Consider the following 56,517-nt stretch of genomic DNA (forward strand, 5'->3'; position numbering starts at 1 on the left):
CGCCGGCAGATAGAGTTCGATCTGGCCCGCCACGCCGTTGCGCTCGGCGTTGTCACGGCTGGCCTGAATGGCCTGCGGGTCTATGTCGATGCCGATGACGCGGGCGGCCCCCAGTTTCAGGGCGGCAATGCCGAGGATGCCGGAGCCACAACCAAAATCGACCACGGTTTTGCCGGCGAGATCCAGCCCGTCCAGCCACTGCAGGCAGAGCGCCGTGGTGGGGTGGGTACCAGTACCAAATGCCAGACCCGGATCCAGCATGACGTTGACCGCATCGGGGTTTGGCACATCGCGCCAGCTCGGGCAGATCCAGAGCCGCTCGCCAAACTGCATGGGGTGGAAGTGATCCATCCACTCGCGCACCCAGTCCTTGTCTTCCAGCTGCTCGACCTTGTAGCCCACGTCTTCCCCGAAGATCTGCTGGAAGAAGGCGATGGTGGGGGCCGGATCGGTTTCGGCATCGAACAAGCCCATCACTTCGGTCTCACCCCAGAGCGGGGTTTCACCGGGCAGCGGCTCGTAGACGGGGACATCCTGGGCATCCATAAAGGTCACGGCCTGGGCTCCACGCCCCAGCAGCATGTTGCTCACCTTGTCTGCTGTCTTGGCAGTGGCGTTGATTCGAATTTGTATCCAGGGCATGGCGTCGACTCTTCATAAATGTGAAACCGCGAGATTCTATCATCATGGGCCTGTGCTGTCGTGGTTTGCCCATGTCTGCATGGCGCAGGAAGAGAACTCTGCCAAGTTGGCACGGTTAATGTATTCCTCATTGGGTGACGGGAAGCAACCTGTTCCCGCTGAATGCTTTGCTCTAGGAAAGTTCCGTCATCTTTTTTCAGCCACCTTTGGGTGGCTTTTTTTTCGGCATTTTGCTGGCCGGGGAAAACGAGTAGGGATGACAGGCGTGAGGGGATGGAACAGGGGGAAGTGGGGGCGTTGGCACACAAGATGCAAAGATGGGTATGTCCTGCATAAGGATATGTGTGTGATTGTTACCCCAACGTTCAGGTATTTAGGGCCATCCCGGCGGGATGGCCCCTTTTTTATGTCGTTTTTATGGTGATGCTGCGTGGTGACTGTCTGGTGCCTGATATGAACTGTGCACTGTTGGGGCCTGTCACTGGTGAAATCACCCCATGATGGTGCAGTTTTTACCTATAAGGGATTAGTTTGCAAATCTGCTCATGTCGATCACCAGCTTGCCCACCATGCGGCCGGCTTCCACCTCGGCATGGGCCTGGGCCAGGGTGACCGGGGTCAGCTCGGACAGGGTGCGGGTGAGTGTGCTCTTGAGCACCCCTTGGTCGATGAGGGAGGCAACCTGACCAAGCAGCTTGTGTTGCTCGATCATGTCCGGGGTCTGGAACAGGGATCGGGTAAACATGAATTCCTGACTGAAGGTGGCGCTTTTGCTCTTGAGCAGGGAGAGATCCCAGGGCTCGCTGGATTCGGCGATGGTACAGATGTGGCCGAACGGGCGAATGAGGCTGGCCATGGCATCCCAGTGCTGCTCGGTAGCATTGGTGCAGAAGATGGCATCGAGCTGAGTGATGCCAAGAGCGGTGAGCTCTTCCTGCAGCTTGTGATGGCTTACCACCTGATGGGCGCCCATTGCCAGACACCATTCACGGCTTTCTGGTCGGGAGGCTGTGGCAATCACGTCCATATTGGTGAGCTGGCGAGCCAGCTGAATGGCGATGGAGCCTACTCCACCTGCCCCGCCAATGATCAGCAGCTTGCCTGTGCTCTCGCGGTGAAGGCCGATGCGCTCGAACAGTGTCTCCCAGGCGGTGATGGCGGTGAGCGGCAGGGCGGCGGCTTCCAGGTCGGTCAGACTGGTGGGGGCGAGAGCGGCGATGCGCTCATCCACCAGTTGCAGGGCGCTGTTGCTGCCCGGGCGGCTGATGTCGCCGGCATACCAGACTCTGTCGCCCGCCTTGAACAGGCTCACTTCGCTACCGACGGCAACGACCTCACCGACTGCATCCCAGCCCAGTACACGGGGGCTGGCTTCAATTTTGGCCTTGGGGGCGCGCACCTTGGTATCCACAGGATTGATGGAGGTGGCTGTCACTTTCACCAGCAGATCCCGCGGGCCCGGGATCGGATCGGGCAGGGTGGCAGTGATAAAGCAGTCGGGGTGATCGCTTGGCAGGTAGTGAGTCAGGGCAATGGCTTTCATGGCAGTTCCTTTCAAATCGGATGGATTGGGATTGCCAGCTACTCTAGTCTGGTTAATTATTCTTATTAAGATGGGTAATTGGTAAAGACTGTTTGAATATATGAACAATGTCGATCTGGAGTTGATGGGGCTGTTCGCTACCGTGGTGGAGCAGGGCAGTTTTACCGGTGCCGCCGAGGCGCTTGGCATGCCCAAGTCCTCGGTGAGCCAGAAGATCTCGCGGCTCGAAACCCAGCTCGGGGTGCGACTGCTGCAGCGTACCACTCGCAGGCTCAGCCTGACCCCGCAGGGTGAGATCTACGTGGAGCAATGCCAGGCGCTGCTGGCGCTAGCCCGCAGTGCCAATCTGGCGATGGCGCGGCTGCGCGCCGCCCCCGCCGGTCGGGTAAGGATCACGGCGCCAGAGGCGACCGGTACCCTGCTGCTTGGCAGGATCCTGGCGGAATTTCGTGCCCTCTATCCTGAGGTGGTGCTGGAGCTGACCCTTTGCGACGATCAACTGGATCTGGTAGGAGAGGGTTATGATCTGGCGCTGCGGGCGGCGCCGCTGAAAGATTCCAGTCTCATTTGCAAGCGCATTGGTCAGGTGTCGCGTCATCTGGTGGCGGCTCCCGGTTATCTGGCGGCTCATGGCGCGCCGCAGCAGTTGTCCGAGTTGGGGCTTCACCCCTGTCTGGTGCACTCGGCATTGCCTGTGTGGCCACTGCAGGAGGGGGGCTGGCGGCCGCAAGGGGCCTGCATCAGCAACAGCTTGCTGGCGCTGCGGGAGCTGGCATTGCATGAAGGCGGGATTGCCCTGTTGCCACACCATGTCTGTCAGGAGGATCTGGCGACGGGACGGTTGCAGAAATTGCTGCCGGATCACCCCATACCGCCCAATCCCTTCTATCTCATCTACCCGAGCCGGGAACATCTGGCGCCTGCCTTGCGCTCGCTGATGGACTTCGTCGCAGAGCGCTTGCCGTTCGCCTGAGCCTACCAGTTGCCTGGGCTGGCAGACTCCTGATTGGGTTTAAGGCCGAGGGGTACCGACTGACGCTCCGCCAGCATGCGGATCTGCCCCTCAATCAGGCTGGCGTTGGGGCCCAGCACCAGTACCAGTTGATGGCCGTTGAGCTGGATCCAGGAGAGGCAACCCAGCCCCGGCAGGCGGGACTGATCCACCAGCGCTATGTCGCACACCCGCAGACTGAGGCGGGTCAGGCAGACGCTCATGGCTTGCAGATTGTCCATGCCCCCCAGCGCCTTGAGGTACTGGATCGCCAGCATCTGGGGATCCGAGGGGGCGACACTGGCCAAGCGTGGGTGCTCATTGGCGATGGGCTTGCTCGGCAGGCTCAGAGGCGCTCGTTCCAGCAGTTGATAGAAGAGCAGTGTGTAGGCGACGAAGAAGAGGATGCCGACCGGAATGAGCCAGAAGCTGTGCTCGCCGGACTGATAGCTCAACACCAGATCCAGCAGACCGGCGGAGAAGTAGCTGCCCACCTGGATGCCAAGCCCGCTGCAGATGGCCAGCGACAACCCGGTCAGCAGGGCATGGGCCAGAAACAACCAGGGAGCGGTGAAGGCGAACAGGAACTCGATGGGCTCAGTGATCCCCAATAGTGCAGAGGTGAGCGCCAGGGTGAGCAGTAGTCCACCCTGCGGCAGTCGCTGCATGCGCTGGCGGTGCAGCCAGATGGCAAAGCAGGCGCCCGGCAGGCCGAACATGATGATGGGATAGAGGCCGGCTACATAGCCTTCATGCAGCGGCTGGGCGGTGGCCAGCGCCTGCAGGTTGCTCTCGCCAAGGCCGATGAGACTGCCCAGCACCTGATGCAGGCCAAGGGGGATCAGCAGCCGGTTGAGGGTGCCGTAACAGAAGGCGCCCAGTGGGGTGGTGAGCAGTTCCGAGGCCAGCAGCGTGATGCCCTGCTCCAGCAGCGGCCAGAACAGGGAGAGGGGAAACGCCAGCAACAGGCAGGCGATCGCCGAGATGCACAGGCAGGCGAAATCCCCCTGCGCTATCTGCAGCCAGCCAGGTATGGTGCGCCGTTTCACCCAGGGGTAGATGATGGCGGTGGTGAGCCCCGCCAGCAGGCCGCAGATCATGTCTGCATGCAGGCCGGGGGCCAGGGTGCCCAGCGCGGAGCTCAGCAGCAGGAAGTTGACCGCCCCGGCCAGCGCCTGAGTGCCCTCTCCTTGTCGGCTCAGGCCGAAGGCGATGGCAACCGCGTAGATGAGCGGCATCTGGCTGAACAGGGCGCGCCCCGTGAGGGAGAGCACAGCCTGATCCAGTACATCCGGTTGACCGAGCCGGTAGAGCAGCGCAGCCAGTGGCAGTATGGAGACCGGCAACAACAGGGCGTAACCGAGTCGTTGCAGGGCCTGGATCAGGGTCTGTCTGGCGTTCTGTACTGGCATAAAGGTGCTGAGTTTTGTGACTTGGCGCACAGTTTACCCGTAAAACACCTATTTGGGGATAGTTTTGGAACCCTTTATTAATCTCTTTGTTACTGCTGTTCGAATAATCGCCGAACCCCCTGACTGGGAGGCGGAGTCAGCAGGCTGACCAGCACAAAGGCAACCAGTCCCAGCCCCAGGCTCGGTACTATGGCATGCAGTCCGGCCAGTTTTATCCCCCACTGGCTCAGTACGCCATAGCAGACGATGCCGGATACCATGCTGGCCAGGGCGCCCGGCCCGTTGGCCCTTGACCAGTAAAGGCCGAGTACCAGCGGCCACAGGAACACGGCCTGCAGGCCACCGAAGGCGAGCAGGTTGAGCCAGATGATCATCTCGGGGGGCTGCAGCGCCGCCAGCAATACGAGCGTGCCCAGGATCAGGGTGCAGAGCAGGGAGAGACGAGGAATGCGCACCTCCAGTTTCTCCTGCTTGGGATTGAGGTAGTTGAGGTAGAGATCCTTCACCAGAGTGGCGGAGGCCTGGATCAGCTGGGAGTCGATGGTGGACATGATGGCCGCCATCGGTGCCGCCAGAAACACCCCGGCCAGCCAGGGCGGCAGCACTTCCATCATCAGGGAGGGCATGATCTTGTCCGGGCTGTCCATGCCGGGCAGAATGGCGCGGCCCAGGGCACCGGCCAGGTGCATGCCGAACATCAGCAGGGCACTGACCACTGTGCCGATGAGAATGCCGCGATGGAGCGCCTTGCTGTCCCGATAGCCGAAGCAGCGCAGGGCCGAGTGGGGCAGCCCCACCACTCCGACGCAGACCAGGATCCAGAAGCTCAGCATAAAGGGTTGGGTCAGCATGTCGCCGGCCCCCGTCGGGCTCACCAGTTTGGGGTCGATCTCCCTGAGCTGGTGGATGAGGCTGGGCAATCCATCCCCGGCAATCAGGATCCCAGCCAGCAAAGCGCCGGTGCCGATCAGCATGATGATCCCCTGCAGGGCGTCGGTCATCACCACGGCACGAAAGCCGCCGATGATGGTGTAGAGCAGCACGCAACTGGCAAACAGCATCAGCCCCTGCTGGTAGGAGAGGCCGGTGGCCGTCTCCAGCAGGCGAGCCCCGCCGATGAACTGCACCACCATGGTGGCGATAAAGGCGAGGATGATAGTAACGGATCCGAGAATGACAACTGCCTTGCTCTGGTAGCGGGCCCACAGCATGTCATTGATGGTCACCGCATTGACCCGGCGGGCAATGATGGCGAACTTCTTGCCGAGCACCCCCAAGGTAAGCCAGACGGTGGGCAGCTGGATCATTGCCAGCAGTACCCAGCCAAGGCCAATCTTGTAGGCGGCACCCGGCCCGCCGATGAAGGACGATGCCGAGGTATAGGTAGCCACCAGCGTCATGGCGAGCACCAGACCGCCCATGCTGCGGTTGCCGATGAAGTACTCCTGCACGAAGTCGCCGCCGGTGCGATGGCGACTGGCCCAGAAACCGATCCCCAGCACCAGCACCAGATAGATGACCAGGGGCAGCATCAACTCAAGATTCATGGGGAGGCTCCTTGGCACTGCGGGGAGGCGTATCGAGGGGAATATCCACAAACAGGCGATCCACCATCAGGCCGCACAACACAATGAACAGCAGCGGCATCACCATGCAGCTGAGCAGGAACCAGAGTGGCATGTCCCAGTATTCGATCTCTTCCGGGATGAAATACGCAGTGCCATACCAGGCAAAGAAATAGAGCAGGGTCAGCAGCAGGCAGAGGGCTGCTTCCCGACGAGCGAGCGCGAAACGATTCACCTTGGCCTCCGACAATTTTGAGGGGCGCAAGAATAACAAAAAAGGGCCATGTCGCCATGGCCCTTTTTCAACAGAGGCTCCTTTCGGAGCTGACTTCTATCGGAAGTCATTGTTCTGCCTTGGATCCTTACAGACCCAACTTCTTGTGCAGGTAGTGGGCATTGGAACTGCCACCGCGCAATGTCATCGGGTCTCTATCAGCGATCCTTACAGACCCAGCTTCTTGTGCAGGTAGTGGATATTGGTACCACCGTGCTGGAAGTTTTCGTCTTTCATGATCTCTTTTTGCAGGGAGACGTTGGTCTTGATCCCTTCTACCACCAGCTCGTCCAGCGCCTGACGCATGCGCGCGATGGCGACGTCACGGTTCTCGCCGTAACAGATCAGCTTGCCGATCATGGAGTCGTAGTAAGGCGGTACCTTGTAACCGGCGTAGATGTGGGAATCCCAACGTACGCCCAGACCACCCGGCGCATGGAAGCGCTGGATCAGGCCGGGAGACGGCATGAAAGTAGCCGGGTCTTCGGCGTTGATCCGGCATTCGATGGCATGGCCACGGATGCGGATGTCCTGCTGGGTGATCGACAGGGGCTGGCCGGCGGCGATGCGCAGCTGCTCCTTGATCAGATCCACGCTGGTGACCATCTCGGTGACCGGATGCTCAACCTGGATACGGGTGTTCATCTCGATGAAATAGAACTCGCCGTTTTCGTACAGGAACTCGAAGGTTCCCGCACCGCGGTAGCCGATCTCGATGCAGGCGCGTACGCAGCGCTCTCCGATGAACTTGCGCATCTCTTCGGTGATGCCGGGTGCCGGTGCCTCTTCGACCACTTTCTGGTGGCGACGTTGCATGGAGCAGTCACGCTCGCCCAGATAGAGGGCGTTGCCCTGGCCGTCTGCCAATATCTGAATTTCGATATGGCGCGGGTTCTCCAGGTACTTCTCCATGTAGACCATGTCGTTCTTGAAGAACTGGCCTGCTTCGGATTTGGTCAGGGCGATGGCGGCAGCCAGCTCGGCTTCATTGCGCACCACGCGCATGCCGCGACCACCACCGCCACCGGCGGCCTTGATGATCACCGGATAACCGATGCGCTTGGCGATGGCGGCGTTGTGCTTGGCATCGCTGTCGACCGGGCCGTCAGAGCCAGGCACGCAAGGTACGCCCGCTTTTTTCATCGCCTCGATGGCGGAGACCTTGTCACCCATCAGGCGAATGGTCTCGGCGCGAGGGCCGATGAAGATGAAGCCGGATTTTTCGACCACTTCGGCGAAATCGGCGTTCTCCGAGAGGAAGCCGTAACCCGGGTGGATGGCAACGGCACCTGTTACCTCGGCGGCGGCTATGATCGCCGGCACATTGAGGTAGGATTCACCGCTGGCAGGCTTGCCGATGCAGATGGTTTCGTCGGCCAGAAGCACATGTTTGAGCTCCCGATCGGCGGTGGAGTGAACGGCCACTGTCTTGATCCCGAGCTCTTTGCAAGCGCGCAGGATCCGCAGGGCAATTTCACCGCGGTTGGCGATGACTACTTTGTCCAACATGGGTGGCAACTTCCCTTATTCGATGATGAACAGCGGCTCGTCAAATTCGACGGCCTGACCATTTTCAACCAGGATCGCTTTGATCACGCCGGTCTTGTCAGACTCGATTTGGTTCATCATTTTCATGGCTTCGACGATGCACAGGGTATCGCCGACATTGACGTGCTGACCGACTTCCGCGAACGGCTTGGCTTCCGGGCTGGAGGAGCGATAGAAGGAGCCAACCATGGGGGAGCGCATCAGGTGACCACTCGGGGTGGCTGCATCTGCGGTCGGTGCGACGGCGGCGGCTGCCGGTGCGGCGGCAGGGGCCATGGCCGGCTGCATCATCATCTGCGGCATGGCGGTGGTCACCTGACCGGAGAAGTTGCGGCTGATGCGAACGGACTCTTCACCTTCGGAGATCTCCAGTTCGGCAATGCCGGACTCTTCAACCAGTTCAATCAGCTTCTTGATTTTGCGGATATCCATTAGCATTCTCTTTCTTCTTTATCTGATCAGTGATTATCAAGCCGCGCGCAACTGATGCACGGCCGCGGTTAAAGCGAATTGGTAGCCATCTGCACCCAGCCCGCAGATTACTCCTTTAGCGACATCAGACAGATAGGAGTGATGACGGAAAGGCTCCCTGGCATGGACGTTTGACAGGTGCACCTCGATAAAGGGGATGGCGACACCCAGCAGCGCATCGCGGATGGCGACACTGGTGTGGGTGAAGGCGGCTGGATTGATGATGATATAATCCACCTGGCCCATGGCCTGGTGGATACGGCTGACCAACTCATGTTCGGCGTTGGATTGCAGGTGTTCCAGTGTGACGCCGAGTTCGCTGGCGTTGTGCTTCAGATCGGCGACGATCTCATCGAGCGTCTTGCTGCCGTAGATGCCCGGTTCCCGTTTGCCCAGCAGGTTCAGGTTTGGCCCGTTGAGCAGGAGAATACGGTGATTTTGCGACATATTGAGTACATCCTCGATGATAATGCTGCTATCTACCAGCTATCTTGTGGACTACCAGAAATCTAGCCATTTTCTGCGCAATTCGGTGTGCACTGGCACACAGATTTCGCAATTATATTGATTTCGTGAAAATTAGCAGCATTTTACTGGTCTAATCTCTACATCTGTCTGTTTTTTGCACTATCTGGTGCGGTGTTAAATTGCTCAGTAGCAGAGACAACAAAGCCGGCACAGGGCCGGCTCTGGAGGCAGATAACGGGCTACATCAGGCAGCTTCCGACTTCTCGCGGATGAGTTTATCCACGACCCCGGGATCCGCCAGAGTGGAGATATCCCCCAAGCTGTCGGTCTCGCCGGTGGCTATTTTGCGCAGGATACGGCGCATGATCTTGCCGGAACGGGTCTTCGGCAGCCCTTCCGCCCAGTGGATCACATCCGGGGTGGCGATGGCACCGATCTCCTTGCGTACCCACTCCTTCACTTCTTTGTGCAGCTCGCGGCTAGGCTCTTCTCCGGCGATCAGGGTGACATAGGCGTAGATGCCCTGACCCTTGATCTCGTGGGGCACTCCCACCACCGCCGCCTCGGCGATCTTGGGATGGGCGACCAGCGCCGATTCAATTTCGGCGGTCCCCATGCGATGGCCGGAGACGTTCAGTACATCATCCACCCGCCCCGTGATCCAGTAGTAGCCATCTTCGTCGCGACGAGCACCGTCGCCGGTGAAGTAACGACCCGGGAAGGTGGAGAAGTAGGTCTGTTCGAAGCGCTCATGATCGCCAAACACGGTGCGCATCTGACCCGGCCAGGAGTCGGTGATCACCAAGTTGCCCTCGGTTGCACCCTCCAGCGGTTCGCCCATGTTGTCCACCAGCGCCGGCTGCACGCCGAAGAAGGGACGGGTAGCCGATCCCGGTTTCAGGTCGGTGACGCCGGGCAGCGGGCTGATGAGGATGCCTCCGGTCTCGGTCTGCCACCAGGTATCGACGATGGGGCAGCGTTCCTCGCCTATGGTGCGGTAGTACCACTCCCAGGCTTCCGGGTTGATGGGCTCGCCCACTGAACCCATGATGCGCAGGCTCTGGCGGGAGGTGCCCTCTACCGCATCACGGCCCTTGGCCATGAGGGCGCGTATCGCCGTCGGGGCCGTGTAGAGGATGGTGACCTGGTGCTTGTCCACCACCTGGCTCATGCGGTTGGTGGCCGGGTAGTTGGGCACCCCTTCGAACATGATGGTGGTGGCGCCGTTGGCGAGCGGCCCGTAGACCAGATAGGAGTGGCCCGTGACCCAGCCCACGTCGGCGGTACACCAGTAGATGTCCTCCTCGTGGTAGTCGAACACGTACTTGAAGGTGAGGGTGGCGTAGACCAGATAGCCGCCGGTGGTGTGCAACACCCCCTTGGGCTTGCCGGTGGAGCCGGAGGTGTAGAGGACGAACAGGGGATCTTCGGCGTTCATTGCCTCGGGTGGGCAGTCGCTGCTGGCGGCGGCAGTTGCCTCATGCCACCAGATGTCCCTGTGGTTGTGCCAGGCAACGTTGCCGCCGGTGCGCTTGAGCACTATCACCTTGCTGACCCGGGTATCCGGGTTGGTGAGCGCTTCATCCACGTTTTTCTTGAGCGGGACAGGGCGGCCACCACGCAGCCCCTCGTCGGCCGTGATGACGATGGAGGAGCCTGAGTCAATGATGCGGCCGGCCAGGGCCTCCGGCGAGAAGCCGCCGAAGACGATGCTGTGCACGGCACCTATGCGGGTACAGGCCAGCATGGCGATGGCCGCTTCCGGCACCATGGGCATGTAGAGGCAGACCACATCACCCCGATGCACACCCTGTGCTTTCAATCCGTTGGAAAACTTGCACACTTCTGTGTGCAGCTCGCGGTAGGTCAGCTTGCGATCCTCTGCCGGGTTGTCCCCTTCCCAGATGATGGCCACCTTGTCACCGCGCTGTGCCAGATGGCGATCCAGGCAGTTGGCCGAGACGTTGAGCAGGCCATCCTCATACCACTTGATGGAGACATGCCCAGGGTCGTACGAGGTGTTCTTGACCTTGGTATAGGGCTTCATCCAGTCGATGATTTTTCCCTGTTCACCCCAGAAGGCATCCGGATCCTGCACGGAGGCTAGGTACATGGCCTCGTAACCTGCCTTGTCCAGCAGGGCGCCGTTGCTGATGTGGGCTTTGACCGGGTAGACCTTGCTCTCGCTCATCTGTCACTCCTTTGAATACATTCTCGTAATGATTAAGTAACAACTTATACCTTTGGCGTACGAGGGCAATTAGACTTTTGGATAGATGGAAACATCTGCTTACAGTGCCATTCGTGACAATTCATCGGCGATTGAGTAAAAACATCGATTTTATCGATGGAGATAGCCATGTTGTCCCTGCTCCTTTGCACCGCCCTCTGGCAGTCCGATGCCTCTACGCTTGCCGATGAAGCCGCACTGGCTGCTCCCCAACCCAAAGAGTTCCCCGTGACGCGCGAACAGAGCGGCTCGCCAGCAGTGCGAGAGCGTATTGCCGATCAGATGGGCAATGCATTTCTGGCGCGCAAACCCCCTGTGACAGTTACCCTCGGGCAGCCAAAACCGCGCTACCCGAAGGATGCACTGATGGCTGACTCGCTCCAGGGCCAGAGCGAGGGGTGGGATGCCAGGTTGACGTTCAGTGAGTGAGCCGTATTTTCGATCATTGAGCGGCTCTTGCAGCACTTGCCGGCTTCAGCACCAGACTCCCTTGCGGGGAGTCAGCTGGGCAGCCAGATGGGGTTCGGTCAAGGGGTGGCTGAACAGGTAGCCCTGTCCCTCCTGACAGTGCAGGGATTGCAGAAACTGGCGCTGTGCCTGGGTCTCGATCCCCTCGGCGGTGACCGCCATGCCCAGGCTGTCGGCCAGGTTGATGATGGTACGGCACAGCTCCCGACTGTGCTTGTCATCGGGCAGAGCCTGCACGAAGGTTTGATCTATCTTGATGCGATCGATGGGCAGGCTTTTGAGCAAGCTCAGGGATGAGAAGCCGGTGCCGAAGTCATCGATGGCAATCTGCACCCCCAGCGCCTTGAGGCGGGTGAACAGCTGCAAGCTATGGTCGACTCGCTGTATGATGCTTTCCGTCACCTCTATCTCCAGCCGCTCCGCCGGGAAGCCGGTCTCCGCCAGGATGGCCGCGACCCGCTCCACATAGCCAATGGCGCGCATCTCCCTTACCGACACATTGACCGAGAGCCGTGGCACGGCCAGCCCGGCCGTCAGCCATGCCTGTCCCTGCTGGCAGGCGGTGCGCATCACCCACTCCCCAATCTGCTCTATCAAACCACACTCCTCTGCCACCGGTATGAAGCGGGCTGGCGCTATCATGCCTTCGCTGGGATGCTGCCAGCGCAACAGGGCTTCCAGCCCACTCAGGCGGTTATTGGCCAGATCCGTCATGGGTTGATACAGGATGCAGAGCTGATGCTGATCAATGGCCTTGAGCAGTCCCTGCTCCATGCTCATCCGTTCCCGTGTCTGTTCGGCCATGTCGGGACTGTAAAACAGATAGCCGTTGCGGCCCTGGCTTTTGGCTTCGTACATGGCGTTGTCGGCGGCACTGACCAGGGCGTCCGGGCTCCGGGCGTGCTCAGGGTAGAGGGCTATGCCTATGCTGGCGGAGATGGCGACCTGCTCGTGTTCCAGTTCGACCGGCTCGCGCAGACGTGCCAGCAGCTGTTCGGCGAGCTGTGCCAGCTCATCCTGTTGTTCGAAATAGGGGATCAGCACCAGGAATTCATCTCCACCTAGCCGAATGGCAACATCGTTGTGACGCAGGCTTTGGCGGATGCGCCCGGCCAGCAGCTTGAGCAGTTGGTCCCCCGCCCTGTGGCCCAGGTTGTCATTGATCAGTTTGAAACCGTCGAGGTCGATGAACAGCAGGGCGAGTTGCTGCCGATTGAGCTGGGCCGTCTTGATTTCCAGTTCGAGCCGCTCCTGCAACAGGTTGCGGTTGCCAAGTTCGGTCAGAGGATCGTGATAGGCGAGGTGATTGAGCTGCGCCTCTGCCTTGCGAATGGCGCTGATGTCGGAGAAGGTGATCACATAGTGGGCCGTGTTGTGGCGGCTGTCATAGACGGCGCTGACATGCTGCCAGGAGGTGAAGTAGTCGCCATCCTTGCGCAGACACATCATCTCCCCGTGCCAGGCGTGGCTGCCGGGCAGCAGGGTGTGCCAGGGGTAGTCAATGTCGGTATGGCGACGGGGATGCATGATGGCTTCCGGTGACTTGCCCACTATCTCGTCCGGTTCGTACTGGGTCATGTTGCAGAAAGCCGGGTTGACCGAAATGATCTGGCGCTGCCCATCCATGATGATGATGCCTTCGGCCGTGGTGTCGAAGACCACATTGGCCTGGCGCAGCTTGTCTTCCTGATTGCAGCGATCGGTTGCATCGTGGATCACTCCCATGATGCGGCGTCCCTGAGTGTCGGTGGCGGCCACATGATCTGCATGGAGATCGACCCAGCCCCGCATCTGGTTGGGCCCCAGGTAGCTCAAAGTCAGGTGAAGAGGCGCCGTGCCGTTGAGGGCGGTTCTGAGCTGCTCCCCCGACACGGGATCGAAGCGCTTGATGAAGTTATCCATTCCCCCCTGAAACTGGTTGGCGGCCGTGCCGAGCAGGCGTTCGACCTGGCCATCAAATTGCAACCTGTCTTCGGCCACATGCCACTCCCAGACGCCAATCTGGCCTGCACTCATGGCCAGTTGCAGCCGTTGCTGCACTTCATACTGCTCGGTGACATCCCGCACTATGGTCAGTATGCCGTCAGGGGTGCCCTGTTCATCCAGCATGGGGCTGTAGATTGCCTGCCAGCGTCGTTGCTGGCCCTGATGGGCCTCCGTCTGGCCGCTCAGGCTCAATTCCACCTGGGGAATACCGCTGCTGATGATCTGTTGAAACAGGGGTTCCAGCACAGGGGCCAGCGTCGGCACTATGTCACGCAGGTATTTGCCGTAGTGATCTTCCCGGGAGAGGCCGTTGATATCGGCCAGCGTCTGGTTGACGCTGCGGCAGCGAAAGTAGCGGTCGAACACGCCTATGCCGAACGGCGCCAGTTCAAACAGCTGTTGCAGCTCGTTTGGATTCAGTTGACCCGGCGTTGGCGGATCTGGCATGGATTCGGATGTCTCTTCCTGCATGACGGCTCCTGAATTGACTTTATTGTCACTTAAGGTGTTGTCAGTATGGCATGAAGCGCTTTGGAGGGAAGAGAGAGGGCTGCATTTGCCCCCTATCTGGTCGTGTTGCCGGTTGAAGTGGTGGCTACCAGCTGAAGCGATAGCTCAGGGTCAGGTTCACCACGGGTTGCCAATCGCGATCCTTGATAAGCCACTGTTTGGCACCCACCTCTGTACCCAGTCGCCATTGCTGCCAGCCCCAGCTGCGCTCCAGCGTGACGCCCCAATCCCGCCACCCCTCGTTGGCACCATAGGCCGCCATGTGAGCCTGGCTGCCTCGCGTCAGCCAGAGATTGAGGGAGAGGGCTGCCGGCAGCGGCAGGCTGTGTTCCATATACCAGAGTTGGCCATAGCGACCGGTCACATCATAGAGCTGACCCAGGCTCAGCTGATGATCCTCGTCCAGTTGCCAGCCGAGGCGCCAGAGCGCGCTGAAACGGGTGCGATCCACCACCTGCATGGGACTGACCCCCAGCGCGAGGAAGCTCTGCTTGTAGAGCGGCAAGGCCAGCCCGGCGCTTTGCCCATCGGCAAAGATCAGGCCGACCATGGTTTCTCGCTCATAGGCGAGCCAGAAGTGGGCGCTGGCGTCAGCCTTGACCCCGGCCTGATTGCTGTCGAGTTGCCACTGGCCGCCCACCTGCCACAGGTTATCCTGCTCCTTGGCCGACAAGGGCAGCGCGAGTGGCAGGGTCGTCAGCAGCAGCCAGCGACTACTTGCCATAGAGCCGCACCCAGTCTCTGTCCTGATGCATGCCCATCAGGTGGCAGATGATGCCGGAGCGCTGGAAGGCATAGATGAGTAGCACGCTGGTGGCACTGAGCAGCATGATAAGGCCGAAGCTGTTGGGCAGAATGGTGCCCTGGCGGGCAGTCCACCACAGCAGCAAGGGGCCCCACAGGTGCACGAAGATACTCTTGTGGAAGATGAAGACGGTCAGCGAATACATGCCGATCCAGTTGAGCGGTCGCCAGCACAGGTTGATGTTGCGCTGATGCAGCCAGAGTACGGCCCCGATCACCAGAAACTCCATGCCCCAGATCCCGGCGCGTCCCGTCATGTCCAGCGCCAGCTCGTGCTCGTTGGCGTAGATGTCACTGAGTTCGACCGAACTGCTCTCGCCAAACGCAAGATAGATAACGAGGGCGATGAGGGAGAGGGTGAGTACCAGGCCATTGAGGCGATCCCGCCACTGAGGGCGCTGATGCCAGCACCAGCCGTACAGGAAACCGAAGCAGCCGCTGGCCATGAAGAGATCGAGGCGGGCATCCAGCTCATAGTCGGGGTGCACGTGCAGCTTCATCCAGCTGTCGATATTGCCAAGCAGGGTCTGCACGCCGAATTGATCCAGCAGCAGGCTGAGCACTGTCAGTATCAGCATGCCGCGGATGCCGAACCAGGCGTAAACCAGAGAGAAGAGTGCCAGCAGGCACATCCACAGCATGACAGGATAGAAGGAGATGGCCTCGCCGAAGTTGGGGGCTATGACCAGCCCTTCGACATAGAGGATCAGTATGATGCTGGCAAACAGCACCAGCTTGCCGCCCAGTTGTGGTCTGAAACGCTCCTGGCTGCGACGGCTCAGGTTGAAGGCCGCCAGGGCCAGGTAGATCTGGCTCACCCAGGGGATAAGCCAGGCCGAGACCTGTGCCGTGGTGTTATCCATGGGCAGCAGGTGGCCGGCCATCGCCTTGTGTGACAGATAGAAGCTGTCCCAGAGGGCATGTTCACGGTTGAAAAAGTCGATGTACCAGTAGTTGAGGTAGCCGGTGTAGTGCTCGAAGACGGCCATGAAGATGACAAGCCCTCGCAACAGATCGAGACCCGTGATGCGCGCATCCTGTGGAGGCATGCTGTTGCTCCTGTGTCGGTTGGTAAAAAGGAGCCGCACTATAACGGTTGCAACAAAACTGAATGGGAGCTGAATGTAAGCAGATGTTACCGGCTCCCACCACGCCGACCTTGCTGGGACGGGGAATGCGGGGATCCGGCTGTCATGATTTGTAATACTTTCGGCGGTTTTTCAGCCTTTCTGGCGGCCGAATGCCTGAATACCGCGCGTCAGCACCAGCAGGCCGAGCACATGAAAGGGCAGGGAGAGGGCAAGTAGCAAGAGCCAGTGGGCTTCGCTGCCGCTGGCATTGATAAAGCCTATCCAGGCGACCAGCAGGGTCAGCATGCCGGCTATCTGAAAACGGCGGCGAAGCACCACCTCCACCCCCAGGTTGGCGAGATAGAGGGTCAGGAGTATGCCGCCGAAACCGGTGAGCTGGGCCGTGCCATACAGATCTCTGTCCGGATTGAACAGCAAGCTGAAGAGCGGCGTCAGACCCTGATCCTGCGGGATCAGGGTCAGCAGCCAGCAGGCGATCAGTAGCAGGGCGGTTTTCATCGGCTCAGTCGGCGGAGGATGCCGGTTTGACCAGGCTGAGGTAGTTGGCATCCATGGTGAGGAATACACCCAGCAAGCGAGCACTGGCGCCGTAGAAACCGAAGGGATCGGCGGCGCGGCAAGCGGCTTCGAAATGGGGGAACCAGGCCAGCAGATGGCCATGCAGCAAGGCTTCCTGCTCGCCTAGCCACTGTTCACGCTGATCGGCACTGGGGGCTTCGGCGGCACGTATGATGAGGTTGCCCATCAGATCCAGTTCGACCCCAAGGTGATCGACCGGCTGCGGGTATTTGGCACTGACATCGATGGCAAGGCGCACCAGTCGTTGCTGCATGCGGCCGAGGGATGAGGCATCCAGATGGGCGGATTCATAAGGTTGAACGGCCGTATCGGCCAGAAACAGTCCCTTGAAGTCAGCTGCCAGGGCAGTGGCGCGCTCGTCACGCACCAGCAGGCGGGCGATGGTCTCATTGAGCTCGGCGACGGCCGGGCGCATGGGATCCAGCGTGGAGAGGCTCTTCAGGAAGCTTCGCACATCGTAGCTGTCGTATTCGGCGATCTGTTCATCGCTGAGCTCGGCGCTAAACAGGGTGGCGAACCACCAGTAAAGTTCGGCCCGACGTTCGCTAGTGGCCAGAAATTCCTGCATTTTTCCTCCGTGGATGGCAAGCGGGAAACAGAGTGAGCCCGATTCTAACGGCTTTGGCAGAAAAGTTAACCCATAGGTGATAATTCGGCGAACAAGCCAGAAAAAACGCCGCCGATGGCGACGTTTTCAGGACGTATTGATGGCAACTCAGAGGGGGCGGGTCTCGAACTGCGGCAGCCTATCGGCTATTTCGTGCCAGGGCGCTTTGGAGCCACGAAGATGTGGAAGCCGGGTCGCTGGCTCTGAGCCTGGTCGAGGATCCCTAGGCGTAATCGGCCCTGGCGAGCTGGCGGATCTCACGGTGATGAATCAGATATCAGATCTCTTCGCGGTAGATCGCCTTCTTGCAACGGGTGCAGATATGCTGGCGGCGAAAATCGGTCTGGTGCAGCAGGCCGACATCCAGTTGCTGATGATGGCCGCAGTGAATGCAGAAGATGATATCGCCATCAATGGCCTCCGGATGCGCCGCCAGATACTGCTCTTTGGTGGGCAATGTCTCCCACTGGGTGGTGAAAGGGCTTTTGCGACTGCCGGTATAGTAGACCCAATAGAAAACAGCGAATACCGATATGATCAGAAAAAGCATCAGGTTATCCATCATGGTGTACCTCCGTGTTGAGGTGATGCAAGGAAGGATGAGAGAGGCTTGACCCGTCCTGGAACAGGTATGTCGAGTGGAAATTCTTGCTGCCAGCGTTCGGTCGGCAGGCTGGCTGGCGAAAGCTCAGTGCCAGGGGAAGGTGCAAATTGAGATCCATCGGGAGCGTGGCGAGGGTCTTGCCCGGCATGTTTTGCCTCCATCTATTGGCGGTGCAACCGCTGTGCCGTGTAAAGATGTTATCTGTTAGTAACGGCTATATCCATGATCTGGCTCTGGTTTTGGCTGTTTGTTGTCCCGGTTTCTGTTTACTGGCAGGGCTATGGTGTGATGGGTATCGGGGACGGATGGACAGAGGGAGGATTATTCGCCAGCACTATTGTCAGCACGAATGCCAGCGCTATGGCTAAGGGGAGAGCCTGCACTGACTTCGAAATTCGCGACACATTTTACATTTTATAAACATTTTTTTGGGTGGTTGGACTGTCTCTTTGATCCAGCTCACGTTACAATGCGCGGGCCCACTTCACCTAACGCGCAAACGATTTTCAGGAGAGAAACGGATGTTGAAACGTGACATGACCATCGCCAATTATGATCCGCAATTGTGGCAGGCCATCACAGACGAGACCCGTCGTCAGGAAGAGCACATCGAGCTGATCGCGTCTGAGAACTACACCAGCCCCCGCGTCATGGAAGCCCAGGGCTCCCAGCTGACCAACAAGTACGCTGAAGGCTATCCGGCCAAGCGCTACTACGGTGGTTGCGAGTACGTCGACGTGGTCGAAACCCTGGCCATCGAGCGCGCCAAGGAACTGTTTGGTGCCACTTACGCCAACGTGCAGCCGCACTCCGGCTCCCAGGCCAACAGCGCCGTTTACATGGCTCTGCTGCAGCCGGGTGACACAGTGCTGGGCATGAACCTGGCCCATGGTGGTCACCTGACCCACGGCTCCCCCGTCAACTTCTCCGGCAAGCTGTACAACATCATTCCTTACGGTATCGATGAGTCCGGCAAGATTGACTATGACGAAATGGAACGTCTGGCCGTCGAGCACAAGCCGAAGATGATGATAGGTGGCTTCTCCGCCTACTCAGGTATCGTCGACTGGGCCCGCATGCGTGAAATCGCCGACAAGATTGGTGCCTGGCTGTTCGTCGACATGGCTCACGTAGCCGGTCTGATTGCCGCTGGCGTCTATCCGAACCCGGTGCCCCACGCCCACGTGGTTACCTCCACTACCCACAAGACCCTGGCCGGTCCCCGTGGTGGTCTGATCCTCTCCGCCGCTGACGACGAAGATCTGTACAAGAAGCTGAACTCAGCCGTCTTCCCGGGCGGCCAGGGTGGCCCGCTGATGCATGTCATCGCCGGTAAAGCCGTGGCATTCAAAGAGGCGCTGGAGCCCGAGTTCAAGACCTATCAGGCTCAAGTCGTCAAGAACGCCAAAGCCATGGCGGCGACCTTCATCGAGCGTGGTTACAAGATCGTCTCTGGCGGTACCGACAACCATCTCATGCTGGTTGATCTGATCGGCCGTGAGCTGACCGGTAAAGAAGCCGATGCTGCTCTTGGCAAAGCCAACATCACAGTCAACAAGAACTCTGTGCCGAACGACCCGCGTTCCCCGTTCGTCACCTCAGGTGTGCGGATCGGTACCCCGGCCATCACCCGCCGCGGTTTCAAGGAAGCCGAGTCCATTGAGCTGACCAACTGGATCTGTGACGTGCTGGACAACCATGACAACGACGAAGTGCTGGCCAACACCCGCGAAAAGGTGCTGGATATCTGCCGTCGTTTCCCGGTTTATGCCTGATACACCAGCCATGCTGGTTTGAGACCAATGCCACCTGCGGGTGGCATTGTTTTTTCTGTCTCGGCCCCGCCATGGGCGCCGAGCTTGTGCAGACATAGGAGGCATAATGCCAGCCCAGCCCGGTATCACAGATGACGATCTGATCGTGTCCATCCGTGCCCAGTACCATTTTCGCGATAGTCCGGAGGGGCTGCTGGCATGGGATGTACGGCGTCTGGTGCGGTTGAGCCAAGGCTTGCCGGTGCAAGCTGTGCCATTGGTACAGATTGCCGAGCTGGATACCGATCACTGGTACGGACACGGCGTGGCCAGACCCACGGTGCGCAGCATAGCCGAGCATTGTCAGTTGATTGCCAGTGCTTCCCTTGCCTATCCCATCATTCTGGATAGTGCAGGTCGGGTCATGGATGGCATGCACAGGGTGTGCAAGGCATTGATAGAGGGGCACACTCACATTGATGCGGTGCAGTTTGCGCAAGATCCGGCACCCGACCATGCAGGTTGTGACCCCGCCGACTTGCCCTATGACGACTGAGTTTCTGGTTGAGTGAATGGTTAAATATCGCCTTGCTGGCGGTATTTTTTAGCTGGAGAAAGTGCGATGAAGAGAGTGCTGGAAATCCGCAGTTATCGGCTCAAGGCGGGGAGCCGCGCCGAGTTTCATGCGCTGGTGACCGAGCAGAGCATGCCACTGCACCGTAAATGGGGGATGGACGTGGTGAGCCACGGCCCCTCCCTGCATGATCCGGATGCCTATTTTCTGATGCGGGCATACGATGATCTTGCGCATCTGAACGCTTCCCAGGCGGCATTCTATGCAACGGATGCCTGGCGAGAAGGCCCGAGAGACGCCATTGTTGCGCTGATCGAAGCGGATGCAAATACCGTCATCTGCTTGCCTGCAACGGCCATAGACGGACTTCGCACCCTCTGAAGTGTTTAAGGAATATAGACGGTGACATATTGTTTTTCTGGGCTTTTACCGGTTTTGGATGGCCGTGCTACACTGGCCCGCCAAGATCCTGCCCCTGTGGTCAGGTGCCCTGTTTGTTAACGCCGGAGGTCCGATGCATTGCCCTTTCTGTAGTGCGGTTGATACCAAGGTGATCGATTCCCGTCTGGTGGCAGAAGGCCATCAGGTACGCCGCCGTCGTGAGTGCCTGCTCTGTCACGAGCGCTTCACCACCTTCGAGATGGCCGAGCTGGTGATGCCCCGTGTCATCAAGTCCAACGGTTCCCGCGAGCCCTTCAATGAAGAGAAGCTGCGTGGTGGCATCCTGCGGGCGCTGGAGAAGCGACCCGTGAGCATGGAGGCCATCGAGAAGGGGGTCAACCATATCAAGTCCTGCCTGCGAGCCACCGGTGAGCGCGAAGTTGCCTCCCAGCTGGTGGGCAATCTGGTGATGGATGAGCTCAAGATCTTGGACAAGGTCGCCTATATCCGTTTTGCCTCCGTCTATCGCAGCTTCGAGGACATCCGCGAGTTCGGTGAAGAGATCGCCAAGCTGGAGAAATAAGCTTCCCAATGTCCGGTTACGCTGCGCCAATCGAACCTACAACGCCCATTTTCTCGCTTTGAACGGGAGCCCAGATGTTTAGTCAAGATGATTACCAATGGATGAATCGGGCCCTTGAACTGGCCCGCCGTGGCCGCTATACCACGGCCCCCAATCCCTGTGTCGGCGCCGTGCTGGTGAAAGCCGGTGTTGTGGTCGGAGAGGGATGGCACAAACGAGCCGGAGAACCCCATGCAGAGATCTATGCCCTGCATGAAGCCGGTGACGAAGCCCGTGGTGCGACCGCTTATGTGACCCTGGAGCCCTGCTCCCATCATGGCCGTACCCCCCCTTGCGCCGAGGCACTGATCAAGGCCGGGGTGACCCGGGTGGTAGCCGCCATGGTCGACCCCAACCCCGAGGTGGGCGGGCGTGGTCTGCGGATGTTGTCGGAAGCGGGCATCAAGACCGATTTTGGCTTGCTGTCGAGTGAAGCCGAGGCGCTCAATCCGGGCTTCTTCAAGCGGATGCGTACCGCTTTCCCGCTGGTGACCGTCAAACTCGGTGCCAGCCTCGATGGCCGCACCGCCATGGCAAGCGGCGAGAGTCAGTGGATAACGGGCCCCCTGGCCCGTGCCGATGTGCAGCGGCTGCGCGCCGGTCACGACGCCGTGCTCTCCAGCGCCGAAACCGTACTGGCCGATGGCGCCTCCCTGACGGTGCGTTGGGATGAGCTGCCCCCTTCTCTGAAGGCCACTTATGCCAAAGAGACGTTGCGCCAGCCTCTGCGGGTCATCGTCGATTCCCGGAACCGGCTGACCCCGGACTTGCCCCTGTTCCAGAGCACCGGCCCTGTCTTGCTGGCCCGTCACAAGGCGGCTGGCGACTGGCCTGAATGGGTGCAGCAACTGGAGCTGCCCCTGCTGGATGGCAAGCTGGATCTGGTCAGCCTCTTTATGCTGCTGGCCAAGCGGAGCATCAATTCCGTGCTGGTGGAAGCCGGACCCAGGCTTTGCGGTGCCTTGCTGGACAAGGGGCTGGTGGATGAGCTGGTGCTTTATCAGGCGCCGAAACTGATGGGGGATGAGGGGCGTGGCCTGTTCCATCTGCCAGCGCTCACCCGTCTTTTCCAGGCGCCCAAGCTCTGCATCAAGGATGTGCGGCTGGTGGGACAGGATATCCGCATCACCGCCAGGATAGCCTGATTTTCCAATCGTTATCGGGGGCCGAACTGGCCCCGTCATCATCAAGGTGATCTGCATGTTTACCGGAATTATCGAAGCGGTGGGAACCCTTGCCGCGCTGCGCCGCCAGGGCGAGGACATGGCGCTCACAGTCCACGCGCCGACGCTGGATTTTGGCGACGTCAAGCTGGGCGACTCCGTTGCCACCAACGGCGTCTGTCTGACCGTGATTGGTCTTGGCGACAAGAGTTACACCGCCGATGTGTCGCTGGAAACCCTGTCTCGTACCGGTTTCGCCGCGGCCAAAGTCGGCGATCCCGTCAATCTGGAGAAGGCCCTGATGCCGACCTCCCGGCTTGGCGGCCATCTGGTCTCCGGTCATGTGGACGGGGTGGGTGAGGTGAAGAGCAAGTCCAGCAGCGGCCGCGCCATCGAATACTGGATCAAGGCACCGGGCGAGCTCTCTCGCTACATCGCCGAGAAGGGGTCGATCGCGGTAGACGGCATCAGCCTGACGGTCAATGCCGTGCAGGGGGACTTGTTTCGCCTCACCATAGTGCCGCACACCGCCCAGGAGACCACCATAGCCCGCTGGAAACCGGGTCATCACGTGAATCTCGAGGTGGATCAGATAGCCCGTTATCTGGAGCGGCTGATGCAAGGCAAGGCGCAGGACGCTGCTACCTCCAGCCTGACCCTGGAGAAACTGGCCCAGTCCGGTTTCCTGTAAGTGGCGAAACAGCTGACCAAAACGATTTTCTGTGATCCCGCTCTGATTGAAATGGGGCCCAGAGCCCCCATCTAGAGCAACATAATTCTGTATCAAAGTGAGCCTCCGGGCTCAATCCCCGAAGCAAGTTGATGGAGTAGCCCATGGCGCTGAGCACAACCCAGGAAATCATTGCCGATATCAAGGCTGGCAAGATGGTGATCCTGATGGATGACGAAGACAGGGAGAACGAAGGGGACCTCATCATGGCCGCCTCCTGTGTCCGCCCGGAGGATATCAACTTCATGGCCCGTTACGGCCGTGGCCTCATCTGTCTGACCTTGACCCGGGATCGCTGCAAGCAGCTGGCGCTGCCGCTGATGGTTGATCGCAACAATGCCCAGTTCTCCACCGCCTTCACCGTGACCATCGAAGCGGCCGAAGGGGTGACCACAGGTATTTCAGCGGCGGATCGCGCCGTCACCGTACAGGCCGCCGTAGCGCCCGATGCCAAGGCCGCCGACCTGGTGCAGCCGGGCCACATATTCCCGCTGATGGCCCAGGATGGTGGCGTGCTGACCCGCGCCGGCCACACCGAAGCGGGCTGCGATCTGGCCCGTCTTGCCGGTTACGAGGCCGCTTCCGTCATCGTCGAGATCCTCAACGAGGATGGCTCCATGGCCCGTCGTCCGGACCTGGAAGTGTTCGCCGAGCAGCACGGCATCAAGCTCGGTACCATCGCCGACCTCATCGAGTACCGCAACCAGCACGAAACCACGGTCGAGAAAGTGGCCGAGTGCAAACTGCCTACCGAATATGGAGAGTTCGACCTCATTACTTTCCGCGACACCATCGACAATCAGGTTCACTTCGCCCTGAAAAAGGGTGAGATACAGGCTGACCAGCCCACTCTGGTGCGGGTGCACCTGCACGATGTGCTGAGCGATCTGCTGTTGACCGACCGCCATGCTGCCCGCAGCTGGCCCTTGCCCAAATCCATGGCCCGCATCGCCGAGGAAGGCGGCGTGCTGGTGATCCTGGGGGCCGAGGCCCACGGCGCCGAGTTGCTGGCGCGGGTCAAGGGCTTCGAGGCCGCCGACAAGGGGCTGCAACCGGAAGGGGCCAAGTGGCAGGGTACTTCGCGTCGGGTCGGTGTCGGCTCCCAGATCCTCAAGACGCTTGGGGTTGGCAAGATGCGGCTCTTGAGCTCACCGAAGAAATACCACGCCCTCGGCGGTTTCGGCCTGGAAGTGGTGGAATACGTCGGCGAATAAGCCTGATGCCATGAAATAAGGGATGACCTCGGTCATCCCTTATTGTTTTGCCTTAGCGGCGACGGCGCAGCCAGACAAGCGGCAGCAGCAACAGGGCTCCGAGGCCCATGGCGCCACCACCGCCACCACCATTTGAGGCCGTGGTCGCTGTGGTGTCCGGGATCTTGGTGGGTTCGCTGGTGAGGCTCATCAGGGCGGCCTCAAGACGCTGACTCGCGCCTCGCTCGTCAGTGACAGTGAGTTCTACCCCCTGCAGGCGAAGCGTGCCGAGGGTGTCGTTGCCGTCGGCACGAAGGCGCAGTGTGCAGGTTTGGCCTGCTTCCAGACGGCCGGGACAGCTGTTGCTCATGGCCGGAGCATCGCTGTAGACGCCGCTCAGGGTCACAGCCTGGTTGCTGCGATTGGCAAGCAGGTAGTCGGCCCAGCCACTGGTGCCGGAGGGCAGGATGAGGCCGCGGATCGTGGTCAGGGTGACACCCTGCTGCTGCTTGGTGATCCAGTCACTAAAGGCAGGAGCGTAGACATAGCCACCGGCGCTGCCGGTTGCACAGGGGAAAGCCCCGTAGCTGGTCACGCCGACCAGCTTTCCGCCATAAGTCAGCGGACCACCACTGTCGCCTTTGCAGGAGTCCTGACCGATCTGGTTGCCAGCGAAAATATGGGTTGTGGTGGGGTCACCGTACCAGTAGTCGCGTTCCCCCCGATAGGCGAGATCCACCGCCAGCAGCTGTGGACTGGATGTGGTCGCGTCAGGGTCGGTGCCGCCGTAACCAAGGGCATGCAGCATGGTCGTGCTCCACTGCCAGGTATCCTTAATGGCTGGGTCGGCGATGGCAATGGGGGCTTGGGTAACCGGGGTGGCAAGGTGCAGCAGGGCCACATCCGAGGCGTTCGGGGGTTCACCATAACCCAGATTGCCCAGTAGATTGACATAATACTCGGGGTGCATCAGCACCTGGTCGACCTTGCTGCGAGCGTGGGGACGGCTCAGGTCAGTCACTCCGATGGCGACTTCCATGGGGCCGGACTGGGCATCGCCTACGCAATGAGCTGCTGTGAGTACCCATTGCTTGTCGATGAGGGTGCCGCCACAGAAATTGCTCCAATTGCCGTTGACGACTTCCCCGATGGCAACCATCCAGCTTGGGGCCGTCACAGCGCTGCCGCCGATGATGCGCGGACTGCCAGCATCGGCCTGGACAGCCAGTGGCAGCAGGCAGGCGAAGGCGACACTGCTGCGTTTGAAATCCAACATACTGAACTCCTTGATGTTATTATTTTTACCCCGTGCCAGGGCCAGGTATTATTAACAGGTCGGAGCAGCTAATCAAAAGGTCAATAGAGGTCTCGTTGTCGAAACTGTGATGCATGTTTTTGTCCGATTCCCCTTTGTGCTAGAATGTGCGCACTTTTGACTCCGGCCCCTTTTGATTGCACAGATACAGGATTTCCAATGAAGGTTATCGAAGGAAATATCGCCGCTCCTGAGGCGCGCGTTGCTATTGTCGTTGCCCGTTTCAACAGCTTCATCAACGAAAGCCTGGTAGACGGTGCTGTGGACGTACTGAAGCGTCAAGGTCAAGTCCAGGACAGCAATCTCACCCTGGTACGCGTGCCGGGCGCCGTCGAAATTCCCTTGGCTATCAAGAAGCTGGCCAAGAGTGGTCAATACGATGCCATAGTTGCGCTGGGCACCGTCATCCGTGGCGGCACCTATCACTTCGAGCTGGTGGCAAGCGAGAGCAGCAAGGGCATGGCCCAGGTAATGATGGAATATGAAATTCCGGTTGCCTTCGGCGTGCTGACCACAGAAAACATTGAACAAGCCATCGAGCGAGCCGGTACCAAGGCGGGTAACAAGGGTGCAGAGGCTGCACTGAGCGCGCTCGAAATGATCAACGTCCTGAAACAGCTGGACGTGTAACGAGGAGAAGTACATTGAAACCGTCCGAGCGCCGTAAAGCCCGCCATTGCGCCACCCAGGCCATCTACCAGTGGCAGATGACCAGGGCCAACGTGGGCGACATCGAAGAGCAGTTCAAGATCGATCAGGACACCAAGGGTGTGGACCTGAACTATTTCCGCGATCTGCTGTTCGGGGTAGCCCTCCACTGCAACGAGCTGGACAAGGTGTTTGCACCTTTCCTCTCCCGTCCGCTGGAAGAAGTGGACATGGTGGACAAGGCGATCCTGCGTCTGGCGACCTATGAGCTGACCCGTCGCGATGATGTGCCGCCCCGTGTGGTGATCAACGAAGCGATCGAGCTGGCCAAGGCCTTTGCTGCCGATGACAGCCACAAGTTTGTCAACGGTGTACTGGACAAGGTGATCAAGACGCTGAACAAGCGTTGATCCTGATGTCCATCAGCATCACGAGTGTGTTTACGGCTTCGCAGCAAGATCGTGAACCGCTTTGAAGAGAGGAGCCAGCCTAACCGCTGGCTTTTTATTGCATGGGTGAATTTGAGCTGATTGATAAGTACTTCAAGATCCCCCACGCCCGCAAGGACGTGGTGATGGGCCCTGGAGATGACTGCGCCCTGCTGACCCTGCCAGCGGATACCCAGCTGGCGGTGAGCACAGACACCCTGGTGAGCGGCGTCCATTTTTTTCCCGACATGGATCCGGTGGATCTTGGCTACAAGGCGCTGGCGGTCAATTTGTCCGATCTCGCCGCCATGGGGGCCGAGCCGCGCTGGGTTTCGCTGGCACTGACCCTGCCCGCCATCAATGAGAGTTGGGTCGCAGGTTTTGCCGAAGGCTTTCTGGAGTTGGCCGAATACTACAATGTGGCGCTGGTGGGCGGTGACATGACCCGCGGCCCGCTTTCCATCACAGTCTCGGTGAAGGGATCCGTTCCCGCAGGCCGGGCCCTGATGCGCGGCGGCGCCAAGGCCGGTGATGGCATCTATGTGACCGGTACCCTGGGGGATGCCGCCCTGGCGCTCTCCCATCTGCTTGGCAAGCGCACCCTCAACGAGAACCAGCTGGCCGCCGTGCTGCCCAGGCTCGATCATCCCCATCCCCGTATTCTGGCCGGCCAGGCCCTGCGCGGGCTGGCGGGCAGTGCGCTGGATCTTTCAGATGGGCTTTCCTCGGATCTCGGTCACATCCTCAAGGCCTCCGGGGTGCGGGCCCAGATTGACCTTGGTCTGCTGCCCCTCTCGCCCGTGCTGCAGGATGCGGTCTCGGAGCTGGATGCCTGGCAGCTGGCGCTGGCCGGGGGCGATGACTACGAGCTCTGCTTCACCGTGCCCGAGGAGTATCGCGGCGCGCTGGACACGGCACTCGCCAACTGTGGCGTCAAGTTCACCCGGATCGGCCGCATCTTGGCCGGTGAGCCGGGTATCGACTATGTCCGCGGCGAGCAAACGGTCGAGCTGCAATTGAAAGGCTGGGATCACTTCGCATGACCTTGTTTATGATAAAGCCCGAGCTGAAAAGGCTGAACCTGAAGAACCCGCTCCATTTTCTGGCGGTGGGGTTTGGCTCAGGTCTCTCTCCCAAGGCACCGGGTACCATGGGGACGCTGGCCGCCATACCGCTGTACCTGCTGGTGAGCGGGCTTTCCACTCCCTGGTTCATTGCCCTGCTGATGGTGGGATTCGTGGCGGGTATTCGCATCTGCCAGAGTGCCACCGACGCCATCGGTATGCCGGATCACGGCGCCATCGTCTGGGATGAGGTGATCGGCTTTGGCGTGACCATGATAGCGGCGCCAGCCGGCTGGACCTGGGTGCTGGCCGGCTTTGTGCTGTTCCGGTTGTTCGATGTGTTCAAGCCCTGGCCCATCTCCTGGTTTGATCGCCGCATTCACGGCGGACTCGGCATCATGCTGGACGATCTCATCGCCGGTTTGTTCGCCCTGCTTTGTATGCAATTATTGGCATATTGGCTGGGTTGAATTACCCGGCCAGGGGGATGACCACGCTGGCATCCCCCTATATACCACTGTTTAATTTTCATTCGCCGGCATATGCTGCCGTTTAAAAATCATTTCACATAAATATTCACTACTCATTCGAAGCTTAATGCTATTGTGCTGATAGTGAATATTCCCGTCTGTTGCGCCTTTGTTGAAAGTAAAAGCACTAAAAATGATTGGTGGTGGTCATATAGTCTGGTTATGTGACATAAGTCATCATTTATGACTATTGAAATGGCCACTGACTAGGCAAAGTATTGCGAAATTGTATAACCCGATCATTTACACTCGCGGTTAAACCGTCTAAGTTACTCGCGGGTTATTCCAAAAAAATGCAAAAAACCCGCCCGGATCGCTGGTTTAACTGCCTCATGGATTGAGCGTTTCTTACTCAGAACACGCACTCAAGATAAGTACCAAGGCAAACCGGCATCTGCGGCTGATTTACGGACGAATTATTTGGGACGGATGTCCCCCGCAGAGGTAAACATGTCCTTGCTCGAAGTGAAAAACTTGCGGATCGAGTACCCCTCCCGCTATGGGGTGCTGGCCGCGGTCAAAGATCTCTCTTTGTGTGTCGAAAAAGGGGAGATCGTCGGTGTGGTAGGCGAATCTGGCGCCGGAAAATCCACCATAGGCAACGCCGTCATCGACCTGCTGAGCCCACCGGGTCGCATCGCCCGTGGTGACATCTATCTCAACGGCGAACTCATCTCCGGCAAGAGCCAGAACGAGATGCGAGCCATCCGTGGTTCCCGCATCGGTTTCATCTTTCAAGATCCCATGACCTCCCTCAACCCCTTGTTCACCGTTGAACAGCAGTTGGTGGAAACCATTCTGGCCAATACTGATCTCTCTCGCGACGCGGCTTTTGCCAAGGCCCTCGAGCTGATGGGGGCTGTGGGGATCCCGCAGCCCGAGCTGCGCATCAAGCAGTATCCGCACCAGTTCTCAGGTGGCATGCGTCAGCGGGTCGTTATCGCCATCGCCCTGAGTGGCGATCCCGAGCTCATCATTGCCGATGAGCCGACCACGGCCCTCGACGTCTCCATTCAGGATCAGATCCTCCAGCTCATCCGCAACCTCTGCAAAGAGCGCCAGGTGGGCTGCATGCTGGTGACCCACGACATGGGTGTTGTCTCCAACGTGACCGACAAGGTGGCGGTCATGTATCGCGGCGATCTGGTGGAGTTCGGTACCACTGAACAGGTGCTGGGCCGCCCCAATCACCCTTATACCCGCAGCCTCATCTCGGCTGTGCCCCGCTCTGACGTCAAGCTGGTGCGCTTCCCGCTGGTCTCCTATATCGAGGATGCCAGTGCGCCTGATACCAATATCGATCTCAAGACTCACTGGCTCGGTCAGAGTCAGGACGAGCGCACTTACGAAGGGGCCCTGCTGCGGGTGGAGAACGTGGACCTGAGGTTTGTCACCAAGGATTCGATCTTCCCTAGCCGCCGCCAGTACGTGCGGGCTTGCAACAACATCAGCTTCGAGATCTTCGAAGGGGAGACCTTCGGTCTGGTGGGGGAGTCGGGCTCCGGCAAATCCACCATAGCCCGTGCCATTACAGGGCTTTATCCGCCCGATACCGGCAAGATCTTCTTCGAGGGGATCGATCTCACCGCGCTCAAGAGCGAGCGTGAGCGTCGCCCCCTGCGCCGCCAGATGCAGATGGTATTCCAGAACCCTTACTCCTCGATGAACCCGCGCATGAAGGTGCGTGACATCATCGCCGAGCCCATCCGTTTCCATAAGCTGGCGGGCAGCGAGAGCCAGATCGAGGGGATAGTCAACGACCTGCTCGATCACGTCGGACTCGGCCGTGGTGCCGGGGTCAAGTATCCCCACGAGTTCTCCGGCGGTCAGCGTCAGCGCATCTCCATCGCCAGAGCACTGGCGACCCGGCCGCGCTTCCTCATCTGTGACGAGCCCACCTCGGCGCTGGATGTGTCGGTACAGGCCCAGATCCTCAACTTGCTCAAGGATCTGCAGCAGGAGCTTGGGCTCACCATGTTGTTCATCAGCCACGATCTGCCGGTTATCCGCCAGATGTGCGATCGCATCGGTGTGATGCAGCACGGTCATCTGGTGGAAGTGGCCGAGACCGAGAAATTGTTTACCAATGCCGAGCATGAGTACAGCCGCAAGCTGATTTCCCTCATGCCGGAATTCAAGGGAATGTCCCGTGAGGGGCTGGAAATCGCAAGCTAGGAAAGCACCGGCTCGCCGGTTTGTCTGTCAATAAGAAAGCCAAAAGCATGGAGAAAGACATGAAGAAAGGATTATCCAAGATCGCCATGGCGCTGTTCGCCGCCGGCCTCGCCTTTAACGTTTCTGCCGCCGACATCAAGGTCGCCGTAGCCTCTGATCCGACCTCGCTGGATCCCCAGGAGCAGCTCTCCGGTCAGACCCTGGAGATGTCCCACCTGGTGTTCGATCCCCTGATGCGCTGGACTCAGGATCTGCAGTTCGAGCCGCGCCTGGCCGAGAAGTTTGAGCGTATCGACGACAAGACAGTCCGCTTCCATCTGCGCAAGGGCGTCAAGTTCCACTCCGGCAACGACTTCACCGCCGATGACGTGGTGTGGAGCGTCAAGCGTTTGAAAGACTCGGTGGACTTCAAGGCCATCTTCGACCCCATCGCCGACATCAAGAAGGTGGATGATTTCACCGTTGATATCATCACCGACAAGCCCTATCCCCTGGTGCTGCAGACCGTCACTTATATCTTCCCGATGGACTCCAAGTTCTATACCGGCAAGACGGAAGCAGGCAAAGACAAGGCCGAGATTGTCAAGAACGGTGACTCTTATGCATCCACCAATGTCTCGGGTACGGGTCCGTTCAGCGTCAAGTTCCGCGAGCAGGGCGTCAAGCTGGAGTACACCCGCAACGCCAACTACTGGGACAAGAGCTCCAAGGGCAACGTTGACAACCTGACCCTGGTGCCGATCAAGGAAGATGCGACCCGTGTTGCCGCCCTGCTGGGCGGGGACGTGGATGTCATCTACCCGGTTGCCCCGAACGATCTGGAACGGGTCAAGAATGGCAAAGACACCCAGCTGGTGACTCTGTCCGGTACTCGCGCCATCATCATAGAGCTGAACCAGAGCACCAACCCGGCGCTCAAAGACAAGCGCGTGCGTCAGGCGATCAACTACGCCATCAACCAGGTGGGCATCGTCGACAAGATCAACAAGGGTTTTGGTACCCCCGCTGGTCAGCTGAGCCCGAAAGGCTATGCCGGTCACAACGAAGCGCTGGTACCCCAATATGACCTGACCAAGGCCAAGGCGCTGATGAAGGAAGCGGGCTACGAGCAGGGCTTCAAGATGAGCTTCATCTCCCCGGCCGCCCGTTACGTCAACGACGTCAAGATTGCCCAGGCAGTCTCCGCCATGCTGGCCAAGATCAACATCAAGGTGGATCTGAAGACCATGCCGGTGGCGCAATACTGGCCCGAGTTTGACAAGTGCGCCGCAGACATGCAGCTGATCGGCTGGCACTCGGATACCGAAGATACGGCCAACTTCTTCGAGTTCCTGACCTTCACCAAGAATGCCGAAACCGGCATGGGTCAGTACAACTGCGCCGGCTATGCCAACGCAGAAGCTGACAAGATGGTGATGGATGCCAACGCCGAGACAGATCCGGCCAAGCGTGCTGCCATGCTGCAAAAGGTGGAAGCCATGTTGATCGATGATGCTGCCTATGTGCCGCTCCATTGGGAAAATCTGGCGTATGGCGCCAAGAAAAACGCCGACATCAAGCCCATCGTCAACGTAATGAACTTCCCTTACTTCGGCGATCTGGTGGTCGGCAAGTAAGCGAGTCGCAAGGAAGGACTGAGCGGGGGAAGCCAGCCTGTGGCAACCCCCGCCATTAACAGAAGCCTGTGCCAAGACACAGGCCACGTAGAAGGACAAGCATGTTTACATTCCTGCTGAAACGGTTCTATCAGGCCGTGATAGTGATGTTCGTCATCAGCCTGGTCGCCTTCTCCATCCAGGACAACCTGGGGGATCCGTTGCGCGAGCTGGTGGGACAATCCGTCTCCGAAGCCCAGCGTCACGAATTGCGCGAGAAGATGGGCCTCAACGATCCTTTCCTCATCAAATACAGCCGCTTCTTGAAAAATGCGGTGCATGGGGATCTGGGCACCTCCTATTTCTTCAAGCGACCGGCCCTCGAGGTGATCCTCGACAAGCTGGTAGCGACCCTTGAGCTGGTGTTTGGCGCCGCCGTGATCATAGTAGTGGTCTCCATTCCGCTTGGGGTCTATTCCGCGATCCGCCCGCGCAGTATCCTGACCAAGATCATCATGGCCGTGAGCAGCATAGGCATCTCCATTCCTGTGTTCCTGACCGCCATCATGTTGATGTACCTCTTCTCCATCCAGCTTGGCTGGCTGCCGGCCTATGGCCGTGGCGAGACCGCCAATGTGCTGGGCTGGGAGTCGGGTTTCTTCACCTGGGACGGTATCCTGCACCTGATACTGCCGGCCGTCTCTCTCTCCTCCATCATGCTGCCGCTGTTTATCCGGCTGGTACGCTCCGAGATGCTGGAGCAGCTCTCCTCCGAGTACGTGAAGTTTGCCCGTGCCAAGGGGCTGGACAACAACAAGGTCTACTACCAGCACGCTCTGAAAAACACCATGCTGCCGGTGATTACCGTCGGTGGCGTGCAGATCGGCACCATGGTGGCCTACACCATTCTGACCGAGAGCGTGTTCCAGTGGCCGGGAACCGGTTTCCTGTTTCTTGAGGCGATCCACCGGGTCGATACGCCGCTCATCACCGCCTACGTCATCTTCGTGGGACTTATCTTCGTGGTGACCAATACCCTGGTCGACCTGCTCTACGGGTTCATCAACCCGACCGTCAACCTGACCGCCAAGGGGTAAGCGCATGAGTAACGCTGTGACTGTGAGCCCAAGCCGTTGGGCTCGATTCAAGAACTCTGATTTTGTCTACTACTTCCTGCGGGACAAGGTAGCCATGTTCAGCTTTGCGGTGTTCGTGGTGTTCGTGTTGGCGGCGCTGCTGGCACCCTGGCTGGCACCGCACAACGTCTATGACCAGACCAGTTTTGATCTGATGGATGCGGAGCTGCCACCCTCCTGGCTGGATGGCGGCGAAGAGCGCTTCTGGCTCGGCACCGACAATCAGGGGCGTGATATCTGGAGCACCATCCTCTATGGTGCCCGCATTTCGCTCTCCATCGGCCTGTTCGCGGTGGGGTTGCAACTGGTGCTCGGCATCGTCATTGGCCTGATCGCCGGTTACTTCGGTGGCCGCATCGACAATCTGCTGATGCGCTTTGCCGATGTGCAGCTGTCGTTCTCCACCATGATGGTGGCCATCATCATCTCCGCCATCTTCCAGGCAACCTTTGGCTCCGAGTTCTACTCCAAGTTTGCCATCCTGATGCTGGTGGTGATCATCGGCATTGCCGAGTGGCCCCAGTATGCCCGGACTGTGCGTGCCTCTGTGCTTGCCGAGAAGAAGAAGGAGTATGTGGAAGCGGCCAAGGTGATGGGGTTCCGTGCCCCGCGCATCATGTTCCGTCACATTCTGCCGAACTGCCTGTCGCCCATCTTGGTGATCTCCACCGTGCAGGTGGCCAACGCCATCATGAGCGAGGCTGCTCTCTCCTTCCTCGGATTGGGGATGCCGGTGGATCAACCTTCGCTGGGCTCGCTCATCAGTGTCGGCTTCAACTACATCTTCTCGGGCTCCTGGTGGATCACCGCCTTCCCCGGCATCTGTCTGGTGGTGCTGGTGCTGGTCATCAACCTGCTGGGTGACTGGCTGCGGGATGTGTTTAACCCCAAGATCTACAAGGGTTGACTCGGGTCAGAAGTGAAAACACAAGAAGGGCGCCATAAGGCGCCCTTCTTTATTGCTTGCGATTGCAGCCAGTGCTTGCGTCAGGCTTGCAGCCAGGCCTCTATGCTGGCTTGAATGCCCGTGCTGTCGAGTCCCAGCAGCGCATAGATCTCCTCCTGGGTGCCTTGCTCCACGAAGCAATCCGGCAGGCCCAGATTGAGCACCGGCTTGCACTGCTTGTTGCGCATCAGCAGCTCGTTCACTGCAGAGCCGGCGCCACCCATGATGGCGTTGTCCTCTATGGTCACGAACTGGTCGTGGCTGGCGGCAAGCGACAGCACCAGCGCTTCATCCATCGGCTTGACGAAGCGCATGTCCACCAGGGTGGCATTCAGCGCCTCGGCGGCAGCCCTGGCCTGCTGCAGCAGGGTGCCGAACGCCAGTATGGCGGTGCCTTTGCCCTCGCGAATGACACGGCCCTTGCCCAGTTCGAGCGCCTGCATCTCGGTCTGCACCTCGATACCTGTGCCACTGCCACGGGGGTAACGCACCGCAGCCGGCTGGTTGCACTGATAGCCGGTGTAGAGCATCTGGCGACACTCGTTCTCGTCGGACGGGGTCATGACAACCATGTTGGGCACGGTGCGCAGGAAGCTGATGTCGAATGCTCCCTGATGGGTCGGCCCATCGGCACCCACCAGACCAGCCCTGTCGATGGCAAACAGCACCGGCAATGCCTGCAGCGCCACATCATGGATCACCTGGTCATAGGCCCGTTGCAGGAAGCTGGAGTAGATGGCAACCACAGGTTTCTTGTCGGCGATGGCAAGGCCGGCGGCGAAGGTGACCGCATGCTGTTCGGCGATAGCCACATCGAAGTAGCGATCCGGATACTGCTGGCTGAACTTGACCAGCCCCGAGCCCTCGCGCATGGCGGGGGTGATGCCGACCAGCTTCTCGTCTTTCGCCGCCATGTCGCACAGCCACTGGCCGAAGATGGCGGAGAAGCTTGGCTTGCCGCCACTCGCCTTGGGCAGTGTGCATTCGTCCGGATCGAACTTGGGCACACCGTGATAACCGATGGGGTCTTTCTCTGCGGGCTCATAGCCCTTGCCCTTCTTGGTCTTGACGTGCAGCAGCTGCGGGCCCTTGAGATTGCGCATGTTGCGCAGGGTCTCGACCAGCGCCTCAATATCATGGCCGTCGATGGGGCCTATGTAGTTGAAGCCGAACTCCTCAAACAGGGTACCGGGTACTACCATGCCCTTGAGGTGCTCTTCGGCCCGTTTGGCCAGCTCCTTGACCGGCGGCAGCCCCGCCAGCACCTTCTTGCCGCCTTCGCGGATAGTGGTGTAGAGCTTGCCAGACATGATGCGGGCCAGATGGTTGTTCAGCGCCCCCACATTCTCGGAGATGGACATCTCGTTGTCGTTGAGCACCACCAACATGTCCTTGTGGACATCGCCGGCGTGATTGAGCGCCTCGAATGCCATGCCGGCGGTGATGGCGCCGTCACCAATCACTGCCACCACCTTGCGACCCAGGCCCTCGCTCTCGGCGGCAACGGCCATGCCGAGCGCCGCACCTATGGAGGTGCTGGAGTGACCGACCGAGAGCACGTCATACTCGCTCTCGCCGCGCCAGGGGAAGGGGTGCAGGCCGTCTTTCTGACGAATGCTTTGCATCCGGTCGCGACGCCCGGTCAGGATCTTGTGGGGATAGGCCTGATGACCCACGTCCCACACCAGGCGATCGAACGGGGTGTTGTAGACGTAGTGCAGCGCTACCGTCAGCTCGACGGTGCCGAGCCCGGAGGCGAGATGACCACTGGAGCGACTCACCGAACGCAGCAGATATTCACGCAGTTCGTTGCACAGCAGCGGCAGCCGTTCGTAGGGCAGGGATCGCAACTCGACCGGCGTATCCGCGAGGGCCAGGTTGGGGAAATTGCTTATATCAACGCTCATATTGTTACTGTTATCCAGCGTTTAGTGGGTTCGCTCAATGATGTAATCGGCAAACGCTTCCAGAATGTCGGTATTGTAGGGCAAAGATTGCAAGGCTGTTAAGGCTTTACCGTGCAGTTCGCGAGCCAGCTCACGGGCATTGTCGAGTCCGAGCAGGGCCGGATAGGTACTTTTTTCCTGTGCCAGATCAGAGCCTTGTGGCTTGCCCAGTGTCACTGTATCCCCTGTGATGTCGAGGATGTCATCCTGTACCTGGAAAGCGAGCCCTATGGCTGCCGCGTATGTTTGCAGCGCCGCCAGTGTGGTGTCGTCTACGTCGGCCTTGCACAGGGCACCGAGTGCCACGGCGCATTCGATCAGGGCGCCAGTCTTGTGGCGATGCACCTGCTCCAGCTCGGGGAGGCTGATCTGGCGGCCTTCGGCCTGCAGATCCAGTGCCTGTCCGCCACACATGCCAAGGTAGCCGGAGGCGCGGGCCAAGGTGCTTAGCATACGTACCCGGTTGGCCAGAAGCCGGTCGGGCAGGGGATGATCTGCCAGAATGGAGAAGGCCAGGGTCTGCAAGGCATCACCGGCAAGGATGGCGGTGCCTTCATCAAATGCCTTGTGTACTGTCGGTTGACCACGACGCAAGTCATCGTTGTCCATGGCGGGCAGATCGTCGTGCAGCAGCGAGTAGGCATGGATGCACTCCACAGCCGCGGCAGGGCCGTCCAGCAGCTCGCGTTTGACGCCCAGCATTTCACCCACGGCATAGACTAAAAAAGGGCGCACCCGCTTGCCGCCTAGCAGCAGGCCGTAACTCATGGCATCGCGCAGACGCGGGGCCATGGCGGGCAAGGATTCAAGTTGTGCAGACAGACAGTCGTCAATACGTTGCCGATGCAGACGGGAAAAATCGTCCAGCGTCACTCATTCCTCTCCTTGCTCTGGCTGGAAGGGGACCGCTTGCTCAGTGCCATCGGCCTGAGTCAGCAGGATCTGGATCTTCTGTTCGGCCTGCTCCAGCTTCTGCTGCCCAGCCCGTACCAGATGGACACCCTGTTCGAATTGCTTGAGTGCCTCTTCCAGCGGTAAGGAACCTTGTTCCAGTTGATGAACTATGGTTTCCAGCTCTTCCAGAGTGGCATCAAAACTCAGGCGGTCGATTTTCTTACTGGCCATGTTCATCCTCGGGGATTGAAAAAAACGGCTTATCTTAACATCGACGACGCACAGGGGGGAGGCAGAAAAGCGCAGTCGGCTTAAACTCTCGGAAAAGTGGCCGATAATAAGCCATCTTGTGGGTAAGGAAAAATATGGTGGCCCTTGCCGCTTGGTGCGTAATAGCAGAAAATTCAACAAACTATCATAGACATCAGAACCGGTGACAGGAGTAGGGACGTGGATCTAGGCAGTCTGATAGGCATAGTGCTCGGCTTTGGGGTGGTGGGTTATGCCATGGTGCTGGGTGGTGGCGTCGGCATGTTTGTGGATGTTCCCTCCATTCTGATCACTTTTATGGGCTCAATTTTTATTGGCATGATGAAGTTCAACATCGGCCAGTTTTTTATGGCATTCAAGGTCGCTGGCAAGGCCTTCATGTACAAGGGCGACAAACTCGATGACTTGATCCTCAAGTCCGTCGAGCTGGCCGATGCGGCTCGCAAAGGGGGCTTTCTTGCACTGGAAGCTGCCGAGATCCCCAATACCTTCATGAAAAAGGGGATCGACATGCTGGTCGATGGTCATGATGCGGACGTGGTGAGATCTGTGATGGAAAAAGACATAGACCTCACCGAGGAGCGGCACACCAATGCCATCAAGGTCTTTCGGGCGCTGGGGGACTTGGGCCCCGCCATGGGCATGATAGGTACTCTGGTGGGGCTTGTTGCCATGCTTTCCAACATGAGTGATCCCAAATCCATCGGGCCTGCCATGGCGGTTGCCTTGTTGACCACCCTTTATGGGGCCATCCTTGCCAACATGTTTGCCATTCCCATCGCGGACAAGCTTGATTTGCGCAATTCGGAAGAACGACTCAGTCGCTCGCTTATCCTCGATGCCATCATGGGGATCCAGGATGGTCAGAACCCCAGGGTGATAGAGTCCCTGCTCAAGAATTATCTGCATCAATCCAAGCGTGAGCAGGCAACGGAGTAATCTTCGCCATGGCAAAATGCAAGTGTCCGCCTCCCGGTCTCCCCGCATACATGGGGACCTTCGCCGATCTCATGTCATTGCTGATGTGTTTCTTCGTACTGCTGCTCTCTTTTGCCGAGATGGATGTACTCAAGTTCAAGCAGATCGCCGGTTCTATGAGAAATGCTTTTGGTGTGCAGAGCATTCTGGAAGTGAAAGACATTCCCAAGGGAACTTCCGTCATCGCTCAGGAGTTCAGGCCGGGTCGCCCCGAGCCGACCCCTATCGATACCATCATGCAGCAGACCATCGACATGACCCAGACAGAGCTTGATTTTCAGCCAGGCGACGCCGATCAGGCGGGGGGGCATGACAAGACTGATGGGCAGTTGAGTGGTGGCGATACCCAGCAAGAGGCGCAAAAGCAGCAGGAAGCACAGAAGCAGCAAGAGCAGTCAAATGCACTGGCGAAGGCGCTGGCCGAGCAGATGAAAGCCCAGATTCAAGATGGCGCCATCGAGGTGGAAGCCCTTGGTCAGCAGATTATCATCCGGATCCGTGAGAAAGCCGCCTTCCCGGCCGGTTCGGCTTTCTTGCAACCCCAGTTCTGGCCGGTTATTCGCAAAGTCGCCAGCTTGTTGAAAGATGTGCCAGGCGAGATAACCGTGTCGGGCCATACCGACAACATAGCGACCGAAAATGAGCTGTTTCAATCGAACTGGGATCTCTCATCCCAGCGTGCGGTGGCTGTGGCTCACCAGATGATCAAGGTGCCTGGCTTTGACGGTAAACGGTTGGTGGTGCAAGGCATGGCCGACTCCCAGCCCCTGGTGCCCAACACCAATCCGGACAATCGGCGTATGAACCGGCGAGTGGAGATCTCCATCATGCAGGGCAAACCGACAGTGTCGGCCCCGATTGGCGTCTCTGAGCCCAAGCAGAATTGAGTGCAAAGCGCGATCCCGCTCGCAGGGACTGACATGGATTTTGTGCTGGCTTCATATTAAGATGCCCCATCCGAACCGATAGCTGCGGCTCTCTTTGATTGCCGCAGCTTCTCTTTTTCAAGCAACCCAGGTTTCGACTATGAATCATACTCCGATGACTGTTCGCGGCGCGGAAAAGCTGCGCGAAGAGCTCGACTATCTGAAGAGCGAGCTTCGTCCGCAGATAATCGAAGCGATTGCAGATGCCCGTGAACATGGCGATCTGAAAGAAAACGCCGAATACCATGCCGCCCGTGAACAGCAAGGCTTCTGTGAAGGCCGCATTCAGGAAATTGAGAGCAAGCTCTCTAATGCCCAGGTGATCGATGTCACCAAGATTGCCAACAATGGTCGCGTCATCTTCGGTGCGACCGTGACTCTGCTCAAGAGCGAAACGGAAGAAGAAGTAGTCTACCGTATCGTGGGTGATGACGAATCGGACATCAAACAGAACATGATCTCCGTGAACTCGCCCATTGCCCGAGCCTTGATCGGCAAGGAAGTGGACGATGTCGTCATCGTCAAGACGCCGGCTGGCGATGTGGAATACGAGATCCTGGCCGTCGCCTACCTCTGATGTGAGGTGATGCCTGAAACAGGGGAGCACGGCTCCCCTGTTTGTATTTAGCGGGGTTGGTAAGCCTGGGTGAACGCATCCTGATGGCGCTGGAACATCCAGCTTCGCAGTCGTTCCAAGTCCGGCTTGGCCATCTGGAAGTGGAGTGCCCAGCCCTGTACGCCATTGCGCTGATGGATATGCCTGACCAGCTCGGCGCAGAGGGGGAGCGGGGCCAGTTCATGAATGAGCAGGGTACCGCTGAGAGTGGTGCCGACGGTCAGTTTGGTCGGCAAGCCTTCCACGACAAGCCCATCCAGCGACAGACTGTGTACCAGATATTCGGTTTCGGCCACCTTGAAGCGGGCCTTTTCATCCAGGCGCCAGGCGCGCAGATGGGGGTAACCCAGCTCCTTGATGACGGGCGCGGCGATGCGTGGTTCGACAAAGCCATCGTCTCCCTGAGTGAAGCGCAGCGGAAAGCGGAGTTGATGCCCGGCAAAGCGGGCTTCGAGTACCAGCTGATCGGCGCGTTGCAACAGCCCGAGCAAGGGAGTGGCGAGATAACCGCTCAGGGATTGTCCGGCGGCCATCTCCTGATCGCTCCCCAAGTCCCGTAGCATGGCCAGTTCATCTTCGGTGAGAATCTGATGGTGATCCATAGCGGGTATCCAAGAGTATTCATCGCAGGTTAAGGGCCTGGCGACTACTTTGGCAAGCGACTTGGGAAGAAGGGAAATGAAGGAAAGAGCGAGGCTCTTTCCTGTTACTTGCGGGGCAGCTGGATTTTCGGCTCGTTGGCCTGACGGTAGATAGTCAGCACGTGGCCGATACTCTGTACCTTGACCGCGCCGGTTTCACGGACAATTGCATCCATAACCAGTTGTTTCATCTCACGATCTTCAGACGCAACCTTAACCTTGATCAGCTCGTGGTGGTTCAGCGCCAGATCGATCTCGGCCAGTACACCTTCGGTCAGGCCATGTTGACCCAAGAGGACAACGGGCTTCAGACTGTGGGCAAGGCCCTTGAGGTACTGTTTCTGTTTATTGTTGAGAATCATGGCAATTTCTTCATAAGTCAGGGTTGAAAGGGGCGTATTCTACCCCCACTTAGCCCTTAATACTAATAACCCTTGTGGTTTTTTAAAGTCGATAATCATGACCCAGAAAAAACGTTCCCCCAGCTCAACCCGCTGGTTAAAAGAACATTTCGACGATCAATACGTCAAAAAAGCCCAGAAATTGGGGCTGCGTTCCCGCGCTGTTTTCAAAATTGATGAAATTCAGGGCAAGGACAAATTGCTTCGCACCGGCATGACGGTCGTGGATCTGGGGGCAGCCCCAGGTGGCTGGTCCCAGTTCGCCGTTGAGCAGGTGGGTGACAATGGGCGAGTCATCGCCTGTGATATTTTGCCGATGGATCCCATTGCCGGTGTCGATTTCCTGCAAGGGGACTTTCGGGAGGAGACTGTACTCGGCGCTTTGCTGGACCGGGTTGGTCCGGACAAAGTGGACGTGGTCATGTCTGATATGGCGCCCAATATGAGTGGCACCCAACAGGTGGATCAGGCCCGCGCCATGTACTTGATCGAGCTCGCGCTCGACATGTGCAATCAAGTGTTACGCACTAATGGCAGCTTCGTGGTGAAGGTATTCCAGGGAGAGGGGTTCGATGCCTATCTCAATGAAATTCGTAAGCTTTTCTCTGCTGTCAAGATTCGTAAACCAGACTCGTCTCGTGCTCGTTCACGAGAAGTCTACATTGTGGCTACCGGTTTTAAACTGTAGTACCCTAACCTTCATCGTTAACTGTCAGTCTGCGAGGTCATTGATTTGAGTGACATGGCGAAAAACCTAATCCTGTGGCTGGTCATCGCCGTCGTGTTGATGTCGGTGTTCAATAGCTTCAGCCCCAGCGATACCACCAGTCGCCAGCTGGACTATTCCAGCTTCGTTAAAGAAGTGACCCAAGAGCAGATCCGTGAAGTGCGGATGGATGGCAAGGTCATTAATGGCGTCAAGCGCACTGGTGAACGTTTCACCACCATCATACCGGCGCCGGATCCCCAGCTGCTCAACGACATGCTCAATCACAATGTCAAAGTGATGGGTGAGAAGCCGGAAGAGCCGTCTTTGCTGACCTCTATCTTCATCTCCTGGTTCCCGATGCTGCTGCTGATCGGTGTCTGGGTCTTCTTCATGCGTCAGATGCAGGGCGGCGGCGGCAAGGGTGCCATGTCGTTTGGCAAGAGCAAGGCTCGCCTGATGAGCGAAGATCAGATCAAGACCACTTTTGCTGACGTCGCAGGCTGCGATGAAGCCAAAGATGAGGTGAAAGAGCTGGTCGACTATCTGCGCGACCCGAGCAAGTTCCAGAAACTGGGTGGCAAGATCCCGACCGGCGTACTGTTGGTAGGTCCTCCCGGTACCGGTAAGACCCTTTTGGCCAAGGCCATAGCGGGCGAGGCCAAGGTGCCTTTCTTCACCATATCGGGTTCTGATTTCGTCGAAATGTTTGTGGGTGTCGGTGCCTCCCGGGTACGTGACATGTTTGAACAGGCCAAGAAGTCGTCCCCCTGCATCATCTTCATCGATGAAATCGATGCGGTCGGTCGCCAGCGTGGCGCGGGTCTTGGCGGTGGTCACGATGAGCGCGAGCAAACCCTGAACCAGATGCTGGTCGAGATGGATGGTTTTGAAGGCAATGAAGGCGTCATCGTCATCGCTGCCACCAACCGTCCTGACGTACTGGATCCGGCCTTGCTGCGTCCGGGTCGTTTCGACCGTCAGGTTGTGGTCGGTCTGCCGGATGTGCGTGGTCGCGAGCAGATCCTGAAAGTGCACATGCGCAAGGTGCCATTGGCAGATGATGTCAATGCAGCCGTGATTGCACGTGGTACTCCGGGTTTCTCCGGTGCTGATCTCGCCAACCTGGTCAACGAAGCTGCGCTCTTCTCTGCCCGTGAGAGCCGCCGTGTGGTTTCCATGGCCGAGTTCGAGAAGGCGAAGGACAAGATCATGATGGGGGCGGAACGCCGTTCCATGGTGATGAAGGAGTCCGAGAAGGAAATGACGGCTTACCATGAGGCGGGTCACGCCATCATAGGTCGTCTTGTGCCGGATCATGACCCTGTCTACAAGGTTTCCATCATACCGCGCGGTCGTGCGCTGGGTGTGACCATGTACCTGCCCGAGCAGGATCGCTGGAGCCACTCCAAGCAGCACCTGGAGTCCATGATCTCCAGCCTGTACGGTGGTCGTCTGGCGGAAGAGCTGATCTACGGTGCCGAAAAGGTATCTACCGGTGCGTCCAACGACATCGAGCGTGCGACCGACATCGCCCGCAAGATGGTGACCCAATGGGGCATGTCCGAGCGTCTCGGCCCTATGCTCTATGCAGAAGAAGACGGCGAAGTGTTCCTCGGTCGCAGCATGGCCAAGGCCAAGCACATGTCCGACGACACCGCGCGAGTCATTGATGCAGAGGTCAAGCAGGTTATCGATCGCAATTACGCCCGCTCCAAGCAGATCTTGCTGGACAACATGGACGTATTGCACACCATGAAAGATGCGCTGATGAAGTACGAAACCATCGACGCCAAGCAGATCGACGATCTGATGGCCCGTCGCGAGGTGCGTGCTCCGAGCAACTGGCATGATGAGCACAGCGATACCCCGTCAGGTGGTGCTACTGTCGCAGAGGATGCCAAACCGGCTGTGACCGAGGTTGAGCAGGTGGCTGATGTCGATATCGACAAGGCCAATGATCTCCCGGCCAAATAAATTGTAATGATGCAAACCCCGGGCTGGTCCCGGGGTTTTTCTTTGTGCAAATGGAAGTGAAGATGCAGCTAATCAGCAAAGGGCTCAGCCTCTCCCTCGAACGCCCCCATGTCATGGGGATCCTCAATGTCACCCCAGACTCCTTCTCCGATGGCGGTCATTTCAATCAGATTGAACGGGCGATGGTCCATGCGCGTCAGATGGTCTCTGACGGGGCAACACTTATCGATATTGGTGGCGAGTCGACCCGTCCTGGCGCCCCTGACGTGAGCGAACAGGAAGAGCTGGACAGGGTGATCCCCGTGGTCGAACGGCTGGTCGCCGAGCTGGATGTGATGATATCCCTCGATACCTCCAAGGCTGCCGTGATGCGCGAAGGTTGCAAGGCGGGAGCCCATCTCATCAATGATGTCAGGGCGCTGCTTGAGCCCGGCGCCCTGGCGGTTGCCGCAGAAGCTGACGTACCAGTGTGTCTGATGCACATGCAAGGCCAGCCGAGAACCATGCAGGCGGAACCCCATTATGATGACCTGCTGGGGGAGGTGAGGGCTTTCTTCGATGAGCGTATTGCCGCCTGTCTGGCAGCCGGGATCCAGCGCCAGCAGTTGTTGCTGGACCCGGGCTACGGCTTTGGCAAGACGCTGGCACACAACTATCAACTACTGGCACAGCAGAGCAAGTTGCTCGATTACCAGCTTCCGCTCTTGGTCGGGATGTCGCGAAAGTCTATGATAGGCCACCTGCTTGGCCGACCGGTTGATGATCGGTTGGCCGGCAGCCTGGCCTGCGCGCTGATCGGGATGCAACATGGCGCCCGGATCATCCGGGTGCACGATGTGCGAGAGACCATGGATGCCCTGCGCGCTGGCTGGATGGTAATGACGGGACAAGATTTCATATCCAAATAAAAAACGAGAACAGATAATGGCAAGAAAGTATTTCGGCACCGATGGTGTCCGCGGCAAGGTTGGCGAATTTCCGATCACCCCTGATTTCGTGATGAAGCTGGGTTGGGCAGCAGGCAAGGTGCTCTCCAAGAAGGGCACCAAGAAGGTGCTGATCGGCAAAGATACCCGCATCTCTGGCTACATGCTGGAATCAGCGCTGGAAGCCGGCCTCTCTGCTGCCGGCCTCAAGGCTATTCTGATGGGCCCCATGCCCACCCCGGCCGTTGCCTACCTGACCCGCACCTTCCGTGCCGAGGCCGGTATCGTAATCAGCGCCTCACACAATCCCTTCTATGACAACGGCATCAAGTTTTTCTCCGCTGACGGTACCAAGTTGCCGGATGATGTGGAAATGGCTATCGAGGCCGAGCTGGATCACGAGATCAAGTGTGTCGAGTCCGCCGATTTGGGCAAAGCCGTGCGTATCGAGGATGCTGCTGGCCGCTATATCGAGTTCTGCAAGAGCACCTTCCCATCCAACCTGAGTCTGGAAGGGTTGAAAATGGTGGTCGACTGCGGCAATGGCGCAACCTACCACATAGCTCCTTCCGTCTTCCGCGAGCTGGGCGCCGAGGTGATTGCCATCGGCTGCAGCCCGGATGGTCTCAACATCAACGACGGGGTCGGTTCTACCGCTCCCGACGCGCTGGCGGCCAAGGTGCTGGAGTGCAAGGCAGACCTGGGCGTGGCATTCGATGGTGACGGCGATCGTCTGGTCATGGTTGATCACACCGGTTACATCATCGACGGCGACGAGATCCTTTACATCATTGCCCGCGATGCCCTGCGCAACGGCCGTCTCAAAGGCGGTGTGGTCGGTACTCTGATGGCCAACATGGGGCTGGAGCTGGCGTTGCAGACCCTGGGGATCCCGTTTGCCCGGGCCAAAGTGGGTGACCGCTATGTGCTGGAGATGATGAATGAGAAGGGCTGGCGTATCGGGGGTGAAAACTCAGGTCACATCATCTGCCTGGATCAGACCACGACAGGGGATGGCATAGTCGCCGCCCTGCAGGTGCTGATGGCCATCTGCACCGCCGAGATGCCGCTGGCCAAGCTGCGCTCCGGCATGAGCAAGTTCCCGCAGGTGCTGGTGAACGTCCGTTTCGCCGAGGGCAAGGATCCGCTGGCGGCTGACGCCGTCAACCAGGAAGTCGCCAAGGTGGAACAGGAGCTGGCCGGCCGTGGTCGCGTATTGCTGCGTAAATCCGGCACCGAACCCCTGATCCGGGTCATGGTGGAAGGTGAACATGAGCAACAGGTGCGCGACATGGCCCAGCGCATTGCACAACAGGTTGAATCGGCGTTTTAATGAACAAAAAGGGCGGCTTTTTAGCCGCCCTGGTTGTATCTTGTTCAAACGATTCGAAAATTCAAAAATAGCACTTGTCAGCTGACAATCCTCTGGATATTATCAGCCCCGCTTTCGCAAGGGAGTTGCCGATGGGACATCGCAAGCCGTTTGTAGCAGCCAACTGGAAGTTACACGGCAGTAGGTCGCAGTTAGAGCAGTTTACTGGCCAATGCCTGAAAGGTATTGATGAGCAAGTAGATGTGGTCTTGTGTCCATCCCATGTGCATCTCGACTTCGCCGCCGCACTGCTCAACGAGCAAAAGGCAATGAAGTTGGGGGCTCAGAATGTGAGTCAGCACCGACAAGGCGCTTATACGGGTGAAGTCTCGTGTGAGATGCTGGTTGAGGCCGGGTGTCGTTACGTACTGGTAGGGCACTCCGAGCGCAGGCGTCTCTTTGGTGAGACCAGCTTTATCGTCGCAGAGAAGTTTGCGGCAGCCAGAGCGGCAGGCTTGATCCCCATCCTCTGTTTGGGTGAGTCAGGTGCAGCGAGGCAAGCGAGAAGAGCCTTCGAGGTGATTGCTGAAGAGTTGGACATCGTCATAGAGAAAAATGGCGCGATGGCTTTCGATAATGCTATCATCGCCTACGAGCCGATTTGGGCTGTAGGTACAGGTAAATGCGCCACACCCGAGCAGGCACAAGAGGTTCATTCCTTTATACGCGGTCGCTTGGCGGAGGATACTCCGGTAATAGGTGAGAAAGTTAGAATCATCTATGGTGGGAGCGTGACACCGACCAATGCGAGAGATTTGTTTGCCCAGCCCGACGTTGACGGCGGCCTGATTGGTGGAGCAAGCCTCGATGACAAGACGTTTTTAGGAATTGTTGAAGCGGCAAAGGGTGCAAGTTAAATGTACGAAATTCTTTTAGTCGTTTATCTGCTGGTTTCACTGGCTCTGATTGGTCTGGTGATGATTCAGCAAGGTAAAGGGGCTGACATGGGCGCCTCCTTCGGCGCAGGGGCATCGAATACCGTATTCGGCTCCGGTGGTTCAGGCAGTTTCCTGACCCGAACAACAGCAGTTTTGGCTACTCTGTTCTTTCTGATTAGTTTGGTGCTTGGCTCTATGTCCAGCCACAAGGTAAAACAGGGTAGTGAATGGGAAAATTTGCAACAAACCGAACAGGTTGAGCAGACCAAAGCGCCAGTAAACAAAGATACTGACGTTCCCCAATAAGTGAGTTTTGCCGTGGTGGTGGAATTGGTAGACACGCTATCTTGAGGGGGTAGTGCTCTAGGGTGTGCGGGTTCGAGTCCCGCCCACGGCACCAATTAAGCAGTGAACTCGGGTAACCGAGTGTATTATAGTCACTCAGTCTTGTATGAAGAGAATGAACTGGCTATAATCTCGCACGATTTCGGACGCGGGGTGGAGCAGCATGGTAGCTCGTCGGGCTCATAACCCGAAGGTCGTCGGTTCAAATCCGGCCCCCGCAACCAAATTTCACGCATTTCCTACGCTCAGGAAGGCGGTCGCTGCGAGGCGACAATCAGGGTAAAGCGCCAAGCCCCGATTTGACATCGGGGCTTTTTGTTATGTGCGATTTACTCTGAATCGATATCTATCTGGGCTTTATGCCCTTTTTTTGTTTTTCGGAGGGTGACTTTGGCTACGTTGGAACAACGTTTGACCGATCTGCTCGAGGCTCCGGTCGTTGCCTTGGGTTTTGAACTTTGGGGTATTGAGTTTATCCGCGCGGGTAACCACTCCACTTTGCGTGTCTTTATCGACGGCGAGAATGGTGTGACTGTCGAAAACTGTGCTGAAGTCAGCCATCAGGTTGGCGCCATCATGGATGTCGAAGATCCCATCACAGAAGAATACTTCCTGGAAGTATCCTCCCCTGGTCTGGATCGTCCGCTGTTCAAGGTTGCCCAGTTCGAAAAATACGTTGGCCAAGAGGCGGCAGTGCAGCTGCGGATGGCAACAAATAACCGCCGCAAGTTCAAAGGCGTAATCAAAGCTGTGCAAGGCGACATGATCACCCTGACAGTAGATGGTAAGGACGACGTGTTGGCTTTCACCAATATCCAAAAAGCGAACATAGTGCCGAACTTTGGTTAACGAGGCTATCGGATATGAATAAAGAGATTTTGCTGGTCGTTGACGCTGTATCCAACGAGAAGGCGGTACCCCGCGAGAAGATTTTCCAGGCTCTGGAGACTGCGCTGGCGACTGCGACCAAGAAAAAATATGAAGGCGAGATTGAAGTTCGGGTTGAAATCGATCGCAAGACCGGTGACTACGAAACCTATCGTCGCTGGGTTGTTGTGGCCGATCAGGCTGCAATGGAGAACCCGTACGGTGAAATCACCCTCGAAGCCGCTCAGATCGAGCAGCCCGAGATCCAGCTCGGTGACTATGTAGAAGATCAGATTGATTCTGTTACCTTCGACCGTATCACCACCCAGACCGCCAAGCAGGTTATCGTGCAGAAAGTGCGCGAAGCCGAGCGTTCCCAAGTCGTTGACCAGTTCAAGGACAAGGAAGGCACCATCATCAGCGGTGTGGTCAAGAAGAGCAATCGTGACAACGTGATTCTGGATCTGGGCAGCAATGCCGAGGCCGTGATCTTCCGTGACGACATGCTGCCGCGCGAGACCTTCCGTCCGGGCGACCGTATTCGTGGTCTGCTCTACGCCGTGCGTCCAGAAGCCCGTGGTTCCCAGCTGTTCGTCAGCCGCTCCAGCCCGGACTTCCTGAAAGAGCTGTTCCGCATCGAAGTACCGGAAATCGGTGAAGAGATGATCGAAATCATGGGCGCCGCCCGTGACCCGGGCTCCCGCGCCAAGATCTCCGTCAAGACCAACGATCGTCGTATCGACCCGATCGGTGCCTGTATCGGTATGCGTGGTGCTCGTGTGCAAGCTGTCTCTGCCGAGCTGAGCGGTGAGCGTGCCGACATAGTGTTGTACGATGACAACCCCGCACAATACGTGATCAATGCCATGGCGCCGGCCGATGTGGCCTCCATCATAGTGGATGAAGACAACCACACCATGGATATCGCCGTGGAAGCCGCCAACTTGGCCCAGGCCATCGGTCGCAACGGTCAGAACGTGCGTCTGGCTTCCCAGCTGACCGGTTGGGAGCTGAACGTCATGACCGTCGAGGACATGCGCTCCAAGCACCAGGCCGAGAACGATCGCATCCTGACCCTGTTCACCAGCGCCCTGGACATCGACGACGATTTCGCCGGTCTGCTGATGGAAGAAGGCTTCTCGACTCTGGAAGAGATCGCCTTCGTACCCGTCAATGAGCTGCTGGCCATCGACGGTCTGGACGAAGACATGGTGGAAGAGCTGCGCAAGCGTGCCAAGGATGTCCTGACCACCAAGGCCCTGGCCAAAGAAGAATCCTTGGACGGCGTAGAGCCTTCCGAAGACCTGCTCAATCTGGCTGGCCTCGGTCGCGACATGGCATATGCCCTGGCCGCGCGTGGTGTCGGCACCCTGGAAGATTTGGCAGAGCAAGGTATCGACGACCTTGCCGACATTGAAGAGCTGACCGCTGAGAAAGCCGGTGAGCTGATTATGGCTGCTCGCAATATCTGTTGGTTCGGAGAAGAGCAGTCTGAATAAGATCAAACGGAGGAAAATGAATGGCAGAAGTATCAGTCAAACAACTTGCCACTGACATCGACACGCCGGTTGATCGTCTTCTCCAGCAGTTTGTCGATGCCGGTATCAGCAAGAGCAAGGCCGACGACCTCGTCAGCGAGTCTGAAAAACAGACTCTGCTGGCCCACTTGAAAAAACAGCATGGAGGTGACGAGATCACCGCACCAGCCCGCATGACTTTGCAGCGCAAGACCAAGAGCACCATCAGTGTTCAGGGGACTGGCGGCAAGAACAAGGAAGTGCAGGTTGAAGTGCGCAAGACTCGCACCTATGTAAAACGCTCGGCGCTGGAAGATGAACAGCGCCAGGCGGAAGCCGAGGAAACAGCGCGTTTGGAAGCAGAAGAAAAAGCTCGTAGCGAGGCCGAGAACAAGGTTCGTCTCGATGCTGAAGAGAAGGCTCGCCGTGAGGCTGAGCAGGCTCGTCGTGAAGCTGAGGAAAAGGCGCGGATCGAGGCACAATCAAAGGCTCGACAGGCTCCACAGCCCGCCAAAGCAGCCAGTAGCACAGCTCAGCAAGAGGCAGAAAAGATGGCCAAGCGCGAAGCAGAAGAACTGAAGCGCCAACAGGAACAAACAGCTTTGCAAAAAGCAGAAGAACTCGCCGCCAAGAAAGCCGAAGAGGCTCGTCTCATGGCGGAACAGAACGGCCCTCGCTGGGCTGAAGAAGAAGCTGCTCGCGCCAAAGAGAGCAGTGACTATCATCTGACCACCAACAAGCATGCGCAAGCCGCAGAAGACGAGTTGGACCGGAAGGAAGAGACCAGTCGTCGCACGGCTGCTGCAGCGGTCAAGGCCCCGAAAAAGGCCGGTCGTCGTGAAGACGATCGCGACTCCCGCAACCCGCGTGCCCGCAAAGGCAAGCGCGGCAAGATGGCCATGCCCAACGCCATGAAGCACGGCTTCAACAAGCCCGCAGCTGTGGTTAACCGTGACGTTGTCATCGGCGAAACCATCACTGTAGCCGAACTGGCCAACAAGATGGCCGTCAAGGGTGTTGAAGTCATCAAGGCGATGATGAAGATGGGCGCCATGGCCACCATCAACCAGGTGATCGATCAGGAGACAGCTCAGCTGGTCGCCGAAGAGATGGGTCACAAGGTGGTGTTGCGCCGTGAGAACGAACTGGAAGAGGCGGTACTGTCCGATCGTGACGAGACCTCCGAAGCCAAGTCCCGTGCTCCTGTCGTGACCATCATGGGCCACGTCGACCACGGCAAGACCTCGCTGCTCGACTACATCCGTAAAGCCAAGGTCGCTGCTGGCGAAGCCGGTGGTATTACCCAGCACATCGGTGCTTACCACGTCGAAACAGACAGTGGCATGATCACCTTCCTGGATACTCCGGGTCACGCTGCGTTTACCTCCATGCGTGCTCGTGGTGCCAAGTCGACCGATATCGTCGTTCTGGTTGTTGCTGCCGATGACGGCGTCATGCCGCAGACCATCGAAGCCATCCAGCACGCCAAGGCGGCTGAAGTACCCATCGTGGTTGCGGTCAACAAGATCGACAAGCCTGAAGCGGATCCGGATCGCGTCAAGACCGAGCTGGCCCGTTACAACGTCATGTCAGAAGACTGGGGTGGCGATAGCCAGTTCGTCCATGTTTCTGCCAAGTCAGGCGAAGGTATCGACGATCTGCTGGAAGCCATCCTGATCCAGTCCGAAGTGCTGGAACTGAAAGCGGTAGTCGATGGCATGGCCAGCGGCGTCGTGATCGAGTCCTTCCTGGACAAAGGTCGTGGTCCGGTTGCCACAGTGCTGGTACAAGAAGGTACTCTGCGTCAGGGCGACATCGTACTGTGTGGTCTGGAATACGGTCGTATTCGTGCCATGCGTGACGAACTGGGTCGCGAGATCAAGGAAGCGGGTCCGTCCCTGCCGGTCGAAATCCTGGGTCTGTCCGGGGTGCCGTCTGCCGGTGACGAAGCCACTGTTGTACGTGACGAGAAGAAAGCCCGTGAAGTGGCGCTCTATCGTCAGGGCAAGTTCCGCGACGTCAAGCTGGCTCGCCAGCAGAAGGCCAAGCTGGAAAACATGTTCGCCAACATGACCGAGGGCGAAGTGTCCGAAGTGAACGTGGTGATCAAGGCCGACGTACAGGGTTCGGTGCAAGCCATTTGCGATGCGCTGGTCCAGCTCTCTACCGACGAAGTCAAAGTCAAGATCGTGGGCTCGGGTGTTGGTGGCATCACCGAAACCGACGCCACTCTGGCTGCGGCTTCCAGCGCCATCCTGGTGGGCTTCAACGTCCGTGCCGACGCTTCTGCGCGCAAGGTCATCGAATCCGAGAGCCTGGATCTGCGTTATTACTCCGTCATCTATGATTTGATCGACGAAGTGAAGCAGGCCATGAGCGGCAAGCTGGCTCCTGAGTATCGTCAGGAAATCATCGGTCTGGCTGAAGTGCGTAGCGTCTTCAAGTCACCCAAGTTTGGCGCCGTTGCCGGCTGTATGGTTACCGAAGGTGTGGTCAAGCGTTCCAACCGTATCCGTGTTCTGCGTGACAACGTGGTTATCTATGAAGGCGAGCTGGAATCCCTGCGTCGCTTCAAGGATGACGTCAACGAAGTCCGCAACGGTTACGAGTGTGGTATCGCGGTCAAGAACTACAACGACGTACGCGAAGGCGACCAGATCGAAGTTTACGAGACCATTGAAATTCAACGGACTCTGTAAGCCGACAGTTAGACAAAATAGGGGGCTGCGGCCCCCTTTTATCGCAGGATAGAATATGGCCAGAGAATTCAGCCGGACCAACAGGGTCGGCCAGCAGATCCAGCGCGAAATCGCGCTGATCTTGCAGCGTGAGGTCAAGGACCCGCGCATCGGCATGGTAACCGTCTCGGACGTGGAAGTGTCCAAGGACCTCAACTATGCCAAGGTTTATGTCACCTTCTTGCAGCTGGATATCGATGCCGAGCGCATCGCGGAAGGGCTCAAGGGCCTGACCGAAGCGGCCGGCTACATCCGCAGCCTGCTTGGCAGCGCCATGCGCCTGCGGGTGGTGCCCGAGCTGCGCTTCTACTACGACCAGACCCTGGTCGAGGGGATGCGCATCTCCAACCTGGTGTCCAACACAGTGCGTGACGACAAGCGTCGCATGGCCGAAGCCGGCCGTGAAGAAGACGAAGCCGCACCGGATGATACAACTGAGGATAAAGCCTGAGATGTCTCGTAGACGCCGTTTCAAGGGTCGTGACGTACACGGCATCCTGCTGCTGGACAAGCCGACCGGTCTGACCTCCAACGATGTGTTGCAGAAGGTCAAGCGTATCTACAACGCAGCCAAGGCCGGTCACACCGGCGCCCTGGATCCGCTGGCGACCGGCATGCTGCCGATCTGTCTCGGCGAGGCCACCAAGTTCTCCCAGTATCTGCTGGAGGCGGACAAGCGCTATGAGGTGACCGCCAAGCTGGGCGAGCGCACCAACACCAGCGACTCCGACGGCGAGGTGGTCTCCACCCGTCCGGTGAACGTGGCCCTGGGTACCCTGATCGAGTCGCTGGACCAGTTCCGCGGCCCCATCATGCAGGTGCCGTCCATGTACTCGGCCCTCAAGCACAACGGTCGCCCGCTCTACGAATATGCCCGTGAAGGCATAGAGATCGAGCGGGAAGCCCGCCCCATCACAGTGTTCGAGCTCAAGCTCATCAGCTTTGAAGGGGATGAGGTCAAGCTGGAAGTGCACTGTAGCAAAGGCACCTACATTCGCTCCCTGGTGGACGATCTGGGTGAAGTGCTGGGTTGTGGCGCACACGTTACCCAGCTGCGCCGTACCCAGGTGGCCACGTATCCCTATGAGCGGATGCTGACCCTCGAACAGCTCGAGTGCATCTTCGAACAGGCCAAGGCCGAGAGCATCCCGCCGCGGGAGCAGCTCGACCCCTTGTTGCTGCCGATGGATACCGCCGTGGCCGCATTGCCCGAGGTGAACATGCTGGCGGCAGTCGCTGCCTATGTGAACCAGGGTCAAGCCGTGCAGGTAGCTGGCGCGCCGCAAAGCGGCCAGGTTCGCATGACGGTGGGCCCGGAGCGTGAGTTCATCGGTGTGGGCGAGATCGACGATGAAGGGCGGGTTGCCCCCAAGCGTCTGGTTCGCTACCACGATGAACACGACGAGGAGTGATCCTCAGGCGGTATCAGGGCGTCTTTCCCGCTGCGCCTCTTTCTCGTTGCGAAAAGTGACGGGGACGATTATGATACCGCCCTCATTTCACGGCTGAATTAGAGATTGGCTGTGAACCTTTAAACACTCTATTGGAGTAATACCATGTCTCTAAATGCTGAGATCAAAGCTTCCATCGTTGCTGACAACGCTCGTTGCGCCAACGACACTGGCTCCCCCGAAGTGCAGGTTGCCCTGCTGACTGCCCAGATCAACCATCTGCAAGGTCACTTCAAAGAGCACGCTAAAGATCACCACGGTCGTCGTGGTCTGCTGCGCATGGTTTCCCAGCGTCGCAAGCTGCTGGACTACCTGAAGCGTAAAGATGTTCAGCGTTATGCTGCTCTTATCGCCAAGCTGGGTCTGCGTCGTTAATCGACCATCAGATTTCGCGAAAAAGGGGAACCTCAGGGTTCCCCTTTTTTATTGTCCGTCAGGCTGTTGCCATCCTCACAGAATGTGTGTCACTGCTTACCTTTTGGTTCGAATCAAGTATACTTGCACGCGAATTTAAAGAGCCAAATTGTAAAAAGGAAATTCACGTGAATCCTATTGTAAAGTCATTCCAGTACGGTCAACACACCGTCACTCTGGAAACCGGTGTGATGGCCCGTCAAGCCACTGCGGCCGTTATGGTCAGCATGGACGATACCTGCGTATTTGTGACCGTAGTAGGCAAGAAAGAGGCCGATCACGGTCGCGATTTCTTCCCGCTGACCGTCAACTACCAGGAGCGTACCTATGCTGCTGGTCGTATCCCGGGTGGTTTCTTCCGTCGTGAAGGCCGTCCGAGTGAAGGCGAAACCCTCACCTCCCGCCTGATCGACCGTCCTATTCGTCCGCTGTTCCCGGAAGGCTTCCTCAATGAGGTTCAGGTGGTTGCCACCGTTATGTCCGTGAACCCGCTGGTTTCCCCGGACATCGTTGCCATGATCGGTGCCTCTGCTGCACTGGCCATCTCCGGTATCCCGTTTGGTGGCCCGATTGCGGCTGCTCGCGTGGGTTACATGAACGGTCAGTATGTGCTGAACCCGACTACCGCCGAACTGCCCCAGAGCGATCTGGATCTGGTGGTTGCCGGTACCGCCAACGCCGTGCTGATGGTGGAATCCGAAGCGGCCATCCTCTCTGAAGAGGTGATGCTGGGCGCCGTGGTATATGGCCACGAGCAGATGCAAGTCGTGATCAGCGCCATCAACGAGTTCGCCGCCGATGTGGGTACCCAGCCATGGGATTGGACCCCGCCTGCGACCAACGAAGCCCTCAAGGCCAAGATTGCCGAGCTGGCTACAGCTGAACTGGGTGAAGCCTACCGCATCACCGAGAAGGCCGTGCGTTACGCCGCCATCAGTACCATCAAGCAGCGCGTGATCGAGCAAGTGATCGCCGCCGGCGTGGAAGACGATGCCAAGAAGATTGGCGAAGAGTTCCACAGCCTGGAAAGCCGCATCGTTCGTGGTCGCGTCGTACGTGGCGAGCCGCGCATCGATGGTCGCGATCCGGAAATGATCCGTGCCCTCTCCGTCGGTACCGGCATTCTGCCCCGTGCTCACGGTTCTGCCCTGTTCACCCGTGGTGAGACTCAGGCCATCGTCGTTGCGACTCTGGGTACCGAGCGTGACGCCCAGAACATCGACGAGCTGGCTGGCCACCGCGCCGACCGCTTCATGCTGCACTACAACTTCCCGCCGTATTGCGTCGGTGAAACCGGCATGATGGGTAGCCCCAAGCGTCGTGAAATCGGTCACGGTCGTCTGGCCAAGCGCGGCGTTGCTGCCGTGATGCCGAGCGCCGCCGAATTCCCGTACGTGGTGCGCGTGGTGTCTGAAATCACCGAATCCAACGGCTCCTCCTCCATGGCTTCCGTTTGTGGTTCCTCCTTGGCGCTGATGGATGCGGGTGTGCCGATCAAGGCCTCCGTTGCCGGTATCGCCATGGGTCTAGTGAAGGAAGAAGAAGGTTTCGTCGTGTTGTCCGACATCCTGGGTGACGAAGATCACCTGGGCGACATGGACTTCAAAGTGGCCGGTACTACTCAAGGTATCACTGCGCTGCAGATGGACATCAAGATCGAAGGGATCACCAAAGAGATCATGGAGATTGCCCTCAAGCAAGCCCGTGGTGCTCGCCTGCACATCCTGAAAGTGATGGACGAAGCCATCCAGGCGCCGCGTGCCGAGATTTCCGATTTCGCGCCGCGTATCCATACCATCAAGATCAATCCCGAGAAGATCAAGGACGTGATCGGCAAGGGTGGTTCCGTGATCCGTGCGCTGACCGAAGAGACTGGCACCAACATCGAGCTGGATGATGACGGTACCGTCCGCATCTCCGCCGTGGCCAACGAAGCGGCCATGGAAGCGATCCGTCGTATCGAAGCCATCACTGCCGAGATCGAAGTGAACCGCATCTATGAAGGCAAGGTTGTGCGTCTGGCCGATTTCGGCGCTTTCGTCAATATCCTGCCGGGTAAAGATGGTCTGGTGCACATCTCCCAGATCACCGACGCCCGCGTGCAGAACGTGGCCGACTTCCTGAAGCTCGGTGACGTGGTCAAGGTGAAGGTACTGGAAGTGGACCGTCAAGGCCGTGTGCGTCTCTCCATCAAGGAAGCGAATGCACCGACCGAAGCCGTTGCTCCTGCTGCTGACGTAGCCGCTGTCGAAGAGCCGGCTGCCGAATAAGGCTGCTGTGCTGTGAAGAGCCGACCTCAGGGTCGGCTTTTTTGTGCCCGTTTTCCACCAAGCTTGTTTCCTATGAGACCCTCTGTTACAACGAAGAGCTCCCCGCGCGACGGGCAACAAGGAGCAGTATGATGTCGTGGGCCCTCCTCAGGCAGTTTCCCCCTCTGGTCTGGACAGTGATCCTGGGTACCTTCATGGTGCGCACCAGCTATTACATGGTCTGGCCGTTTCTCTCCATCTTGCTCTATCGGGAGTATGCCCTTTCGGCCACCAGTATCGGTGCCATGCTGGGGGCGACTGCGGCCATCTCGACCCTGGTCAGCTTCTATGGCGGCTG

General features: G+C 58.4%; 55 protein-coding genes, 2 tRNA genes and 1 pseudogene (2 of these 58 cut by a window edge). 36 read left to right on the forward strand and 22 right to left on the reverse strand.

The genetic code is table 11. From position 1 onward, the window contains the following. A protein-coding gene (gene prmA / locus GWQ27_RS11695) for a 50S ribosomal protein L11 methyltransferase (protein WP_058393732.1) crosses the window boundary here: on the reverse strand, positions 1–642 show its 5' portion. The gene continues 237 nt to the left of window position 1, outside the view; the window shows 642 of its 879 coding nt (coding positions 1–642); the start codon lies at positions 640–642; its stop codon lies off the left edge, out of view. Between the two features lie 526 nt (positions 643–1,168). Then, positions 1,169–2,185: a zinc-binding alcohol dehydrogenase family protein gene (locus GWQ27_RS11700; RefSeq protein WP_275907433.1), complete on the reverse strand. Its 1,017-nt coding sequence runs from the start codon at positions 2,183–2,185 to the stop codon at positions 1,169–1,171. Between the two features lie 100 nt (positions 2,186–2,285). Here GWQ27_RS11700 and GWQ27_RS11705 point away from each other — a divergent pair, with 100 nt between their 5' ends. Then, positions 2,286–3,158 (forward strand): LysR family transcriptional regulator, encoded by an 873-nt coding sequence (locus GWQ27_RS11705; RefSeq protein ID WP_275907434.1) that lies wholly within the window; start codon positions 2,286–2,288, stop codon positions 3,156–3,158. Positions 3,159–3,160: 2 nt separating this feature from the next. On the opposite strand, the gene GWQ27_RS11710 is transcribed toward GWQ27_RS11705, so the two are convergent. The 7 genes from GWQ27_RS11710 to acs form a co-directional block, all read right to left on the reverse strand. Then, positions 3,161–4,588 (reverse strand): PTS transporter subunit EIIC, encoded by a 1,428-nt coding sequence (locus GWQ27_RS11710; protein WP_159167045.1) that lies wholly within the window; start codon positions 4,586–4,588, stop codon positions 3,161–3,163. 89 nt (positions 4,589–4,677) lie between these two features. After that, positions 4,678–6,135: a sodium/pantothenate symporter gene (gene panF, locus GWQ27_RS11715; protein WP_169047548.1), complete on the reverse strand. Its 1,458-nt coding sequence runs from the start codon at positions 6,133–6,135 to the stop codon at positions 4,678–4,680. Continuing rightward, positions 6,125–6,388: a YhdT family protein gene (locus tag GWQ27_RS11720; RefSeq protein WP_021138114.1), complete on the reverse strand. Its 264-nt coding sequence runs from the start codon at positions 6,386–6,388 to the stop codon at positions 6,125–6,127. The genes panF and GWQ27_RS11720 overlap by 11 nt, the downstream gene beginning before the upstream one ends. A 207-nt stretch (positions 6,389–6,595) precedes the next feature. Beyond that, entirely contained in the window at positions 6,596–7,936 is a 1,341-nt protein-coding gene (accC, locus tag GWQ27_RS11725) for an acetyl-CoA carboxylase biotin carboxylase subunit (protein WP_005317655.1), read from the reverse strand. A 15-nt stretch (positions 7,937–7,951) separates the two neighbouring features. Beyond that, positions 7,952–8,407 (reverse strand): acetyl-CoA carboxylase biotin carboxyl carrier protein, encoded by a 456-nt coding sequence (gene accB / locus GWQ27_RS11730; RefSeq protein WP_034283807.1) that lies wholly within the window; start codon positions 8,405–8,407, stop codon positions 7,952–7,954. Positions 8,408–8,443: 36 nt separating this feature from the next. Beyond that, a complete protein-coding gene (gene aroQ, locus GWQ27_RS11735) occupies positions 8,444–8,893 on the reverse strand; it encodes a type II 3-dehydroquinate dehydratase (protein WP_021138116.1) in 450 nt (149 codons plus the stop codon). A 265-nt stretch (positions 8,894–9,158) separates the two neighbouring features. After that, the gene (acs, locus tag GWQ27_RS11740) at positions 9,159–11,105 is read right to left on the reverse strand and encodes an acetate--CoA ligase (RefSeq protein ID WP_275907435.1); all 1,947 of its coding nucleotides are present in this window, start codon (positions 11,103–11,105) and stop codon (positions 9,159–9,161) included. A 168-nt stretch (positions 11,106–11,273) separates the two neighbouring features. Here acs and GWQ27_RS11745 point away from each other — a divergent pair, with 168 nt between their 5' ends. Then, on the forward strand, positions 11,274–11,573 hold the full coding sequence (locus tag GWQ27_RS11745) for a hypothetical protein (protein ID WP_275907436.1): 300 nt from the start codon (positions 11,274–11,276) through the stop codon (positions 11,571–11,573). A gap of 45 nt (positions 11,574–11,618) precedes the next feature. Here GWQ27_RS11745 and GWQ27_RS11750 read toward each other — a convergent pair whose 3' ends face one another. From GWQ27_RS11750 to GWQ27_RS11780, 7 genes and pseudogenes are all read right to left on the reverse strand, one after another. Next, positions 11,619–14,069, reverse strand: coding sequence for an EAL domain-containing protein (locus tag GWQ27_RS11750; RefSeq protein ID WP_275907437.1), 2,451 nt, complete (start codon positions 14,067–14,069; stop codon positions 11,619–11,621). A 124-nt stretch (positions 14,070–14,193) separates the two neighbouring features. Further along, positions 14,194–14,832 (reverse strand): hypothetical protein, encoded by a 639-nt coding sequence (locus GWQ27_RS11755; protein ID WP_275907438.1) that lies wholly within the window; start codon positions 14,830–14,832, stop codon positions 14,194–14,196. Next, the gene (locus GWQ27_RS11760) at positions 14,822–15,961 is read right to left on the reverse strand and encodes a hypothetical protein (protein ID WP_265451918.1); all 1,140 of its coding nucleotides are present in this window, start codon (positions 15,959–15,961) and stop codon (positions 14,822–14,824) included. Before GWQ27_RS11760 ends, GWQ27_RS11755 begins: the two co-directional genes overlap by 11 nt. A 171-nt stretch (positions 15,962–16,132) precedes the next feature. Continuing rightward, positions 16,133–16,501, reverse strand: a complete 369-nt coding sequence (locus GWQ27_RS11765) for a hypothetical protein (RefSeq protein ID WP_005317625.1) — start codon at positions 16,499–16,501, stop codon at positions 16,133–16,135. Between the two features lie 4 nt (positions 16,502–16,505). Then, complete coding sequence (gene torD / locus GWQ27_RS11770) at positions 16,506–17,150, reverse strand: molecular chaperone TorD (RefSeq protein ID WP_265420909.1); 645 nt, start codon at positions 17,148–17,150, stop codon at positions 16,506–16,508. A 147-nt stretch (positions 17,151–17,297) separates the two neighbouring features. Beyond that, positions 17,298–17,422, reverse strand: a pseudogene (locus GWQ27_RS11775) (ADP-ribosylglycohydrolase); the annotation flags it as partial. A gap of 44 nt (positions 17,423–17,466) precedes the next feature. Continuing rightward, positions 17,467–17,754, reverse strand: a complete 288-nt coding sequence (locus GWQ27_RS11780; RefSeq protein WP_021138124.1) for a hypothetical protein — start codon at positions 17,752–17,754, stop codon at positions 17,467–17,469. Between the two features lie 560 nt (positions 17,755–18,314). Between GWQ27_RS11780 and glyA the strand changes: the two genes are divergently transcribed. From glyA to ribBA, 7 genes are all read left to right on the forward strand, one after another. Next, positions 18,315–19,568 carry a serine hydroxymethyltransferase gene (glyA, locus tag GWQ27_RS11785; protein ID WP_111588446.1) on the forward strand — a complete coding sequence of 418 codons (1,254 nt, stop codon included), beginning with the start codon at positions 18,315–18,317 and terminating at the stop codon, positions 19,566–19,568. Positions 19,569–19,674: 106 nt separating this feature from the next. Beyond that, on the forward strand, positions 19,675–20,103 hold the full coding sequence (locus GWQ27_RS11790; RefSeq protein ID WP_275907439.1) for a hypothetical protein: 429 nt from the start codon (positions 19,675–19,677) through the stop codon (positions 20,101–20,103). A 66-nt stretch (positions 20,104–20,169) separates the two neighbouring features. Continuing rightward, entirely contained in the window at positions 20,170–20,502 is a 333-nt protein-coding gene (locus tag GWQ27_RS11795; protein WP_275907440.1) for an NIPSNAP family protein, read from the forward strand. A gap of 133 nt (positions 20,503–20,635) precedes the next feature. Continuing rightward, the gene (nrdR, locus tag GWQ27_RS11800; protein WP_275907441.1) at positions 20,636–21,085 is read left to right on the forward strand and encodes a transcriptional regulator NrdR; all 450 of its coding nucleotides are present in this window, start codon (positions 20,636–20,638) and stop codon (positions 21,083–21,085) included. Positions 21,086–21,159: 74 nt separating this feature from the next. Beyond that, a complete protein-coding gene (gene ribD, locus GWQ27_RS11805) occupies positions 21,160–22,269 on the forward strand; it encodes a bifunctional diaminohydroxyphosphoribosylaminopyrimidine deaminase/5-amino-6-(5-phosphoribosylamino)uracil reductase RibD (protein ID WP_219591147.1) in 1,110 nt (369 codons plus the stop codon). A 55-nt stretch (positions 22,270–22,324) separates the two neighbouring features. Beyond that, positions 22,325–22,978 carry a riboflavin synthase gene (locus tag GWQ27_RS11810; protein WP_275907442.1) on the forward strand — a complete coding sequence of 218 codons (654 nt, stop codon included), beginning with the start codon at positions 22,325–22,327 and terminating at the stop codon, positions 22,976–22,978. Positions 22,979–23,121: 143 nt separating this feature from the next. After that, positions 23,122–24,231: a bifunctional 3,4-dihydroxy-2-butanone-4-phosphate synthase/GTP cyclohydrolase II gene (ribBA, locus tag GWQ27_RS11815; protein WP_096118676.1), complete on the forward strand. Its 1,110-nt coding sequence runs from the start codon at positions 23,122–23,124 to the stop codon at positions 24,229–24,231. Between the two features lie 52 nt (positions 24,232–24,283). On the opposite strand, the gene GWQ27_RS11820 is transcribed toward ribBA, so the two are convergent. Further along, positions 24,284–25,486: a serine protease gene (locus GWQ27_RS11820; RefSeq protein WP_275907443.1), complete on the reverse strand. Its 1,203-nt coding sequence runs from the start codon at positions 25,484–25,486 to the stop codon at positions 24,284–24,286. Positions 25,487–25,684: 198 nt separating this feature from the next. Here GWQ27_RS11820 and ribE point away from each other — a divergent pair, with 198 nt between their 5' ends. The 8 genes from ribE to GWQ27_RS11860 all read left to right on the forward strand — a co-directional run bounded on the left by ribE (position 25,685) and on the right by GWQ27_RS11860 (position 34,008). After that, positions 25,685–26,155 (forward strand): 6,7-dimethyl-8-ribityllumazine synthase, encoded by a 471-nt coding sequence (gene ribE / locus GWQ27_RS11825; protein ID WP_005317595.1) that lies wholly within the window; start codon positions 25,685–25,687, stop codon positions 26,153–26,155. A gap of 14 nt (positions 26,156–26,169) precedes the next feature. Next, positions 26,170–26,583, forward strand: coding sequence for a transcription antitermination factor NusB (nusB, locus tag GWQ27_RS11830; protein ID WP_005317593.1), 414 nt, complete (start codon positions 26,170–26,172; stop codon positions 26,581–26,583). Positions 26,584–26,684: 101 nt separating this feature from the next. Continuing rightward, positions 26,685–27,644 (forward strand): thiamine-phosphate kinase, encoded by a 960-nt coding sequence (thiL, locus tag GWQ27_RS11835; RefSeq protein ID WP_275907444.1) that lies wholly within the window; start codon positions 26,685–26,687, stop codon positions 27,642–27,644. After that, complete coding sequence (locus GWQ27_RS11840) at positions 27,641–28,135, forward strand: phosphatidylglycerophosphatase A (protein WP_275907445.1); 495 nt, start codon at positions 27,641–27,643, stop codon at positions 28,133–28,135. The genes thiL and GWQ27_RS11840 overlap by 4 nt, the downstream gene beginning before the upstream one ends. Positions 28,136–28,645: 510 nt before the next feature. Further along, the gene (locus tag GWQ27_RS11845) at positions 28,646–30,370 is read left to right on the forward strand and encodes an ABC transporter ATP-binding protein (protein ID WP_265451911.1); all 1,725 of its coding nucleotides are present in this window, start codon (positions 28,646–28,648) and stop codon (positions 30,368–30,370) included. Positions 30,371–30,429: 59 nt separating this feature from the next. After that, complete coding sequence (locus GWQ27_RS11850; RefSeq protein WP_021138132.1) at positions 30,430–31,986, forward strand: ABC transporter substrate-binding protein; 1,557 nt, start codon at positions 30,430–30,432, stop codon at positions 31,984–31,986. 101 nt (positions 31,987–32,087) lie between these two features. Beyond that, positions 32,088–33,062 carry an ABC transporter permease gene (locus tag GWQ27_RS11855; protein WP_005317584.1) on the forward strand — a complete coding sequence of 325 codons (975 nt, stop codon included), beginning with the start codon at positions 32,088–32,090 and terminating at the stop codon, positions 33,060–33,062. Positions 33,063–33,066: 4 nt separating this feature from the next. Further along, entirely contained in the window at positions 33,067–34,008 is a 942-nt protein-coding gene (locus GWQ27_RS11860; RefSeq protein WP_059111414.1) for an ABC transporter permease, read from the forward strand. Positions 34,009–34,088: 80 nt separating this feature from the next. Here the strand turns inward: GWQ27_RS11860 and dxs are convergent, their stop codons facing one another. The 3 genes from dxs to xseB are packed head-to-tail and all read right to left on the reverse strand — an operon-like array spanning position 34,089 to position 37,118. Then, on the reverse strand, positions 34,089–35,954 hold the full coding sequence (gene dxs / locus GWQ27_RS11865) for a 1-deoxy-D-xylulose-5-phosphate synthase (protein ID WP_275907446.1): 1,866 nt from the start codon (positions 35,952–35,954) through the stop codon (positions 34,089–34,091). Positions 35,955–35,975: 21 nt separating this feature from the next. Then, a complete protein-coding gene (gene ispA / locus GWQ27_RS11870) occupies positions 35,976–36,866 on the reverse strand; it encodes a (2E,6E)-farnesyl diphosphate synthase (RefSeq protein WP_017411993.1) in 891 nt (296 codons plus the stop codon). Beyond that, the gene (gene xseB, locus GWQ27_RS11875; protein ID WP_005317577.1) at positions 36,867–37,118 is read right to left on the reverse strand and encodes an exodeoxyribonuclease VII small subunit; all 252 of its coding nucleotides are present in this window, start codon (positions 37,116–37,118) and stop codon (positions 36,867–36,869) included. A gap of 219 nt (positions 37,119–37,337) precedes the next feature. Between xseB and pomA the strand changes: the two genes are divergently transcribed. The 3 genes from pomA to greA all read left to right on the forward strand — a co-directional run bounded on the left by pomA (position 37,338) and on the right by greA (position 39,638). Next, positions 37,338–38,096, forward strand: coding sequence for a flagellar motor protein PomA (gene pomA / locus GWQ27_RS11880; RefSeq protein ID WP_111588456.1), 759 nt, complete (start codon positions 37,338–37,340; stop codon positions 38,094–38,096). Between the two features lie 8 nt (positions 38,097–38,104). Next, positions 38,105–39,022 (forward strand): flagellar motor protein MotB, encoded by a 918-nt coding sequence (locus GWQ27_RS11885; RefSeq protein WP_159167028.1) that lies wholly within the window; start codon positions 38,105–38,107, stop codon positions 39,020–39,022. A gap of 139 nt (positions 39,023–39,161) precedes the next feature. Next, positions 39,162–39,638 (forward strand): transcription elongation factor GreA, encoded by a 477-nt coding sequence (gene greA, locus GWQ27_RS11890; RefSeq protein ID WP_005317553.1) that lies wholly within the window; start codon positions 39,162–39,164, stop codon positions 39,636–39,638. A gap of 47 nt (positions 39,639–39,685) precedes the next feature. Here the strand turns inward: greA and GWQ27_RS11895 are convergent, their stop codons facing one another. Together GWQ27_RS11895 and yhbY are read right to left on the reverse strand one after the other, a co-directional pair. After that, complete coding sequence (locus GWQ27_RS11895; protein WP_087755050.1) at positions 39,686–40,279, reverse strand: PilZ domain-containing protein; 594 nt, start codon at positions 40,277–40,279, stop codon at positions 39,686–39,688. Between the two features lie 104 nt (positions 40,280–40,383). Further along, the gene (gene yhbY / locus GWQ27_RS11900) at positions 40,384–40,680 is read right to left on the reverse strand and encodes a ribosome assembly RNA-binding protein YhbY (protein WP_005298134.1); all 297 of its coding nucleotides are present in this window, start codon (positions 40,678–40,680) and stop codon (positions 40,384–40,386) included. A 97-nt stretch (positions 40,681–40,777) separates the two neighbouring features. Between yhbY and rlmE the strand changes: the two genes are divergently transcribed. The 16 genes from rlmE to GWQ27_RS11980 form a co-directional block, all read left to right on the forward strand. After that, positions 40,778–41,407, forward strand: coding sequence for a 23S rRNA (uridine(2552)-2'-O)-methyltransferase RlmE (gene rlmE / locus GWQ27_RS11905; RefSeq protein WP_005317545.1), 630 nt, complete (start codon positions 40,778–40,780; stop codon positions 41,405–41,407). Between the two features lie 45 nt (positions 41,408–41,452). Further along, positions 41,453–43,402, forward strand: coding sequence for an ATP-dependent zinc metalloprotease FtsH (ftsH, locus tag GWQ27_RS11910; protein ID WP_005317541.1), 1,950 nt, complete (start codon positions 41,453–41,455; stop codon positions 43,400–43,402). 62 nt (positions 43,403–43,464) lie between these two features. After that, positions 43,465–44,310, forward strand: coding sequence for a dihydropteroate synthase (folP, locus tag GWQ27_RS11915; protein ID WP_275907447.1), 846 nt, complete (start codon positions 43,465–43,467; stop codon positions 44,308–44,310). A 16-nt stretch (positions 44,311–44,326) separates the two neighbouring features. Then, on the forward strand, positions 44,327–45,661 hold the full coding sequence (gene glmM, locus GWQ27_RS11920) for a phosphoglucosamine mutase (protein ID WP_005317535.1): 1,335 nt from the start codon (positions 44,327–44,329) through the stop codon (positions 45,659–45,661). A 131-nt stretch (positions 45,662–45,792) separates the two neighbouring features. Beyond that, the gene (gene tpiA, locus GWQ27_RS11925; RefSeq protein WP_219597678.1) at positions 45,793–46,557 is read left to right on the forward strand and encodes a triose-phosphate isomerase; all 765 of its coding nucleotides are present in this window, start codon (positions 45,793–45,795) and stop codon (positions 46,555–46,557) included. After that, complete coding sequence (gene secG, locus GWQ27_RS11930; RefSeq protein WP_021138145.1) at positions 46,558–46,884, forward strand: preprotein translocase subunit SecG; 327 nt, start codon at positions 46,558–46,560, stop codon at positions 46,882–46,884. Between the two features lie 9 nt (positions 46,885–46,893). Further along, positions 46,894–46,978, forward strand: a tRNA-Leu gene (locus tag GWQ27_RS11935). 92 nt (positions 46,979–47,070) lie between these two features. Further along, positions 47,071–47,147 (forward strand) — tRNA-Met (locus tag GWQ27_RS11940). Positions 47,148–47,313: 166 nt separating this feature from the next. Then, positions 47,314–47,772, forward strand: a complete 459-nt coding sequence (rimP, locus tag GWQ27_RS11945) for a ribosome maturation factor RimP (protein ID WP_005317527.1) — start codon at positions 47,314–47,316, stop codon at positions 47,770–47,772. Between the two features lie 14 nt (positions 47,773–47,786). Beyond that, on the forward strand, positions 47,787–49,289 hold the full coding sequence (gene nusA, locus GWQ27_RS11950; protein WP_005317524.1) for a transcription termination factor NusA: 1,503 nt from the start codon (positions 47,787–47,789) through the stop codon (positions 49,287–49,289). A gap of 20 nt (positions 49,290–49,309) precedes the next feature. Then, the gene (infB, locus tag GWQ27_RS11955) at positions 49,310–52,006 is read left to right on the forward strand and encodes a translation initiation factor IF-2 (RefSeq protein ID WP_099994130.1); all 2,697 of its coding nucleotides are present in this window, start codon (positions 49,310–49,312) and stop codon (positions 52,004–52,006) included. Positions 52,007–52,061: 55 nt separating this feature from the next. Next, entirely contained in the window at positions 52,062–52,496 is a 435-nt protein-coding gene (rbfA, locus tag GWQ27_RS11960) for a 30S ribosome-binding factor RbfA (protein ID WP_005317518.1), read from the forward strand. 1 nt (position 52,497) lies between these two features. Further along, positions 52,498–53,457 (forward strand): tRNA pseudouridine(55) synthase TruB, encoded by a 960-nt coding sequence (gene truB, locus GWQ27_RS11965; RefSeq protein ID WP_005317516.1) that lies wholly within the window; start codon positions 52,498–52,500, stop codon positions 53,455–53,457. Positions 53,458–53,601: 144 nt separating this feature from the next. Continuing rightward, entirely contained in the window at positions 53,602–53,871 is a 270-nt protein-coding gene (rpsO, locus tag GWQ27_RS11970) for a 30S ribosomal protein S15 (protein WP_005317514.1), read from the forward strand. Between the two features lie 167 nt (positions 53,872–54,038). Next, a complete protein-coding gene (pnp, locus tag GWQ27_RS11975) occupies positions 54,039–56,180 on the forward strand; it encodes a polyribonucleotide nucleotidyltransferase (RefSeq protein WP_275907448.1) in 2,142 nt (713 codons plus the stop codon). A 41-nt stretch (positions 56,181–56,221) separates the two neighbouring features. Beyond that, positions 56,222–56,517 carry the beginning of an MFS transporter gene (locus GWQ27_RS11980; RefSeq protein WP_345893543.1) on the forward strand. The gene runs 1,015 nt beyond the window's last position, so only the first 296 of its 1,311 coding nucleotides appear in the window; it begins with the start codon at positions 56,222–56,224; its stop codon lies beyond the right edge, outside the window.

It is taken from the genome of Aeromonas sp. 5HA1 (genome assembly GCF_029237245.1).
Taxonomy (GTDB): domain Bacteria; phylum Pseudomonadota; class Gammaproteobacteria; order Enterobacterales; family Aeromonadaceae; genus Aeromonas; species Aeromonas salmonicida.

Excerpts from the sequence above, each read along its gene's own strand:
- GWQ27_RS11700 (WP_275907433.1), bottom strand. The coding sequence starts at position 2,185 with ATGAAAGCCATTGCCCTGACTCACTACCTGCCAAGCGATCACCCCGAC.
- GWQ27_RS11705 (WP_275907434.1), top strand. The coding sequence starts at position 2,286 with ATGAACAATGTCGATCTGGAGTTGATGGGGCTGTTCGCTACCGTGGTG.
- GWQ27_RS11710 (WP_159167045.1), bottom strand. The coding sequence starts at position 4,588 with ATGCCAGTACAGAACGCCAGACAGACCCTGATCCAGGCCCTGCAACGA.
- panF (WP_169047548.1), bottom strand. The coding sequence starts at position 6,135 with ATGAATCTTGAGTTGATGCTGCCCCTGGTCATCTATCTGGTGCTGGTG.
- accC (WP_005317655.1), bottom strand. The coding sequence starts at position 7,936 with ATGTTGGACAAAGTAGTCATCGCCAACCGCGGTGAAATTGCCCTGCGG.
- accB (WP_034283807.1), bottom strand. The coding sequence starts at position 8,407 with ATGGATATCCGCAAAATCAAGAAGCTGATTGAACTGGTTGAAGAGTCC.
- aroQ (WP_021138116.1), bottom strand. The coding sequence starts at position 8,893 with ATGTCGCAAAATCACCGTATTCTCCTGCTCAACGGGCCAAACCTGAAC.
- acs (WP_275907435.1), bottom strand. The coding sequence starts at position 11,105 with ATGAGCGAGAGCAAGGTCTACCCGGTCAAAGCCCACATCAGCAACGGC.
- GWQ27_RS11745 (WP_275907436.1), top strand. The coding sequence starts at position 11,274 with ATGTTGTCCCTGCTCCTTTGCACCGCCCTCTGGCAGTCCGATGCCTCT.
- GWQ27_RS11750 (WP_275907437.1), bottom strand. The coding sequence starts at position 14,069 with ATGCAGGAAGAGACATCCGAATCCATGCCAGATCCGCCAACGCCGGGT.
- GWQ27_RS11755 (WP_275907438.1), bottom strand. The coding sequence starts at position 14,832 with ATGGCAAGTAGTCGCTGGCTGCTGCTGACGACCCTGCCACTCGCGCTG.
- GWQ27_RS11760 (WP_265451918.1), bottom strand. The coding sequence starts at position 15,961 with ATGCCTCCACAGGATGCGCGCATCACGGGTCTCGATCTGTTGCGAGGG.
- GWQ27_RS11765 (WP_005317625.1), bottom strand. The coding sequence starts at position 16,501 with ATGAAAACCGCCCTGCTACTGATCGCCTGCTGGCTGCTGACCCTGATC.
- torD (WP_265420909.1), bottom strand. The coding sequence starts at position 17,150 with ATGCAGGAATTTCTGGCCACTAGCGAACGTCGGGCCGAACTTTACTGG.
- GWQ27_RS11780 (WP_021138124.1), bottom strand. The coding sequence starts at position 17,754 with ATGATGGATAACCTGATGCTTTTTCTGATCATATCGGTATTCGCTGTT.
- glyA (WP_111588446.1), top strand. The coding sequence starts at position 18,315 with ATGTTGAAACGTGACATGACCATCGCCAATTATGATCCGCAATTGTGG.
- GWQ27_RS11790 (WP_275907439.1), top strand. The coding sequence starts at position 19,675 with ATGCCAGCCCAGCCCGGTATCACAGATGACGATCTGATCGTGTCCATC.
- GWQ27_RS11795 (WP_275907440.1), top strand. The coding sequence starts at position 20,170 with ATGAAGAGAGTGCTGGAAATCCGCAGTTATCGGCTCAAGGCGGGGAGC.
- nrdR (WP_275907441.1), top strand. The coding sequence starts at position 20,636 with ATGCATTGCCCTTTCTGTAGTGCGGTTGATACCAAGGTGATCGATTCC.
- ribD (WP_219591147.1), top strand. The coding sequence starts at position 21,160 with ATGTTTAGTCAAGATGATTACCAATGGATGAATCGGGCCCTTGAACTG.
- GWQ27_RS11810 (WP_275907442.1), top strand. The coding sequence starts at position 22,325 with ATGTTTACCGGAATTATCGAAGCGGTGGGAACCCTTGCCGCGCTGCGC.
- ribBA (WP_096118676.1), top strand. The coding sequence starts at position 23,122 with ATGGCGCTGAGCACAACCCAGGAAATCATTGCCGATATCAAGGCTGGC.
- GWQ27_RS11820 (WP_275907443.1), bottom strand. The coding sequence starts at position 25,486 with ATGTTGGATTTCAAACGCAGCAGTGTCGCCTTCGCCTGCCTGCTGCCA.
- ribE (WP_005317595.1), top strand. The coding sequence starts at position 25,685 with ATGAAGGTTATCGAAGGAAATATCGCCGCTCCTGAGGCGCGCGTTGCT.
- thiL (WP_275907444.1), top strand. The coding sequence starts at position 26,685 with ATGGGTGAATTTGAGCTGATTGATAAGTACTTCAAGATCCCCCACGCC.
- GWQ27_RS11840 (WP_275907445.1), top strand. The coding sequence starts at position 27,641 with ATGACCTTGTTTATGATAAAGCCCGAGCTGAAAAGGCTGAACCTGAAG.
- GWQ27_RS11845 (WP_265451911.1), top strand. The coding sequence starts at position 28,646 with ATGTCCTTGCTCGAAGTGAAAAACTTGCGGATCGAGTACCCCTCCCGC.
- GWQ27_RS11850 (WP_021138132.1), top strand. The coding sequence starts at position 30,430 with ATGAAGAAAGGATTATCCAAGATCGCCATGGCGCTGTTCGCCGCCGGC.
- GWQ27_RS11855 (WP_005317584.1), top strand. The coding sequence starts at position 32,088 with ATGTTTACATTCCTGCTGAAACGGTTCTATCAGGCCGTGATAGTGATG.
- GWQ27_RS11860 (WP_059111414.1), top strand. The coding sequence starts at position 33,067 with ATGAGTAACGCTGTGACTGTGAGCCCAAGCCGTTGGGCTCGATTCAAG.
- dxs (WP_275907446.1), bottom strand. The coding sequence starts at position 35,954 with ATGAGCGTTGATATAAGCAATTTCCCCAACCTGGCCCTCGCGGATACG.
- xseB (WP_005317577.1), bottom strand. The coding sequence starts at position 37,118 with ATGGCCAGTAAGAAAATCGACCGCCTGAGTTTTGATGCCACTCTGGAA.
- GWQ27_RS11885 (WP_159167028.1), top strand. The coding sequence starts at position 38,105 with ATGGCAAAATGCAAGTGTCCGCCTCCCGGTCTCCCCGCATACATGGGG.
- greA (WP_005317553.1), top strand. The coding sequence starts at position 39,162 with ATGAATCATACTCCGATGACTGTTCGCGGCGCGGAAAAGCTGCGCGAA.
- GWQ27_RS11895 (WP_087755050.1), bottom strand. The coding sequence starts at position 40,279 with ATGGATCACCATCAGATTCTCACCGAAGATGAACTGGCCATGCTACGG.
- yhbY (WP_005298134.1), bottom strand. The coding sequence starts at position 40,680 with ATGATTCTCAACAATAAACAGAAACAGTACCTCAAGGGCCTTGCCCAC.
- rlmE (WP_005317545.1), top strand. The coding sequence starts at position 40,778 with ATGACCCAGAAAAAACGTTCCCCCAGCTCAACCCGCTGGTTAAAAGAA.
- folP (WP_275907447.1), top strand. The coding sequence starts at position 43,465 with ATGCAGCTAATCAGCAAAGGGCTCAGCCTCTCCCTCGAACGCCCCCAT.
- glmM (WP_005317535.1), top strand. The coding sequence starts at position 44,327 with ATGGCAAGAAAGTATTTCGGCACCGATGGTGTCCGCGGCAAGGTTGGC.
- tpiA (WP_219597678.1), top strand. The coding sequence starts at position 45,793 with ATGGGACATCGCAAGCCGTTTGTAGCAGCCAACTGGAAGTTACACGGC.
- secG (WP_021138145.1), top strand. The coding sequence starts at position 46,558 with ATGTACGAAATTCTTTTAGTCGTTTATCTGCTGGTTTCACTGGCTCTG.
- nusA (WP_005317524.1), top strand. The coding sequence starts at position 47,787 with ATGAATAAAGAGATTTTGCTGGTCGTTGACGCTGTATCCAACGAGAAG.
- infB (WP_099994130.1), top strand. The coding sequence starts at position 49,310 with ATGGCAGAAGTATCAGTCAAACAACTTGCCACTGACATCGACACGCCG.
- rbfA (WP_005317518.1), top strand. The coding sequence starts at position 52,062 with ATGGCCAGAGAATTCAGCCGGACCAACAGGGTCGGCCAGCAGATCCAG.
- truB (WP_005317516.1), top strand. The coding sequence starts at position 52,498 with ATGTCTCGTAGACGCCGTTTCAAGGGTCGTGACGTACACGGCATCCTG.
- rpsO (WP_005317514.1), top strand. The coding sequence starts at position 53,602 with ATGTCTCTAAATGCTGAGATCAAAGCTTCCATCGTTGCTGACAACGCT.